Below are 54543 nucleotides of genomic sequence, written 5' to 3' on the forward strand. Positions count from 1 at the left end.
GCATTCCGGCCATCGTGCTGTTCGGCCCCTTGATGTTCCCGTTGGCCGAAATGCTCGGCATCCACCCGGTGCACTACGCCATGGTGGTGATCCTGGCCATGGGCATCGGTCTGTTCGCGCCGCCGTTGGGGGTGGGTTTCTACGCTGCCTGTGCCATCAGCAAGACGTCGTCCGACCACGTCATCCGGCGTGTCTGGGGGTACTTGGCGGCACTGGTGGTGGCCTTGGTCATCGTTGCCTGTTTCCCGTGGATTTCCATCGGTTTCCTTTAAGAGAGTCCTGGTCATGAGCCAAGCAGTCAGACAGCTTTCAAGCACCACCGGCGTGAAGAGCATTGGCGCAGGTCGGGTAGCTTTCATCACCGGCGCGGCCATGGGCATTGGCGCGGCAATCGCCCAGCGCCTGGGCGAGGACGGCCACCGCGTGGTGGTCGCCGACATCAACCGCGGCGCCGCCGAGGAAATGGTCGCCGGCCTGCGCGCGCAGGGGATCGATGCCGAGGCGGCGATGATCGACATCGGTGATGCCGAGTCGATCGCCGAGGTGTTCGCGAGCCTGCCGCGCTGCGACGTGCTGGTGAACAACGCCGGCATCGCCAGGACGCAAGCCTTCCTGGATTGCGACCTGGCCGATTGGCAGCGGGTACTCAACATCAATGTGACCGGCGCACTGTTGTGCGGTCAGCACGCGGCACGCTTGATGAAGGCGCAGGGCTGGGGGCGGATCATCAACGTCGCTTCCATCAGCGGCATGCGCGCGAGCGCGGGGCGCACCGCGTACGGCACGTCGAAGGCAGCGGTCATTGGCCTCACCCGGCAAATGGCGATCGAGCTGGCCGAGTACGGGATTACCGTCAACGGCATCGCGCCGGGGCCGGTGGACACGCCGCTGACCCAACGCCTGCATTCCAGCGCCACCCGCGACTCCTACGCCCGCGCCGTGCCCATGCGCCGCTACGGCACCCCGGCGGAAATGGCCGGCGCGGTGGCCTTCCTGGCATCCGACGATGCCTCCTACATCAGCGGACACGTGATCCCGGTGGACGGCGGCTACATGGCCTCCGGCATCCTCGAAATCTGACTGCCAGGTAAAAATACACTGCGGCGTGTCAGGCATACCGCGTCAACCCTTCGCGGCCACTGACCGCTCCTACGAAGAATTTGCGTAACTGCAAGGCCCCACTGTGGGAGCGGGCTCTGCCCGCGAAGAGGACACCGCGGTGTGTCAGGCGTACCGCGTTAACCCTTCGCGGCCACTGACCGCTCCTACAAAGGATCTGCACAATCGCAAGCTCCCCTGTAGGAGCGGTCATCGGCCGCGAAAGGGGCGCCGCGATACCTCAGGGGTTCACTGATCCTGCAGCGTCGCCTCTTCCCCGGCGCGCATGGCGCTTTCCACGAACGTGGCGATGCAGGGGTTGTGGTTGTCGGCCTTCCATACCGCGACCACTTCGATCACCGGCGGTGCCACCAGCGGCCGAAAGGTGGTGGTGGTCAGGCGCATGTTACGCATCGAACGCGGAACGATGGCGATGCCCAGCCCTTCACCCACCAGATTGACGATGGTCTGCTGCATGTTGATTTCCAGCCCCACGTTGGGCGTCACGCCATGCTGCAGGCAATAGTTGACGATCATGTCATGCAGGGCCGGGGCGATGCGTCGCGGCACGATGATGAAAGTCTCTGCGGCCAGATCGCGCGGATCGATCAACGGCTGCTCCAGCAACCGATGCCCAGGCGGTAGCACCACCGTCATCTCCTCGCGGTAGATCGTCACCGTTTCCAATCCACTGCAATCCTGTGGGCGGTACATGATCGCCACATCCTTGTGGCCGCTGCTGATGTCTTGGGCCAGGTCCATGGGCAGTGTTTCGGTGAGCTTCAGATTCACCTGCGGATACTGCGCTGCGTAACGCCGGGTTATCGCGGGCGTCACGCTGTAGGCCGTCGACATCATGAACCCCACCGACAATTCCCCGGCCGCCCCGCGAGCCGCCGCCAGCGCATTGCGCTTGGCCTGCTCGAACGCCGCAAACACCGTTCCGGTGTCCAGATAGAAACGCTGGCCGGCATCGGTCAATTCCACCTGCCGCCGCGAGCGGTCGAACAGCTTTACCCCCAACTCGTCTTCCAGCAAGGCGATCTGCCGCGACAACGGCGGTTGGGAGATGTGCAGCCGCTCGGCCGCGCGGCCGAAGTGCAGGGTTTCGGCCAGCGCACGAAAGTATTGTAAATGCCTGAGCTCGATCATTGATGCTCGCAAAGGTATCAGTGGGTGCCTGATTATGGATTGGAAAACATAACTCCGCCTGCCGTATTGTGAAATGGCCACAGCGTCGAGGCTTGCGTCACGAGCGCCAGACCTCGAGATAGTCACAAGCTATAGAACAATAAAAGGTGACGCCGATGTCTTCTGTATGCGAACACACCGCACGTGCTTCGACTTCTTCGCCCGCACTTTCTTCGCCCGCCGCGTGCGATTCCGATATTGCCAACGACAGCGACCCGCAGGTTCGCCAGGCCTTTCGTCGCGCCCTGCGCCTGATGGAGCGTGGCATTGCCGTGCTCATCCAGGGTGAAACCGGCACCGGCAAGGAAGTGCTGGCCCGCGCCCTGCACGCCCACAGCCAACGCCATCGGGCGCAGTGCGTGGCGCTCAATTGCGCCTCCATTCCGCAAAGCCTGATCGAAAGCGAACTGTTCGGCTACTCGCGCGGCGCCTTCTCCGGCGCGTTGCCCTGCGGCAAGAAAGGCAAGGTCCAGCAGGCCGACGGCGGCACCCTGTTCCTCGATGAGATCGGCGACATGCCGTTCGAACAGCAGACGCGCCTGCTACGGGTGATCGCCGAACGCGAAGTCACACCCTTGGGCGCCGAGCGCAGCGTCAAGGTCGACTTCGCCCTGATCTGCGCGACTCACCAGAACCTCACTGGCCTGGTGCAACAAGGCACGTTTCGCGAAGACCTGTTCTATCGCATCGCCACCGGTGTGGTGCAATTGCCGCCGCTGCGCGAACGCACCGACCGCGCCGAACTGGTCTGCCGCATGGTGGCCAGCGAATTGCCCGGCTGCGACCCTCGGCAACTCATCGCCTCGGATGTCTGGCCACTGCTGCTCAATCATCCCTGGCCAGGCAACCTGCGGCAGATGCGTGCGGTGATTCGCTACGCCTGTGCCGTGATGGAAGGTACCCGCATCCAGCGCGCCGACCTGCCGGTGGACTTCATCGCCCAGGGCAGTGCGCCCGCCGTGTCGCCTGCCAACGTCACGCCGATCCGTCGTCCGGTGATTTTTGCCGCACCGGTGGACGAGCGCGCCGACGTGCTCGATGTGCTCAACGCCTGCCGCTGGAACATGTCGGCGGCGGCGCGTGCCCTGGGCATCTGTCGACCATCGCTGTATCGCGTCCTGCGCCGCCTGGGCATCCCGCCGCTCAAGGACCAACTGGCCCAGGGCGCCTACCTGCCAGCCTGACGCCGCCTCTGTATTGCCTGATCTTCAACCAAGGGAACAACAATAATGAATGCCCCTATCAGTCTTGCCATCACCGGCCAGGTGGCGGTGGTGACCGGTGCCGCGCGCGGTATCGGCCTTGCCATCGCCCAGGCGCTGGGTCAATGCGGTGCCCGGGTGGCAATTGCCGACCTCGACGGCGCGGCCGCGCGCGCCGCTGCCGGGCAGTTGTGCGAACTGGGCATCGACGCTATCGGTGTGGCGGTGGATGTGTCCGACGAAGCCCAGGTGCAAGCGATGGTCGACAGCGTCGAGCAGGCGCTGGGCGGCGTCGACATCCTGGTCAACAATGCCGGGATCGTCTCCACCGGACCGCTGCTGGAAGTCAGCGCCGCCGAATGGAACCGGGTCATGGCCATCGACCTCACCAGCGTGTTCTTCTGCGCCAAGGCCGTGTTGCCGGGCATGATGGCCCGGCGCGCCGGACGCATCATCAATATCGCTTCGGTGGCCGGCAAACGCGGTGGCGGCCTGCTGGGCAACAGCTGCTATGCAGCGGCGAAGGGAGGAGTGATCGCCCTGACCAAGGGCCTGGCCCGTGAAGCCGGGCCGTTCAATATCACCGCCAATGCCATTACCCCGGCCTTGACCGACACCGACATGACCCGCGCCCTGAGCCCCGAGGCGCGCGCCAAAGTGCTCGCCGACATGCCGCTCGGCCGTGCCGGCTCGCCACGCGACATCGCTGCAGCGGTGTGCTTCCTGGCCAGTGGCGCGGCCAGCTTCGTCACCGGCGAGATCATGGACGTCGACGGCGGCTACATGCGCGACTAGCGCTGCACCCCGGCCGGTATCAAGGCCAGGATCAGCGACACCGTGACCAGCGACAACAGGGTCGAGACCAGGATCGCCCGCGACATGGTGTCGGCCTCACGGCCATACAGCGCAGCCAGCATGAACGGCCCGTTGCCGATGGGCAGGGCGCTCACCAGGAGTGCCGCCCAGGCCCACATCGCCGGTATGTCGAACACCCAGAACGCCAACCAGGCGGTCAGCGCCGGCTGCACCAGCAGCTTCATCGCCACCAGCATGGCCAAGGTCTTGCCGTCGGCCTTGTGCGATTTTTCCGCCGCCAGGAACAGACCGATCGACACCAGCGCACAGGGTCCGGCCGCCGCGCCGAGAAACTGGAACAGCTGGCGCACGCCCACCGGCAGCACCAGCCCGCTGTAGGCGACCAGCGAACCCAGCACCGGGGCGACCATGATCGGATTGCGCAGCAGCGATTTGCCGACTTTGAGCAGGGTACGCCCCAGGCGTTTCTCGGTTTGCTGGAAGGTCTCGATCATGATGATGGCGACAGCGAACAGCAGGCAGGCGGTCATCACCGCGCCGATCACCGCCGGGGCGATACCGGGGTCGCCGAACGTCAGCAGGCACAGCGGGATGCCGAGAAACCCGGAGTTCGGATAACCCGCCCCGAGGGCATCGATGGTGGCATCGAGAAAGTGCGCACGGGCCCGCACGCGCAGCCACAGCGTCAACAGAAACACGATGCCCATGCCCAGGCCGAAAGCCACCACATAGCCCATGTCCAGCCCGTGCAGTGTGCCCAGCCGCGCCATGGCCTCGAATAACAGGGCCGGCAAGCCGAGGTAGATCACGAAACGGTTGAGCTCGATCGAGGCATTGGGCCCCAGGACGTTGCGCCGACGGCAGACGAAACCTACCAGAATCAACCCGAACACTGGAAAGGCGACGTTGAAGATTGCGAGCATCGGGTGCTGTGTCCTGTGGACTGTTGGAAGCCCCAGTGTAGCAGCGTCGCCACCCGTGGCACGGCAAGTTGCGCCGGGTCGGCGCAATTGGCCACACCCCAACTCTCGACGCGGACCTACCGTTGGGCAACTCGTCGTTTTTTACTTGAATGCAGGGGGGGGGCTGCATCTACACTGATGGCACTATCACATTAGGAGGCGATAGTGTGTCATGACAGCCAATAACCTGATGGACCTGGTTGCGCTGAAGCCGTTGTCTGCCACCGAGGCAGGCTGTGTGGATCGCGTGTTGCGCGCCATGCGCACGCACTTGGGCATGGATGTAGCGTTCGTTTCTCATTTCCGCCAGACCGACCGCGTGTTCACCCACGTCGACGCGGCGGCGTTGATACCCCTGAGCCCCGGCGATGTGCTGGAGATGAGCGCCGGCTACTGTCGCGGCGTTGTCAGCGGCGAACTGCCCGGGCTTATCCGCGATACCGGTCAATTGCCGGCTGCGATGGCCATACCGCAGACCCCCGGCCTGCCAATCGGTGCGCACATGAGCGTGCCCATTCATTTGAGTGATGGACGCCTGTACGGGACGTTCTGCTGCTTCAGTCACGCACCGGATCCGGGGTTGACCGAACGCGACCTGAAGATGATGAAGGTGTTCGCCGAGCTGATTGCCGAGCGCCTGGAGTCCGACCTGCAAATGGTCCGCGATCATGACGACAAGGCGCTGCGCGTGCTGGACGTGATCCAGTCGCAGCAGCCACGCGTGGTCTATCAACCGATCTACGACCTGCACACCATGCACGTGGCAGGCTGGGAATGCCTGTCGCGCTTCAACGGCCAACCGGCGCGCACCCCGGACGTCTGGTTCAAGGAGGCCGCCGAAGTCGGTTTGGGCAAGGAACTGGAATGCCTGGCCATTGCTGTGGCCCTGGCCGGTCTGGCGCGGCTGGCGCCGGGCACCTACCTGAGCATCAACTGCTCACCCGAGCTGGTGCTCAGCGGACGATTGCTGGGTCTGTTCAAGAACTACCCGGCCGAGCGCCTGGTGCTGGAGATCACCGAGCATGCGGTGGTGCAGGACTATGCGTCGTTGCAAGTGGCCCTGCAGCCGCTGCGGCTGCGGGGTGTGCGCGTGGCCATCGACGATGCCGGCGCCGGCTATGCCAGCATGCGGCACATCCTGCAGGTGCGTCCGGACATCATCAAGCTCGACATGAGCCTGACCCGTGGCATCGACCAGGATTTCCAGCGACGCGCCATGGCGTCGGCGTTGATCGCGTTCGCCCGCGAGACGGGGAGTGTGATCGTTGCCGAAGGCGTGGAAACCGAAGCCGAGTTGGCGCAACTCAAACGCCTGGGCGCCGCCAACGCCCAAGGCTTCCTCCTCGGCCGCCCGCAACCGTTGTAGCAGCGGCGCAAGCCGCGTCGGCGACACATGCGGTGGGTCAGGATAAACGCGGTGCCCCGGACGCGGCTCGCGCCGCTGCTACGGCGATCGCGTGATCCGCGTCCGGGGGTATGTGGGTCGAAATGCGTTGAACCCTTAGAAAACCACGCCCTGGCTGCGCAGGTAATCATCGTACGTGCCGCTGAAATCGATCACGCCATCGGCGCTCAGCTCGATGATGCGGGTGGCCAGCGACGACACGAACTCGCGGTCATGGCTGACGAAGACCAGCGTGCCCGGATAGTTCTCCAGCGCCAGGTTCAGTGCCTCGATCGACTCCATGTCCAGGTGGTTGGTCGGTTCGTCCATGAGCAGCACGTTGGGCTTCTGCAAGGTCAGCTTGCCGAACAGCATGCGGCCCTGTTCACCACCGGAAATCACCTTCACCGACTTGAGAATCTCGTCGTTGGAGAACAGCATCCGGCCCAGGGTGCCACGTACCATCTGCTCGCCCTGGGTCCACTGGCCCATCCAGTCGAACAGGTTCATGTCGTCTTCGAAGTCGTGTGCGTGGTCCTGGGCGTAATAGCCCAGCTCGGCGCTCTCGGTCCACTTCACCGCGCCCGCGTCCGGGGTCAGCTCGCCGACCAGGGTGCGCAGCAGGGTGGTCTTGCCGATCCCGTTCGGGCCGATGATCGCTACACGCTCGCCTGCTTCGACCACGAAGCTGAAGTTCTCGAACAGTGGCTTGCCGTCGAAGCCCTTGGACATCCGCTCGACGGTGACCGCCTGGCGGTGCAGCTTCTTGTTCTGCTCGAAGCGAATGAACGGGCTGACGCGGCTCGAGGGCTTGACCTCGGCCAGCTGGATCTTGTCGATCTGCTTGGCCCGCGAGGTGGCCTGCTTGGCCTTGGAGGCGTTCGCCGAGAAGCGCGAAACGAAGGTCTGCAGCTCGGCGATCTGGGCTTTCTTCTTGGCGTTGTCCGACAGCAACTGCTCGCGCGACTGGGTCGCAGCGGTCATGTATTCGTCGTAGTTGCCGGGGAACAGGCGCAACTCGCCGTAGTCCAGGTCGGCCATGTGAGTGCAGACGCTGTTGAGGAAGTGCCGGTCGTGGGAAATGATGATCATGGTGCTGTTACGCGCCGTGAGAATGTTTTCCAGCCAGCGAATGGTGTTGATGTCCAGGTGGTTGGTCGGCTCGTCGAGCAGCAACACTTCCGGATCCGAGAACAACGCCTGCGCCAGCAGCACCCGCAGCTTCCAGCCCGGCGCCACTTCGGTCATCGGGCCGAAATGCTGTTCCAGCGGAATGCCCAGGCCCAGCAACAGCTCGCCGGCACGGGACTCGGCGGTGTAGCCGTCCATTTCGGCGAACTCGGTTTCCAGCTCGGCGACGGCCATGCCGTCTTCCTCGCTCATTTCCGGCAGCGAGTAGATGCGATCACGCTCGGCCTTGACCTTCCACAGCTCCTCGTGGCCCATGATGACCGTGTCGATCACCGTGAAGTGCTCGTAGGCGAACTGGTCCTGGCGCAGCTTGCCCAGGCGCACGTTCGGCTCGAGCATGACCTGCCCGCCCGACGGCTCCAGATCGCCGCCCAGGATCTTCATGAACGTCGACTTGCCACAGCCGTTGGCGCCGATCAGGCCGTAGCGGTTGCCGTTGCCGAATTTCACGGAAACGTTCTCGAACAGCGGCTTGGCGCCAAACTGCATGGTGATGTTAGCTGTGGAGATCAAAGAGCTTACCTATCAATAACTTGGGGAGCGATGGGTTCAGGTGATACCGATTTGATACCATTTTGGAGCTTTTCCATCTCGCTCCAATCTGAGCTTGAGTTGATCCATCGCGCATACGTCGATAGCAACATCTGCACACTGTGGCCGAGCTGCTGAGCGATAAAGGCGGGATTCAAACCGGACATTAAGCATATTGTCGCATAGGTGTGGCGGCAGTTGTATGGCGGCCGGTAGCGAATTCCCAGCGCCAGCAGGGCTGGGCGCCACTGCTTGTGGATGTCCGATGTCTGTTTTACGTACTCCCCGCTCTTCGAGGGGGGGAAAACGTATGGAGTTTCGAGTACCTTACCAGCTCCACTTTTCCGACGTTCTGCATATTTCCTCGCGAATTCGAGGGCGTGAAGCGCACGATCATTCAGCAAAACGAATCGATCACCTCCAGTTTTCGTGCGCTCTTCGATCTCTCCCAAGGCAACTGTCCGACATACGTGAGCGATCTTTTTGTTGAAGTCGATCGCATCCCAGCGTAGCGCCAGTGCTTCAGATAGTCGCAGGCCTGTGAAAAAGACGAACTCGTAGAAGGCTGCGTAGATCGTTCCAGGCCAGTGCTTGTGGGCGTACAACTGGACAATGATCCGGTTGGCCTCGTCCAACGTGAATGGGTCTATCTCTTTGCGGTTGCGTTTGGGCAGTTCGATCGGATCGGCGGGGTTCTTCGCCAGCAGCCCGTCGGAGACGGCCGACTTCAGCACTGTGGAGAGCTTGGTGAGAGCGTTGCGCTTCACCCCAGGCGAAGCCCAGGCCGTAGAAGTGATGATCGTACGGATCAGGGTAGGGGTGATCAGATCGATCCGGACCAGTGCCAAGCGCGGCACCCAGTATAGGTTCAGTGCCCCTTTGTAATTGTTCCTGGTGCCCGCAGTGATCTCCCGACTATCCAACCAGAGCTGGGCATATTGGCCGAAGCTGAGCGCGCTTCCGGAGACGGTTGCCGAGCCGGGGAACAGCTCAGCGTATTTGTCGTCATCAAGCAGCCCATGTTTGATGAGGCTGACTACCTGATCGCGAAGCTTGGATGCAGCTGCGATGCCTTTTTGTGTCTGGGGATAGGGGAGCGTTTCACAGCGCCGGACCCCGTTGTAGGTAAAGCGGACACGGAGAGCGTTCCGGAAGACTTCCACCCCTCGGGGCATACCCACTGACTTTCCAGCCATTCTTCGTATCTCCTGACGCTGTAGATGATTCGGCTGCCTTGCTTGATCCACACTCCCATGGGGATCTGGCGGCGTGCACGCCTGGCCCGCAACGCATATACGGTGGTGCCCAGCAGGTCCGCCATTTTCTCTTCCGATACCTTGTCCATTTCGTGGACAACGGCCACCTCGCGCTCTGCGCTCATGTTTTGGTACCTCTCCAATTGAATTTCGGCCCGCACTCGGGCAGTCGGCGCCCACTGTTGGCGGCAGAAGGCGTTAGCTCGGGCGTTCGGTCTTATCTCTCGACAGCGCCCTATCCATCAGCGCAATCGACTTTCGGCGTCGGTCCTGGACCTCAGGGCTGTCTGGGTCGTAGCTAAGTCCGAGATAGCTGCGAGGATCCTTCGCCATCGCGCGCTTAACACGATTGAAGTTCTCATCGCGCTGCCAAAGGCCACTCCAGACCATGAACGGTTTCTTGCCTTCGGATTCGGCCTCGGCAAGCTTCCAGATAGCCTGGCGGTCGAAGGTCATCAACATGTCCATGGCGCAGACCGCCAATCGCAGACCGTCATAGTCGGGCCGCTCGCCTGAGCGCGCCGCTTCAATAATTTCGCCGAGAGTTTTCATGACGCCACCCCGCGGCGCGCCCACTGCACATAGGGGCCGTCATCCGTATCGAAGATTCCCATCAGGAACCACTCAGGCCCCGGGGATTCTGGATTCCAAGCGGTGCACGCGGCATCCTCTTCGGGAAGCTCGTCGAGTTCGTCGCCTGAGTGCCACCCTTTCAGCTCAAGGCCTTGGTCTTTAGTCCAGGCAAGGTAGGGGGGAGGGTCCTCGCCGCCGCCGAAATCCGGAATGTCTGGGTGGTACCACCAGCCGTCTTTGTCACGCACCACGGCCGCTGGCTGGATCAGATCAGTTTCTTCAGGCATGACTTCGTCCTCACCGCTACAGCGGCTGACTTTGAATTGAAGGGGAAGGGGTTACTTGGCGATGACGTCGGCGCTTGCGATGAAGCGGCCGACGAGCATGCCTAAAGGAAGTTGCAGGCAGAGCCAGACGATGGCCCATCCGCCGAGGCCGGCGGAAAAATCGATTGCTGTGTGCATGGGCTATCCTCGCCGGTATATTATATTTTTGGGTATCAGGTACTTGAAATGAAGTTCGCTAATTGGCTGAAAAACAATCTTCCGGCATCTTGGCGGCACCGCATCGAGATGGCGCAGGCTCGGAGGCTTGAGGCATTACTCATTGCCGCTAGCCCACCAGACACTCGTGAGGCCCACGAATCAGGGGCTGTGCAGTGTTATATGCAAGAAATGTCGGAGATACATCAGTGGCGGCGCGAGCTCATCACCGCTAACTACCGTAGGAAGGCTGATGCCTTATCCGTGCTTTTTCCTGGCTACCAAGATGAGGTGTACTGGGAGGAAGTCGAGAATGAGCTGACCCAGCAAACACTTCGCTGCTTGAGTCCTAAGGGCGAGGCCATGTTGAAGGCGGCTATTCGAGAAGAGCGGAAACACCGGAGAGAAGCCGTTGGATATTGGTTTGGCATTGCGGTAGGCCTAATTGGAGCAATCACAGGTCTTGTATCGGTTTTCAAAGCCTAGATCAGTCGCCGCAGAAGCAGTCGATATCTCCGGAGTGGCCAAACGCATCCATCTGGCCTTTGTAGTTATCTGCGTACCACGCCAGGTGGGAGTACTTCGGGCGATCCATGCGGAACACCTGGTTGAATTTTTCCTCAAGGCCAGACCAGAAGATCACGCGCTCTGGCTCCGCCTGGATGGCTTTGAACAGCTTGTCCTCACTTTTCTTCCAGCACAGGTCGCAATTGCCCAGGTCGGAATCGATGCCCAGGTCGAAGTCCTGCGATTGCCAGAAGTCGGCCACATCTTCCTTAGTGATTCCTGCGCTGTAGGACGGGCAAACGCTTTCCCACCGCGAGCCGCCCTTGGCATTGGCGGCCATCATGCGATGATATCTCCCGGGTTCATCCTTGCGGATGCCGACCACGCAATCCCACTCGTCGTATCCCAGCGATCGCATGTGCTTCTCGCCGATCTTGATCTTCAGATACGCGGTGCACATGTTGTTCGAGAAATTGGGCAGTACTGGGGATAAGCCCTTTTCCCGCCTCCGATACTCGGCGTAGTATTCGAGCATCATCATGAAGGGCTCGCCGTTGCGACTGGCCGTATCGAAGTCCACCAGGCGATACCACGGGGCGTCGGAGTCCTGGCCATAGACCCGGCACCACTCCATCCAGGTGACGTGCACGCCCCAGCGCTTGGCCATCTGATCGATGAATACCAACGTCTCTTCGCGCTCCTTGCCGGTGTTCTGGAAGAAGAGGTGTACGTCTGCCGGCAGCTGGTCGCCGTGGGCTTCGAGGATCTTGTAGACCATGTGCCCGGATGTTCGGCCACCGCTGATGCCGATCTGCGCCGGCCCGGTGATGTTGTAAGGGTTCATAGATACTCCAGACAGCCGCCCGCACATCGCCGGCTGGCATGAATCAAAAAAATAGGGTAGTTGTACGGCTTTTACTCGGAGCAGGGGCAGGATGACGGAAATTGATTGCTCAGAAGGTTCGTACCAGCTTCTTTCCCAAGGCTACTATGGACAGGAACCCTCACTCATTGGATACAGCGATAAGGAAGGAACATTCACTGATCGCTTTGGTAACCCTGCTTTCAATATCAGTGGACTTCAGCTGACCAGCATCACCCACACGACAGTCGTTGGAGAAATTTTCCAAGATGGCAAGCAATGGCAGGTGCGCGATGAGCAGGGTAACTGCCTGTACTTGATTCGCCAGGTTTGAATGAGGATTATTCGATTGCAGGCGACGCCCTGCGATATCCCAGTGAGTGGCCAATATCTCCAAATGAGGTATTTATGAGCATAAGTCATTAAGGAATTAAAGATTGTGGAAGCTTTGAGTTCGATATTGCCAGCCGTCTTCGGAGGTTTTATATCTTCTGGATTGATTACTTACTATCTGGGTGCGATGCGCGCTGAGAGAGAAGTGCGTAGAAATAAACTTGAGGGCGTCTACGCAGAAATGGAGCAGAACATCCGTCGTTTACAGGCCTACGGAGCTCGCCAGTTGAGTAATCTATCCAAGATAGAGAATAATTTACCTCTGCTCGAAAATGGTGAGAAAGATAGTTCCTCAGGACCTACGGTGGTCGATAGGCACCTCACTATATTGACTATCTACTTTCCATCTGTGACTCCTTCTTATAGAGCTTTTTTTTCAGCTTGCCAGAATCTCAATGGTATTGTGATTAGTCAGGAAATACATCGTTCTTTGAATGAAGGTCCGCTTCCATCGAGGCGGGCAGAGGCGAAGTTGATATTTGAAAGCCTCTTCGGTCTCGGCGAACAGGTGTCACTGGACTTGCTATATGAGGCTGACAAAATTAATTGCTCGCCTTTGTTTAGGTTTCTTTTAAAGAGACGTTTGGCTTTGTAATTATGCTTTGAAAGCCATAATTTCATTCCACTCCACCCTACTTCACTCCTGCTACGGCCGTTGCGGCGTCGGCTCGCGCTTCTAATTCCTGGGCAAAGTTCACGGCGGCTTTGTAAGCGAAGCGGAAGCCCCGCACACGGCCGGTGGCCCACTCGACGATGTGGTAAGCCTTCTCGCCCTTGGTAACCACTTGGTAGCGTATCTTCTGCACGGGCGCCTCCTGCCCGATTAGGGCGTACATCTGATAGGTAGCGAGGTTCATGCGAGCGCGCAGGGCTTGAAGGCCTTCGTTGCGCTCCTGAATACGTGGGTGCATGTCTTTCTCCTTGTCTGAAGGCATTGGTCAGGACCCTGGGGCAGGGTGCTGGCTCATATCGACGGGCAAAGGAAAACCCGGACGTGCCGGGCTTTGCGCTCAAGTGGTACCACCCTACGAGAGCGGTGCGTGCTGCCCTGGGCGGGCGCTGATTTATGGCTTCATGGCTCAACCCTCCATCCGTAGGCCGCTATGGATAGGCAGCCGCACCTCTCAAGCGCAGTATTCGAAAGCCTCGGCCTTGCGCATCACACGCACCTCGGCGGTACGGCGTTCCGGCACGCGCCGGTCGCGGCGCATTGAGTGGTCATCAGCCACCGCGTGCATGGTGATGAGCGCGGCGAGCAGGATGCACACCGGCGAGATGATCTGGCGTTTCATGGCCTCGGCCACCAGCGCGGCCCGGCGGTGCACGCCGAGCTTGAACATGGCCACGTCCAGGCGCTTCTTCACGGTGCCCGGCGAGATACCGAACGCCTTGGCGATTTCCTTGGCAGTCATACCAGCAGCGACGGACATGCAGTACTGCAGCTCTTTGGGCGCCAGGCCTCGTCCGAGGTGGCCTTTCCATTCGCCGCTGATGATGGTTTCCATGATGATTCCTCAGACTTGGTAACTCGTTCGATTTCCCGTCTGGCCCTGCTTCCAAGGCCAGCCAGTGAAATCCGTCTCTTGTAAAGAACTTGGTTCCAGTCGATCCCTCGCGGGGCTGGGAGGCCAATTCGCTGGCCCCTTGCTAACTGGCGGCTTCACCAGTCGTTTCCCGAGTCGCTGTGGCGTCTCGACCAGCTGATTATGAGTAAGCACATATTCACTGTCAACGGGTATCCTCATATTTGCTTGCGTAGCACTAAAAAGCCCGCACGCGGCGGGCTCATCTCAGACTTCGCAATACTCTCGCCAGCCTATCCGGACTTCCTCCCCTTCGACATCATCTACCTTGATCCCGGCCGTCTCTGATATCTCGTTCAGGAGCCGCCGCCAATCTGCAGGCGGCTCGTTGGGTAACCTGGACACCACAACGAATTGGCGCTTCTGAACCTTCGGATCATTGATGATGCGCTGCACGCGGTGGCCGATCTGCTCGTAGGTGCGCGGCTTGGTCTGGGTGAAATCTGGCTGGTGAAGCATTGTGACCCTCCTTTTCAACTGCTGTATGTATATACAGTATTCAGGAGTAGGGGAAATGGCAAGCGCACTGTAGGATCAATCTGACAGGCACAAAAAACCCGCATGGCGCGGGTCTGGTAGTTCTAGTAGAGGCTGGAAACGACGCCTGCTCCGGCATCAGCCTATGCTGGTTCAAAGCTTCATGAGCGCTCGCACCACCACGCCAACGATCTTGCAGTCATCCGAGCACAACTCAATAGGGTAGGCAGGGTTCAGCGGCTTCAGGAATCGGCGCCCACCGTCCTCGACCAGCTTCTTAAACGTCGCTTCATTGCTATCAGCCAGCTTGGCGATTACCAGCTTGCCCGACTGAACGTCGGCTTCGGTGTCCACCAGGATAAACGTCCCTTCTGGAACGCTCTGTCCATTGATGGAGGTCATCGAGTCGCCTTTCACCTCAAGCCAAAACGCCGGGCCCTTGGAGTCGTACTCCGACATCTCATACCGATCGGAGTAGCCAGGCGGGAATGGCTCGACAGCCTCCGACCACGCTCCGGCCGCTACCCAGGAGATGACCGGGTACCGGAACATCATGTTCGGCTGCTCGATCATCGAGACGTTAGATGACTCACTTTCATGCCCGGCAGGCTGCATGTCTCCTTTCCCTTCCGCCAGCCAAATCGCGGAAACCCGGCAGGCCGCCGCGATCTGTGCGGTGAAGTTAGATCCCTGCGACTTGCCGCGCTCTAGATTGGATATAGAGGTCTGATCCAGCCCAGCTTTATCTGCCAGCTGTTGCTGAGTGAGCTTCGCGTGCTTTCGGGCGATTTTGATGCGGTCTTTGAATTCCATTGCCGGATTATCAGGGGCGTTCCCATATCCTTGCAAATGAGTATGCCCATGCTGTAACGTATGAGTATTCCCATATGGAGGGGCAGTATGAACACTATCTACAAGGACCTCGTTGCCTTCTTCGGGACGCAAGAGGTTACCGCTGAGAAGCTGAAGGTCGATCAAAGCACTGTTTCCGGATGGGTTCGCGGCAAGCATGGCATGTCACCTGTGGTTGCCAAACGGGCCGAGGCTATAAGCGAGGGCTCTTTTAAGAAAGAGGATCTCTGCCCCTCATTTCCATGGGCTGAGATGGCGGCGTAGCCAGGCATTTATCCAGCCAGTGAGTGAATTATCCGCGTGTTGGCGCTTGGCCAGTAGTAACCCCGCAGGGCTGTTGATTTAACCAGTATAAAAAAATCAGACGAAAAAAAAAAACCGCCTGGCAGGGCGGCTTCTTAAACAACATCGGAACTGAGGTTGATTATGCACACCCAGATCACCCCCCGCAATACCTTCGATGATTCGTCATTGATGGTGCAACACCGGGCCGTGACGCGTCATGTCATGTCGTCGCGTGAGATCGCCGAATTGACCGGCAAGCGCCACGACCATGTCATTCGCGACGTCCGCCGCATGCTGTTCGAGCTGGAAATAAATGGCCCCAAATTTGGGGACAGCTATCTCGCCGAAACCCGCGCCGAACGTGCTGCCTCCCAACCCTTCATCACCCCGAAAGGCCTCGCGTGTTTGGCCGAAAAGAATATTGGAGCCTCGCTGTGAGCGTTCAAGCAATGTCCTGGGCACTGTCCCGCCGCGACCTGGGTAAAGATTCGAGCGCGCGCCATGTGCTGCTGTGCCTGGCCAACTACGCCGCTGCTGATGGCCGTGGTGCTTTCCCGTCGGCCAAGACTCTCACCGAAGACACCGGCCTGTCCGAGCGCACCGTGCGTTCGAAGCTGGACCTGCTGGAAGGTCAAGGCATCATCGTTCGTGGCAATCAGGCTCTGGCCGCCGTGTACATCGATCGCCATGACCGCCGCCCGGTGGTGTACGACTTGATGCTCAAGCGGGGTGCAGTAGATGCACCCCGTGAAGAGGTAACGGGGTGCAGCCAGCAACAGAACGGGGTGCAGCCTACGACAGAACGGGGTGCAGCCATTGCACCCAATACATCACTTAACCATCAATTAACCGAACAGCAGCAGCCGCACGAGATTGCGGATGTCATCGCTGAGCAGGACATGGCCGCCGTTGCAGCGCTGGATGGATCTGGAGAAGCTCGCCAGCGCTTCTCGATGCACGTTGACTGGGCCGTCAACCACGCCGCCCTGGCTGCTCAGCTCAAGATCATGGGGATCACCACGGCCCTCACCGACGAGACCTTCGGGTCGTTCATGGGCTTCCACATCGCCAAGCCTGATATCCGCGACACCGACGGCGGCTGGCATCACCGCCTGGCCAAGTGGATCAAGCGGCAGGCCACTGAGAAAGCTGCAGCGCCCGACTTCGACGACAAATCCTGGCGCACTGATGAGAGCGGCGACCTATGAAAACCGTTACCCAGATGATCCCTCGTGCAACCACGGCCCTTCAGCACACCCAGCCGCTGCCATCGGCAACACAGCCTCTTGGCGTGGTCGATAACCAGACCGGCGATGTGATCGAGAAGATCTTCCGTCAGCTCCAGTCGATCTTTCCGGCGTGGAAGCAGGCTTGGCCAGATGACAAAGCTTTGGCCAGCGCCCAGCGCAGCTGGACTAAAGGCTTCATTGGCGCAGGCATCTGCACCATTGAACAGGTTCGATTCGGAATCGAGCAGTGCCGCCGCAGCCGGTCGCCGTTCGCGCCGAGCATCGGCCAGTTCATCGAATGGTGCACGCCAGGCCCTGAGTATTTCGGTATGCCGGCCGTTGGTGATGCGTGGATTGAAGCCCTGATGGAGAACTACACCCATCCCGCGGTGAAGGTCGCGGCCAATGCCACCGGTTTGTTCGACCTGCGGGCGGCGAATCAAGAGAACAAAGGCTTGCGCGAGCGCTTCGAGCGCAACTATCAGATCGTGCTGCGCCGGGTCCAGGCCGGCCAGCCACTGGATGGGAAGATCCTCGCCGGTATCGGCCACGACAGACAGAAGACCGAGCTGGAGCTTGCCAACGAACAGGCAGAGCGCGAAACACAGGGGCGCATCGCCGCCCAAGGCATCCCAGCGAACGGGCAGTCGGCTCGCGAACTGCTGATGGCAAGGTTTGGCAAGCGGAGCGCTTCGTGATGGCCAAGCGCAGCTGGCAGGTAACCGTCCCGGGCTACAACCCGTTCCGCATGGGCGCAGAAACCATGGATTACGCCGAGGCTCTGGCCACGGCTCGTTCGATTTGGCCCTTGGCCGAGGTGCACTGATGAATATTCGACAGGCCAACTTGACCAAGGCCGCCCGTGGTCGTGATTGTCAGGTGCGCGTGCCCGGCGTGTGCAACGGCAACCCAGAGACCACTGTTTTGGCGCACTACCGACTGGCCGGCACCAATGGCATGGGATTCAAGCCGAACGACTTCCAGGGCGCTTGGGCTTGCTCGGCCTGCCACGACTACGTTGACGGGCGCGGCTCAAGCCGCCGTGGCTCCGACCGTGAGGAATCGCGCTTGCTCCACGCCGAGGGCGTCATGCGCACCCAAGACATTCTGATTCGTGAAGGCAAGGTGGCATCGTGATGATCAGCGACAAGACGCGAGAGCAATTCGAAGCCTGGGCTGCAACCAAGGGCATGGGTAGGCACCTGGCCCGCGCCGATTCCGGCCTGTACGTGAGCCGGGTCACGCAGAACTACATGGACTGCTGGATGGCTTCCCGGGCTGGCCAGGCGGCCGAGGTTCAGTCGCAGCTCGATGCGCTATCTGCGGCCCGTCCGTATGTTGCCTTTGCCTTCAGCGAGGGGATGGATGGATCGCACGAAGCAGGATTGCAGCTGGACGCAGCCCTGACAAAGGATGGGTCCAATTGAAGCCTGCCGAGCTGAAGCTGTTCAAGACCAAGGCCCCGCGCGCTAGGTCCGTCGACCGTGAAGGCCTCGAGCAGGCGGCGCTGCTGCGCGAGGTTGCGTTCCGCCACCCGGTCGCTGCAAAGCTGATCTACCACGTGCCCAACGGCGGCCACCGTCATAAGGCTGTTGCGGTGAAGCTGAAAGATCAGGGCGTCAAGGCAGGCGTTCCGGACCTTGTCTTGCCAATGGCGCGTGGTGGGTACTTCGGCCTGTACATCGAATTCAAGGCCACGCCGCCTTTTGATGCTGCTGTATCGCCCAGCCAGGATGCCTACATCCATGCGCTGACCGAACAGGGCTATCTCGCCATTGTGTGCCGAGGGCACTTCGATGCGGTCGAGCAGCTGCGCGCTTACCTGCTGCTCCCGCCGACGAGGGCTGCAGCATGAGCAAGACCCGCGCCGTGAAGTTTTCCGACGCCGAGATCCGCAGGCAGGCCGCCGACCCGGACGTGCATGACTTGCGTGACCCCCGTCACCCCGGCCTGTACCTGCGCTTCGGACAGGACCGTCAGCGCGGCTCCTGGTACCTGGTCAAGGGCAAGTCTTGGAACCGTATCTCCGGCTATCCCGATCTCGGCGCCGCGGCAGTGTTGGCCGAACTGCCAGCCTTGCGTCAGCGCCTGCTGCGCGACCCGGCAGCGGCGGTCGCCCTGGGTGGCCTGGCCACGGTCGGTCAGCTGCTCGACTGGTACGGCGACCGCATGAGCCGCGATCGCTCCCTTTCAGACAAGCGCAAGGCCGGTGCCAAGTCGGCCATCGCCTGCCACCTCAAGCCGCGCCTGGAAGACGTGCCCGTGCGCGAGGTGACAGCGCCGGTGCTGGACAAGCGCCTCATGTGGCCCGCTCAGGAAGACCTCTCGCTGTCCTACGTTCACCAGCTGTTTACCCTGCTGGTGCTCGCGTTCCGCCAGGCGCACAAGCTGGGCATGATCGAAGCAAACCCGGTGGCGGGCCTCAAGTTCGTCGACTTCACCAAGGCACGCATCGTGCCCAAGGCCGCACGGCTGCGCGGCGTTCACCTGGCAACCGTGGTCCCGATGCTGGCAGATCTGTTTGATACCGAGCCGGCCGAGGCCATGCTGGCGCTGATGATGCTGTGCCACGGTACCCGCGTGGGCGAGACACGGCTGGCACGTTGGCCCGACATCAGCCTGGCCGACGGCGAGTGGTTCATCCCTGCACAGAACACGAAGACCCGCACCGAGCATCGCCTGCCTCTCACCGCCCAGGCTCAGGCGCTGCTGACGCGCTACCGAGCGATCCAGATCGCCCAGGGCTACGACGGCACCTACCTGTTCCCATCACGTCGTGGCCGTGCACTGAGCGAAGGCCAGGCCAGCGCCATATTCACTCGGATGGGGAAGGGTGAGTGGACCAGCCACGACCTGCGCAAGGTGGCGCGCACCGCGTGGACCGACCTGGGCATCGACGGGCACATCGGCGAGATGTTGCTCAACCATACGCTGGGCAAGATCGCCTCGACCTACATCAACACCCAGGCTCGGGCGCAGCGCCTGCTGGCCTTGGAAAAGTGGCATGGCTGGTTAGATGGCCGTGGCTTTCAGGCTATTCACAACCTGACAGACGCCCAATACGAAGAATCGGAAAAACCGCTGCAAGCCACGAACGACGTGGGCTGCGAGGCGATTTCGGAAATTGTGAATGGCGAGGTTTCAAAAGCATGAAAAAGAGCCATGGGCCCGCTTTCCGTGCTGCTCGCATTGAGCTCGCCAGGTGCTCGGCCTGCCGTGGTCGCGCTGTGACGCAGGGCGTTTTCCATGAGCTGCCATGCGACCAGTGCAACGCTTCCGGCTGGGTTTCGGCTGAGACCGGCCAACCGCTACCGCTCGAGGCGCTGGTGACCCAGCTCAGCCTGCGGCTGCGAGCCGCCGAACAGCAGATCGAACAGTTGAAGCGGTCGGTGCCGATGAATGGCCCGGCTGCTCAGTACACACAGAACAACCGCCGCGGCGCCGGCGGCACGAACTACACAGGGGACTGACCATGCCGATCGTATTGACCGACCGCGAAGCCTTCGTCGCCGGCCTTCTGGCGGGCGTATGGAATGAGTTTTTGAAGCTGCCCGTTGAGCATCCAATGGAGCAGGACGAGTTCTGCAGGGCGATTCATGTTTGCCAAAATATGGTGCTAGCCCGGCCTGGTCGCCGCGCAGTCAACGCACAAGCAGGGGAATAAGCCATGGCTATCTATAAAGACGTGATGGGCACCCTGGTGCGCGTGCTGGCCGCCGACAACATCGACAACAGCACCAAGCAGTCCTGGCAGAAGTTGATCGATGCCGATCTGCGCCAGGGCGGTACCGGCAGCACAATCTCGGTTCGAGACAAGTTCGACTACGACTGCTGCCTGTACGCACTGCTGCACCGCGAACTGGCCTCGGCCCACTGGGATGTGCTGGTCGCCAAATACTCGACGCATAAGGCCAACAAGGTCGCCGCCATTGGCCGCCTTGTGAGCCGCATGAGCAGCCCGGCGCCTCAGTTGTTCGTCTACAAGGCGCTCACTGCCTGGGCCATCCCAAAGCTCAAGGGCGAGCAGTCCGGCAAGCGCTCCACCGACATGATCATCCTGCCGGCCGAGTTCTACGACATGAACACTTGGGATCCTGCGGCATCGCCAGAGCGGACTCGCCGCAACTGGCGCGCTGGAATTCACAAGCGCCTTGAGCAGCTGGAGGAAGCCGCCGTAATCCACGCGACTGAGATATTCGACGCCGAGCAAATCTTTCTGGACGCCGCTTGACCAAGATGGCCGATTGGCCGTAGATTACCCCCATCATGTCGATCTTGCGTGCGCTGATACGCAACGACACTAAAACATCCGAAACCCGGCCATCGCGCCGGGTTTTTTCGTTTCTAGCTCCCCAGTTCGGGGAGGCATTCGGATTTCACTTATGCCAGAGAAAGACCCCGACCTCTGGGCTCAGGTATGGCTGCACCTACGCCTGTACCTGGCCAACCCTCTCTGGCAAGGAGCGATCATGGCAACGGTAATTTCTGGGCTTCGTGTGTTGTACGAGGCCAAAGAGACCAGCAAGCGCCGCATCCTGCTGGAGTCACTGATTTGTGGTGGGCTGAGCCTGTCCGCGAGCAGCGTCATCGAGTGGATGGAGTGGCCCTCGAGCTTGTCCGTTGCCGCCGGCGGTGCGATCGGCTTTGTCGGTGTGACTGTCATCCGCGAAATGATCGTGAAGTTCCTCGGACGCAAGGCGGACGGCCTATGAACATGCTCAAAAGCATTGCCGCTGCACTGATCATCGGCTTAGTGGCTGCACTGCTCATTGCCATCCAGCAGTACCGCGTGATCGCGCTGGAAGGGCAGGTGACGGTGCAGACGCGGGCGGCCAAGGATGCAACCGAAGCCAATACCGAAAGCCTGAAGACCATCACCACGCTCCAGGCCGAGGCCAAGCGTAACGCCAACTACCTGGCCGATCTACAGCAGCGCCTCAAGGCCAGCGAAGACAAGGCCCGCCAAGCGAGGAAGGACTTTGAAGACCTCAAGCGTAAGAGCCCGGCTGTTCGCAAGTGGGCTGATCAGCCTTTGCCTGACGGCCTGCGCGGTAAGCCCGCAGCCAGCGCCGGGAAAGACGTCAGCGGTAAGGCTGGAAGCGCCGGTAATGGTGCCGTGCGAACGGGTCAGCGATAGCGATGACAACCTGGCACTGAACGGTGACCTTTGGGCGCTGAAGGATCGCGCCATCAACCTGCTCGACACCTGCGCTGATCAAGTCGACGCGCAGATCAAGCGCAGCCAGAGTAGGTAGGCCATGGCACGACTGAAGACGCTTGGTAATCGTGTGGCGACTCAAGGTGACCGGATGAGCACCGCGCCGCCAGCGACATGGCGAGCTGGGAAGACCACGGCCAATCAGCGAGGCTACAACTACGCCTGGCAGAAGGCGCGACTGGTGCATCTGGCAGCTCATCCGCTGTGCGTCTACTGCGACCGAGCCGGGTTGGTAGTTGCTGCCTCAGTGGTCGATCACATCGTCGCTCACAACGGTGACCAGACCCTATTCTGGGATCGCAGCAACTGGCAATCCCTCTGCAGACCCTGTCATGACAGCGTGAAGCAGCGCGAGGAGGCCGCGGGTCGCTCGATCTGACCGGTTCGGGTCGAACTTGCACGGTTTTGGTGCGAAAAATGGCCGGTAGGGAGGGGGGCCAAAAATATAGGGTTTCCCCAGTTGCTAGACCGCCCTCGACCGCACGTACAGATTTTTTCCCGCTCAGGATTTTTTGTTAATGGCTTTAACACCCAAAAAACGCGCGTTCATCGCTGCGGTGAGGGAAGGTGCGTCCAACAAAGATGCGGCCATTGCCGCTGGATGCCCCGAAAAGACTGCCTCTGCGGCGGGTTCGCGGCTCGCCAAAGATCGTGACGTGATCAACGAGCTGCACAAATTGAACGCTCTGCATCCTGTTAAAGCGGATGTTAAAACTGTTAAAGGTGTTAAAGCTCCGGAGCCCCAAGAAGGACCCGGTGAGCCAACTGAAAACAGCGAGCCGGACGCCTTCGATTTGACCCGGGCGCTGACGCACCGCGACCCGAAGGACTTTCTGCTGGCGGTGATGAACGACTTAGAGTCGGACGCAAAACTGCGGGTGGATGCCGCCAAGGCGCTGATGCCGTTCGTTCACCCGCGCAAGGGGGAGAGTGGCAAGAAAGAGGTGGCAAAGGACAAGGCGGCCGGCGCCGCTCAGGGCAGGTTCGGCGTGCGTAAAGGCCCGCTGTCGGTGGTGAGATGATGGAGTGGTCAACCGCCTGCACAGACTGGGAGCAGCGCATCGTTGCCCGCCAAAGCCTGATCCCTTTCGAACCTCTGTTCCCAGATCAAGCGGCAGAAGCGCTGGAAGTGTTCGGCGGTCTGCGGATGGTGGATGCCACCGGCAGCCCGCTGATGAGCGAGACCGTGCGGTCCTGGGTGAACGAGTTCGTCGCCGCCATCTTCGGCGCCTATGACCCGTACAGCGGTCGCCGGATGATCAGTGAGTTCATGCTCCTGATCAGCAAGAAGAACGGGAAGTCGACCATTGCCGCCGGCATCATGCTGACGGCGCTGGTGCTGAATTGGCGGACCTCGGGTGAGTTCATCATCCTGGCGCCGACCAAGGAGATCGCTGACAACTCCTACATCCCGATACGGGACATGGTCAAAGCCGACGATGAGCTCAAGGACCTGTTCAAGGTGCAGGATCACCTGCGCACGGTCACTCATCACCAGACAGGCGCCACGCTGAAGGTGGTGGCTGCCGACAGCGAAACTGTCTCGGGCAAGAAAGCCATCGGCGTGTTCATCGACGAACTCTGGGTTTTCGGCAAGCGAGCCAACGCCGAGGCCATGTTGCGCGAGGCTACCGGCGGGCTGGCATCCAGGCCTGAGGGTTTCATCATCTGGGCAACGACCCAGTCCGATGAGCCACCTGCAGGCGTGTTCCGGCAGAAGCTGCTCTATGCCCGCCAGGTGAGAGACGGCGGCATCGTCGACAAGTCGTTTCTGCCAGTGCTCTACGAATTCCCGAAGCACATGATCGACGCCGGCGATCACCGCCATGTGAAGAACGCGTACATCACCAATCCCAACCTGGGGCTGTCGGTGGACGAGCCATTCATTGAGCGCGGATTCGCGCAGGCGCAGATCGACGGCGAAGAGTCGTTTCGTGGCTTCCTCGCCAAGCACTTGAACGTCGAGATCGGGCTGGCGCTGCGCTCGGATCGCTGGGCGGGCGCCGAATTCTGGGAGGTCCAGGCAAAGGCCCCTGGCCTGACTCTGGATGACCTGATCGAGCGCTGTGAAGTTATCGATATCGGCATCGATGGCGGCGGTCTGGACGACCTGCTGGGCTTCGCTGCGATTGGCCGCGACAAGGCCACACGCCAGTGGCTGCTGTGGACCCATGCCTGGGCGCACCCCTCAGTGCTCGAGCGGCGCAAGGGTGAGGCGCCTCGGCTCCATGACTTCGCAAAGGAAAAACACCTGACGATGGTCGAGCTGATTGGCGATGACTTGGAAGAGGTCGCCGATCTGGCAGCACGAGTTGAGAAAGCTGGCCTGCTGGATCAGGTCGGTGTCGACCCGGCCGGTATCGGCGGCGTGCTCGATGCCCTGGTCGCCGCGGGTGTACCTCAAGACAAGATCATCGGCATATCGCAGGGCTGGAAGCTGGGCGGCGCGATCAAGACGACCGAGCGCAAGTTGGCCGAAGGCGGCCTGATCCACGGCGGGCAGCCGATGATGGCCTGGTGCTGCGGTAACGCCCGCGTCGAGCCTCGGGGCAACTCGATTCTGATCACGAAGCAGGCCTCCGGCTCGGCAAAGATCGACCCGCTGATGGCCACCTTCAACGCGGTATCTCTCATGTCACTCAACCCCGAAAGCAAAGGCGGGATGGATGACTACTTGAAAAACGGTTTCTTCGACCTTGTAGGCTGACTATGGCATCTCATTGGTACAACCCGCTGTCCTGGCGGATGTTCGGCTATGAGGATCCGAAAACCGGCGACTACGTCGAAGTCGACATGACTGTCGGCGGTAAGGCGACCAAAGCCGGTGTGCGCATCACGCCGACGAAAGCGATGAACATCAGCATCGTCTGGGCCTGCGTGAAGATCCTCAGCGAAACGGTATCCGGGCTGCCGCTCAAGCTCTACGACGACAAGGACGGCAAGCGTCAGATAGTAAAGGCGAATGACCGCGCCAGTCGGATCTTGCGCAAGCCGAACCCGTACATGACGCGGCTGAATTTCCTCAAGGCCGTAGTGGTAAACATGGCGCTGCGCGGCAATGCCTACGCGATCATCGAGCGCAACGGGTCGGGCGATCCGATCGGCTTCACCCTCGTATCTCCCGACAACGTCACCGTCGACACGCTCGAATCTCGGTTGATCTATTACGTCAATCTCGATGGCAAGCGTATCCCGGTATCTCCGGAAAACATGCTGCACTTCAAGCTGTTCAGCAGTGACGGTATCAACGGCATGTCGCCGGTGGAGCACCAGGCGGAGACCATCGGCCTAGCCAAAGCGGCGCACGACTGGTCAGCGCGGTTCATGCGCAAGGGTGGTTTCACTGGCGGCTACGTCATCTACGACAACTTCCTCACCGCTGAGCAGCAGGCTCAGGTGATGGCCAAGTTCCCCGACGTGCGCAAGGCTGACACCGAAGACCTCGGCAAGATGGCCATCCTTCAGGGCGGGCCAACGATCGTGCCCGCCGGCTTGACCCAGAAGGACAGCCAGTTCATTGAATCCCAGCAGTTCCAGGAAGAGGCCTTGGCCGGCGTCTGGGGTGTTCCGCTGTACTTGGCCAACCGGGCAAGCAAGACATCGATCATGGGCTCCAACCTAGAGCAGCAAACCAGCGGTTTTGTGACGTTCGGCGTGAAGCCCTACCTCGACGCCATCGAAGACGAGCTCAACGACAAGCTCTACACCGATACCGATCGGTTCGTCGAGTTCGTCGTCGAGGGCCTGCTGCGTGCCGACAGCGCTGCTCGTGCGACCTATTTCGGCGGGGCGCTTGGCGGCTCTGGCGGCTCGGGCTGGATGACCATCAATGAGGTCCGCGAAAAGGAAAACCTGCCGCCATTGGTAGGCGACGAATACAACCGGGTCACTCGGTGGGAGACGCAAGGCAATGCTGACAAAAATTGAGTTTCCCTTCGAGGTCAAGGCCGTCGACGACGCTGGCAACTTCGAAGGCTATGCCGCGGTGTTCAACAACGTTGACCTAGGCGACGACGTCATTCTGCCGGGCGCTTTCACGAAGGTGAAAACCACCCGCGCGGGCCGTCTGAAGCTGGCGCTGTTTCATGACCTGACCCGCCTGATCGGCTCTGCGGACTTCACCCAGGATGCCCACGGCCTCTACATCAAGGGCAAGGTCAACCTGGCTGTGAGCTATGCGCGCGATGCGTATGAGTTGATGAAGGAAGGCACGCTCGACAGCATGTCCATCGGCTTCAACACGCTGCTGGCCGCGTACGAAGAGCGCGAGGGCCGCAGCATCAGGATCATCAAGCAGGCTGAGTTGTGGGAAGCCTCACTGGTGCCTTTCGGCATGAACCCGGAAGCCACAGTCACCGACGTCAAATCGGACATCAGACTTTTTGAGAAGGCGCTGCGCGACCGCATGGGCCTTTCGCAAAAGGAAGCGGCTGCCGTCGCTTCGCTCGGCTACTCCGCTGTGCACCGTGATGGTGGCGCAGCGGCCACGGTGATCGTGGATGAGCTGAAAGACATTTCAACCCTGTTCACCCAACATTTTGGAGCATCGCAATGAGCGAAGTGAAAGAGCTGCGCGATTCCCTGGACAAGCAACTGAAAGACGGCTTCCAGGGCCTGCAGCAAAAGTACGACCATGTCGCCGAAGAGCTGCAGAAAGGCAACTCCGTGACGCTGGAAATGAAGTCCAAGATCGAGAACCAGAAAGGCGAACTGGAGCGCGTCATCGAGCAGGTGCAGAAGCTCGAGGAAAAGGGCATTCAGCTGCGCAACCAGGTCGGCGAGAAGAAAAGCTTCATCGATCTGGTTAAGGGTAACGACGCCTACAAGGCGCTGCAGCAGAAGAACCAGAACCAGGCCGAGATCGAGATTACCAAGTCCGACATGGCTTCCATGTCTGAAACCAAGCTGACTAGCGCCGGCCTGGTGCCCACGCAGTGGGACCCTATCATTCAGGATCGACCGCGCCAGGATCTGGTGATCCGCGACCTGATCCCCACCACGCCGGTGGATGGCCAGAGCTACAGCTACTTCCTCGAGAAGCTGCACACCCGCGGCGCCGGCATGGTGGCCGAAGGAGCGGCCAAGCCATCCAGCGATGTGACGTTCGAGCAGAAAACCGACAACGTCCGCAAGATCGCGGTGTGGATGCCGGTCACCGACGAAGCGCTCGACGACATCCCTCAGCTGTACAGCTACATCCAGGAACTGCTGCGCTACGACCTGAAGCTCAAGGAAGAAGGGCAGATCCTCAAAGGCGACGGGCAGGGCAACAACCTGAACGGCATCATGACCCAGGCCAGCGCTTTCAACGCTGCCTTGGGCCAAGCTGGCGATACGGCGATTGATACCGTGCGCCGTTCGATCTATCAGGTTCGCAAGCAGTCCAAGCGCGCAGCCGACGCGATCGTCATGACTGACCTGGACTGGATGAATATCGAGCTGCTCAAGGATGCGGACAGCCGCTACTTGTTCGCCAATCTGCAGGGCATGGTCACTCCTGTGCTGTGGGGGCGCCCGGTCGTGGTGTCTGACAGCATGGATGAAGGCGTGCCTGCTGCTGGCGGTACCGCGGCCACTGGCGGTGAATTTGTGGTTGGCTCGTTTGCCCAAGGTGCCCGTCTGTACGACCGCATGGCCTTCACCGTGAAGGTGGGTTGGATCAACGACGACTTCGTCAAGAACCAGCGCGTGCTGCTGGTGGAAGAGCGCTTGGGCTTGGCGGTTCGCCGTCCATACGCGTTCGTCAAAGGTCGCTTCGCAGCTGCCAAGTAACCCTTCCTGTCACTGGGGCCTGCGGGCCCCTTTTTGTTGAGGTGATGCATGAGAATTCGAACCCTGTGGGGCTTTGAAGGTGACCCGTCCGCGTTGGGCGTAGCGTTCGCGCGGATCCGCGCCGGCGAAGTCCTCGAGGATGTTGACGATGAATACGCCCATGGCTTGATCGGCAAGGGCTTGGCCGTTCAGGTTGCCGACGGTGCTGCACCGAAGGAAACCAAGCCGGCCTCGGCAGCTGAAAAGAAAGCGGCAGCAGAGAAGGCTGCAGCTGAAAAAGCTGAGCAAGAGCGGTTGAAAGAGCAGGCGGAGAAGGACGAAGCCGATCGCCTCGAGGCCGAGGAAAAGGCCAAGAAAGAGGCGTCGTAATGATCGCGCTCGCCCTGGTCAAGACGCACCTGCGCGTCGACGGGGTCGAAGAGGATCAGCTGATCGAAGGCTATATGGCGGCCGCGCTGGCTCACGTCGAACAGCACTGCGACCGTGTGCTGGTCGAGGGCGTCCCCGTGCTTCCGGACCAGATGGCGCTGACCAAGGATGTTCAGCAGGCGGTCCTGCTGTTGGTAGGCCATTGGTACGCCAACCGTGAAGCGGTGGTCATCGGTGGCGCGCCTGCCGAGGTGCCGCTGGCGGTTGATCGATTGCTCTGGTACAGGAAGAAATTCTGATGCGAGCCGGGCCTCTGCGACACCGTCCAACCCTCTACAAACCTGTGCGGGTCAAGAATCGAACCGGTGGTTTTGATGACACCTGGGTCGACTCCGGTCAGCTGTGGGCCGAGTTCACTTTGCCCACTGGCCGCATCGAAGCGGTGGCTGAACAGCTGTCTGCGATTGTGACCGCAGAAGTGCGAGTCAGGCCTCGCGCAGATCTGGTCGCCGGCTGCCGCCTGGAGAGCAGGGGCGTCACCTATCTGATCGTGGCGGCGCTGCCGGACAACGAGCTTTCGATGCTCCGGCTGCTCTGCACCAACGTTCCTAATCCTTGAGGATATTCCCATGAAAGTTCGAGCACTGGCCGATCTGTCCGGTACCGTGGGCGATCGCGCCGCCGGCGATGAGTTCGTCACTGACGCCACCACCGCACAGTCGTTGATCGACCGCGGCCTGGTGGCGGAGATCAAAGACGACGCGAGCGCGCCGGCCAAGCCCGCCAAGGGCAAGGAGTAAACCGTGGCGCGCCGGTCTCGCATGTCCGGCGACTTCAAGCTGCGCCGGACGCTACGCAATATCCATCAGACGATGGACAACGAGTTGCGCCCAGCCATGCAGGTGGCCGCCAACAAGATCCTCGCCACCATGCAGGCGACCGTGCCGCGCGATACGGGTGAAGCGGCAGGCGCCCTGCAGGCGTTCGTGTCCAAGAGCGGGCTGGATGCGCAGATTGGTATCCGCGGCAAAAAGGACAACCGACGATTCTTCTACCTGCGGTTTCTGGAGTATGGAACCAAGGGCTACGACGGCAGGAAGCGCGCGGGCAACCGTAACCGCTCGGTTAAGAACAAGTCCGACGGCGCGCACTTCTTCGGCAAGTATCCCGACATTCCTGCGCTGCCGGCACACCCGTGGTTGCGGCCTGCGCTGGATGTGAACCGGGAGGTGGTGCTGGCGGACATTCGCGCCGCTGTGAACCGAACGCTGAAGAAGGCCAGTCAGGGGGTGAGCGATGGCTGATCCCTCGGTTGCTCTTCAGGTGGCGCTGGTCGCGCGCTTGGAGTCGGAAGTGTCGTGTCCCATCTACGATGGCGCACCGCTCGACACGCCGATGCCGTACCTATCCATCGACCGTGAGATATCTACCAACATCAGCCCTATCGCCGGCCGCAAGCGGCAGATGCGCCTTATCTATCTCACCGTCTGGTCAGATGCTCACGGCCAGGCCGAGGTGAAGCGCATCAACGCCGAAGTGACAGCCGCATTGGATGAGCGCCGCCTGCCGCTGGAAGAGGGCCGGGCAGTGTCTGTCCGGGTCGAGCGTGCCGATGCGCAGCGCGATGCCGACGGCGTCACATACATGGGCGCTATTACGGTCCGCGTTATCACCACTCACTGATTCAACATCGGCCGCCTTGCGGCTTTATCCAATGTGCCTTTTGGAGGAATTTCCATGGCCGACAATCTGAACACCGCCGCCGGGTGCCGCCTCGGCATCGGCACCAAAGCCGCTGCCAGCACCGAAGCCGATTACAAAAAAGACGTCTACGTCGACGTGGGCGAGATCGAGGATCTGGGCGAGTTCGGCGACACCTTCAGCAGCGTGAACTTCACGTCGCTCAAGGATGGCCGCGTGCGCAAGTACAAGGGCACCGCCGACGCGGGCGACCTGACGCTGACGGTGGGCCTCGATAACGGCGACTTGGGCCAGAAAGCCGTGAAGGTCGCGCACAAGGACCGTACCAAGGGTGACTACAACATCAAGGTCACGCTGAACGATGGGGACCCGACGGCCAACCCGGTGGTGGTGCCGACCACCTTCTATTTCCGGGTGAAGGTGATGAACAACACCGTGGCACCGGGCGCGGCTGACAACGTCGTTCGCCGCAACATCACCATGGGCATCAACTCGGACATCATCGAAGTGATCGCCGGTCCTGCCGTTTGATAGCCGGGGCTTCGGCCCCGCTTCCCAAGGAATTGATCCATGAGCAAAACCCTACACGGCGCGACCTCGGTGCAGGTCGGTGAAGAATCCTTCGACCTGAACATCACCCTGGCTGCGGTGCGCAAGATCGAAGCGCATTTCGGCGGCCTGCGCGGCGCTGCGGAATCCCTGCGTGTGCTGAGCGTTGAAGGTGTGGCGCTGATCATCGCCGCCGGCGCCGGGCTCAGCGCCGATGCATCCCGCGAAATGCCCGAAAAGGTCTGGCTGGCCGGCGTGTCCGGCATTGCCGCGCAGCTAACCGGTTACCTCGGTGCGCTGTACAACCCCCGCGGCGACACGCCGGGAAACGTCGAAGCGGGGAAGGCGTAAGCGCCGTCGAAGACGGCAGCTATGTGGACCGTCTCTTTGCGGTGGCCACCGGCTGGTTAGGTTGGGCACCAGACGTTGCCTGGCGAACGCCTCTCCCCGAACTCTTCATTGCCATGGACGCCAAGATCGAATGGGCTCGTATCACCAACCCATTTGGCAGTGGCCGATCGGCCGAAAAACCCAAACCCACCACCGTGGCTGAAAAACTGCGCCAGGCACTGACCGGGCGCAAGGCTGCGCAGTAGAACCGTGAACCATCATTAGGGGCCCCGCATGGCTGATTCCGACGTCCAGGGGATGCTCGTACGCATCGAGGCCACCACCGCTCAGTTGCGCCAAGAGCTGGCGCGGGGCGAAACGGCCGTGGCCAAAACGTCCGGCCAAATCGATAACAGCCTGGGTGTGGTCGATAAAGCCTTCGACCGCACCGGTGCCAATGCCAGCGTGCTACAGCGCTCGATCAGCGCGGCATTCACGGGCATGGGCCTGGCCGCAACGGCTGCGATCGCGGGGCTGGTGGCGATCACCACCAAGACGACCGAGTATGCGCAGGAAGTGCGCAACCTCTCCATGTTGTCGAACACATCCACCACTGAGTTCCAGCGGATGGCTGCCGGCGCGCGAACCGTGGGTGTCGAGCAGGAAAAGCTGGCGGATATCTACAAGGACACCACCGACCGCGCCGGCGAGTTCATCTCGCGCGGCGGTGGCGAGATGGCGGATTTCTTTAAGGAGATCGCCCCTCGGGTCGGCGTTACTGCCCAGATGTTCGCCAACCTGTCCGGTCCTCAGGCCCTGCAGCTCTACTACAACTCGCTGGAAAAGGCGGGGCTCAACCAGCAGCAGATGACCACCTACATGGAGGCCATGGCGGATGAGGCTACAGCGCTGATTCCACTGCTCAGGAACAACGGCGCAGGTTTCAAGCAGCTTGGCGATCAAGCGGAGTCGGCCGGCAACATTCTTTCGAGCATCCAGGTGGCTCGGCTGGTTGAGGTCAACCAGTCCATAAAGACGCTGGAGGCATCGTTTGCGGGTGCTTCGCACCAGTTGGTGGCTGGAATGCTGCCTGGTATCGAAAGCGTTACCCAGCGCCTCAACGCGATGTCGAAGAATGGCGTCACCGAAGGCTTGGGCGCTGGCATCGGCTTCCTTGCCGACAACCTGAATATTTTGGTCGCGATTCTCGGCGGCAAGGTGGCGGCGGCCTTCGTCGGCTATCTGTCGAACCTGGCAGCGAGTACTGCGGCCAGCGTGCAGTCGCGTTCCGCGAACATTGCCCAGGCAGCCAGCGCCGTCCAGGTGGCCACCGCCAATCAGATCGCAGCACAGTCGGCTGTCGTGCGGGCTGAGAAAGAAGCGATCGCGGCACGCGGTACTGCGGTTCAGACGCAAATGTCGATCCAGCTGGCCGAGGCCCGCATGGCAGAGCGCTCGGCAACGGCGCAAGTCGCTGCGGCGCAGGCCACCTTGAAGAGCGCTTCCACCGGAGTTCTCTCGTTGCTGGGCGGCCCCGCCGGGATTGCGGCCCTAGCGGTCGGCGCGGGTATCGCGTTTCTGACCATGCGCGACAACACCAATGAGGTTGCCAGTAGCCTGGACGCCCTGAAACGTCCTTTGAAGGAAGTCCGCGAAGAGTTCCGAAAGCTGACTCAGGATCAGCAGGGCGCTGAGTTGGTAAAGGTCGCGCGCGATCAGGAGCGGGCGGTGTCCGCCGCCGATGAAGCCTACGGCGATTTCCTGAAGACGGTACGGCAGAACCTCGGCTCCACGGTCGGGACGCGAGTAGGCGCCGAGTTCGACGCTGCGCGGGCGTCCGGCAAGCAGCTTTCAACGGTAGTCGACGACCTGACGAAGCGTTTCAACATCCCCGAGGAAAACCTAAGGTCGATCCGAGAGAGCGCAGGCGCCTTCAGCACCGCCGACAAGGCTGCAACCAAGCTCACGAAGACGCAGCAAGCGCTGACGAAGGAGATGGCGTCTGGACCTACGAAGCCTGTAGTTGACAATACTGCCGGGGAAAATGCCGCCAACACCTACCTTCAGCAATTGGAGAAGCAGCAACACACGCTGCAGGACAAGACTGCTCTGGAGCAGGCCGATCGGTTCATCATCGAGAACAAGATCAAGTCCGAAAGTGACCTGGCTGCCAAGATTCGCGAGCGAGCGAAGGCGATTGATGCGCTCAAGGCTTCCGACAAGGCTGCGACCAAAGGGGAGTCTGAGGCGGAAAGGGCTCGAAAGGCCGCCAACAGCGCGCTGGAACAGCAGGTCAAGACTGCCCAGACATCGTTCGATGCCTTGAAAAAGACCTTCGACCCGGTAGGCGCCGCGGCTGATGAGCTCAAGAAGAAGACCGAAGAGCTCGACCTGCTGTTCCAAAGCAACAAGATTTCGGTTGATGAATACGCCAAGGGCTTGGGCTGGCTGAAGGATCAGTACGACACCACAGTCGCCTCGGCGACCGGCCTGTCACAGGCCATGCAGTATCAGGCGGACCTGGAAAAGCAGCTGAACAACGCGCGTGCCTCCTACGACGCCATGGCATCGGCCGTGGGCATGGGCGACAAGGACTCGGAGCGTGCTCAAGCGCGCCTCGACCTGGAGCGTCAGACCAACGATAAGATCCTTGCGCTACGCACCGACCTGGCCACGGCTACCACCGAAAAGCAGCGGCAGGACCTGCAGAAACAAATCGATCTGACCGAGGAATACGGCACCCGGCAAGTGCAGGTCATGCAGGAAGGCTGGAAGAAGATCGACCAGGCCCAAAGCGACTGGAGTAATGGCGCGAGCCGCGCGTGGGAAAACTATCGCGACAGCGCTGCAGATGTTGCTGGCCAGACGGAATCCATGTTCTCCAATGCGCTCAGCAGCACCGAAGACGCCATCGTGCAGTTCGTCAAAACTGGCAAGCTGTCGTTCAAAAGTCTGGCCGACTCCGTGGTGGAGGACTTGATCCGTATCCAGGCCAAGCAGGCCCTGGTCGGGCTGGCCAGTTCCGCCTTCAGCTTTCTGTCCGGTGGTAGCGCGGCTTTGGGTCAGGGAACCATGACTGGATTCGGCGGGGGATCTTTCGTCGCGAACGCCAAGGGCGGGGTTTACGACTCGCCCAGTCTTTCGACCTTCTCAAACGGCGTCTACAACACGCCCCAGACATTTGCCTTCGCCAAGGGTGCAGGGATTTTCGCCGAAGCCGGTCCGGAAGCGATCATGCCACTGACGCGTGGTGCGGACGGCTCGTTGGGCGTACGTGCTTTGGGCGGCGGCGATACCGACTCAAGCTCGAAGGCCGCCAGTACCCTGGCGGGCGTGACTCAGCATTTTCACTTCAGTGGCGGCGGTGATGCGGTATCAAGGGCGGAGCTCAAGCAGGCGGCGCAGGAAGGCGCACAGGCCGGCTACCAGATGGTGCTTGGCGACCTCAAAAGAAACGGGGCAGCCCGACAACTGATCAATCGCCGGTGACCGGCTTTAGGAGTACCCATGGCGCTTGAGTGGCCTGAATCGCTGGAGCCAACCGAAACTTCGTGGGGCATGACCTACAACAACCAGGCGTTCACCTCGACGCTCTCCAACGCGCAGCAGATCGTTGGCTACCCCGGCGCCTACTGGATATGCACCCTGACCTTCGGCGTGCTGTTTGAAGAGGATGAGCGGCAGCTGACGGCGTTGATCGGTCGACTGCACGGGATGTTCGGCACGGTAAAGATTCCCGCGCTCACCCGCACCCGCGAGGATGACGTTGGCGCGGCGGTGGTCGTTTCCGGAGTTGCCCAGGCCACTACCATGGTCATCGGCGGCGTTACTCCAAATGTCAGAGTTTTTTCGCTGGGCGACTACCTGACGATTGAAGGCGAGATGTTCGAGGTCGTGCAGGACGCCTCCGCGAATGCCCAGGGTCGGGTAACGGTGATGCTGAACAAGCGTATCCGTCGCGCGCTCCAGGCGGGTACCGCGGTGGAGTACCGCAACCCGTACTCGGAGATGCGCCGCGTCGTGGATACCCACGAGGTGGCCATTCAGCCGATCGTGTCCAACTGCACCCTGCAATTTCGGGAGGCCTTCTGATGGCTACTTCATTTCCATTCAGCCAGAGCGTCATCGACATCCTGGCTACCGGCCGCTTCATGGTGGTCTATGCCTGCCAGTTGGATTTCGTCGACGGCATGGTGTACGCGCACACGGGCACTGGCCAGATTGTCATCGATGGGATTACCTACGATGGCGTCGGCGTGTTCGGGGAGATTGGGCAGTCTCAGGAGAGCGACAATTCAGGATCTCCCATGTCGGTCGACCTGAGGCTGTCGGGCCTGGACGCGTACATCCTGCGCGAGACGAATATTCGCGGGTGTCGGGGCAGGCCTGGCAAGCTCATGTTCGTTGCGTTCGACGGGGCGGGCAACTACGCGGCCGACATCCTGTTCTCCGGCCGCATGGACGCCGCCGCTTTCCAGTTCGGTGGCAATGGGAACGAGGGAAACTCCATCACTGTGCCAGTCATTGACCGGATGGCGGAGTGGAATCGCACGGGCACCGAGCGCTGGACGGATGAAAACCATAGTGCGCGACATGGCGGCGATCGCTTCTTCTACGCGGTTGCGCAAATGGCCGAATGGCCCCTGTACTGGGGCGCTGGCAAGGACGCTCCTGCGTTTACCTACGAAAAGTGACCCTATGCGCAATAGAAATTGGACCACACGTCTGAACGACGTCATCAAGGCCGCCCTGGAGCGGCCTTTTTCATGGGGCGAATTTGACTGCTGCCTGTTCGCTGCCGACTGCGCTGTGGCCGTTTGCGGGATTGATCCTGCTGCGCTTTACCGCGGCAAGTACAGGACCGAGGCGGGCGCCAAGCGCGCGCTGAAGAAGAACCACGGCAGCCTCGAGGCAGCGTGGGATGCCTGCTTTGCCAGGGTGGCACCGGCATTCGTTCAGCGCGGTGACGTCGCCATGTACGACGGGCCTCAGGGTAAGGCAATCGCCGTGTTCTGGGCTGGCGAGTTCTGGGCGGCGACTGACGACGGCGCCGCCCGGGTGGTGTGTGAGCCGACAGCAGTGTGGAGAGTTGAATGAGCAGCGGAATCAAGAAAATTGCCCAGGTAGCCGTAGGCGCTGTCGTGGGCTTTGTTCAAGGTGGTCCGATTGGCGCCGCCATCGGGGCCGGGCTGGCGCTTTATGCTGCTACCCAGCAGGAGGCGCTAACCAACAGTTCGTCCACGCGCGCCAGTGAGCCATCTGCTCAGACGGTGCGGTCATCCAAGGCCCCTATTCGGTTCATCCTTGGACGGGTCAGTACGGGCGGCGTGCTCGTCTGGGCCCAGGAGCAAAGTGGCGCCGAAGGGGCTGGCGAGTGGGTTCACTTGGTCTATGTCCTCAGCGAAGGCCCCGTAAGCAGGCTGGAAGATATTTTTCTGGGGCAGGAGTCGATCAGCAAGTTTGGCGCCGATGCCACTTACGAGCTCGTGGTCAACCCGACCACGGTCAATGCCTTTCTCAAGGCCAACTGCCCGGATTGGAAAGACACTCAGATCGGTAGGGGGCTGTCCTATGTGCGACTCTCGCTGCGTTACAACGGCGAGAAATTCCCCTCCGGTATCCCGGACGTACGATTTTTGGTGCAGGGGCGAGATGACGTCTACGACCCGCGCACTGGCAACACTGGATATACCCAGAACACGGCGCTGCACATCCTCTGGTACCTGCGTACCCGTTGCGGCGTGCCTGACGATGAGATCGTGTTTTCCACCTTCGCCAGCGCTGCCAATCTGTGCGACGAGCTGGTAACCAATGCGGACCGTACCAGTAGCCAGCGCTATACCACCGCATGCGTGATTGCCGCCAATGAGCAGCGCACCCAGGTCATCCAGAAACTGGAAGCGTCGTGCGCAGGCAAGCTTATTCGGGTGGGCGGCCGTTGGATGCTGCAGGCTGGTGCCTACTATGGCCCTTACGACTTCGAAATCACTGAAGACATGGTGATCGGCACTATCAAGGGAGGTACTGAATCCACCAACGATGCGGCGATCAACACAGTGCGCGGCACGTTCATCGACACCACCCAGGCATGGGCCGAAACGGACTATCCCGAGGTGGTGGTCAGCCAGTGGCTGGCCGAAGACGGCAGTGAAGCGGCGGAGACGTTGAGCTATCCCTATGTGACGAACGCCTACCAGCCGCAGCGCCTGGCCAACATCGAGTTGCGCCGGCGGCGCGCGGGCGGTGCGATCAGCATTCCGATGAACTTCGCCGGGTACAACTGCCGTCCCGGCCGCGTGGTGCGCGTGAACCTGCCTTCGCTGAATATCCTCGGCGAGTTCATCGTCACCAACTGGGCAATGGGCGCCAAGGAAGGCTGCACGGTGTCCTTGGCGCAGTATGAGCAGGCAATCTTCGATGACGCCGTGGGCCAGCCCTACAATCCGCTGGGTTTTATCAATCTGCCTTCCGGTGGGCTGGGGGCGCCTACCGGTGTCGCATGGTCGGCTGAGACAGTGGCTGAGGTCATTCAGGGCGTTCTGTCCTGGGCACCACCGGCCGGTATCGTGACGGAATATGTGGTCACTGTCCGGCAGGCCTCCGCGGTAGTGCAGGCTCATACTGTTCCTGCCAGCAGCCTCAACTGTAATATCACCGGGTTGATTTCTGGCAACTACACGATGAGCGTGGCGGCTGTGGGACCCGTGGCCAGGTCAGGCGAAGTATCGATCAATGTTTCAATCAACGGGCCGCCCACACCAGAGGCTTGTGCGGTGCACTCCTCAATCGATTCGATCACGCTGGTTCCAAGCAATGCGCGCAACGGCTTGAATAGCGGGTTCTACGAATTCTTCTACAGCATGAACCCCAAGGCTACCGCTGCGGGCGCGCAGTACCTGGGGCAGGGCCTGAGCTTCACCCACGCAGGGCTGGCTTTTTCCACGATCTATTACTACTTCATCCGCTCGGCGAACGCCTATGGAAAGAGCGACTTTCTGTATGTGCCTGCCACGACATCCAATGATGTCAGTACATACCTCCAGGCTCTCGCAGGTAAGGTAGGGAAATCTGCCTTGGGCAAGGAACTGGCGGCCGACATCGAGCTGATCAGCGGCAACGGCCCGGACTCCGTGAATGAGCGCCTGCAGGAAGCCAAGAGCTTGCTCGCCGAGCAGATCGCCGCTGTCGACACCGAATTGGAAGGCGTGAAGACCGAGCTGCAGGGACAGATTAACGCGATCGCCGATCTTGCCGACTCGATGCCGTACAAGCCCGATCAGACCTACGCCGTGGGGCAGGGCGTACTGGGCGCTGACGGCGTTATCTATCAAGCGGTCAAAGCTGTTCCGGTCAAAAACCCGCCACCGAACACCACGTACTGGCTGAACGTGGGGCAGGCCGTGGCTACCGCGAACGGCCTCGCCGCGCGCGTTCAGACTGTGGAGACGAAGGTAACCTCGGTCGAAGGGGTGAACACCGCCCAGGCGCAGCAGATTACTGGGTTGCGCACCGACGTGGACGGCAAGGCATCGGCGAGCAGCGTGCAGAGCATCGGCAACCGGGTGACCACTGCTGAAAACTCGCTTTCAAGCCAGGGGTCGGCCATCACCGGCCTGAACAACAGCCTGACCACTACGAACACCAACGTCAGCACTGCTCAGACGGCCGCAAACAACGCAGCCGCGCTGGCCGGGAGCAAAGGCAAGGTGATGGTGCAGACGGCGGCGCCGGGGGCAGCAGACCAGTTGGCGCAGAACCTGTGGATCGATATCAGCGGCGGAGCCAATACGCCCAAGCGCTGGAACGGCTCGGCCTGGGCGGCGGTCACTGACAAGGTCGCGACAGATGCGGCGAGCGCTGCTGCCAGTGCGTTGACCCAGGTTCAGACCAAAGCCGATGCCGCCGCTGTGACAGCGTTAAACAACCGGGTCACCGCAACTGAAACCTCGATCACGTCGGTGAGTAACAACGTCACCAGTTTGAGCAACAGCCTGGGAAATGCCGGGGGTGAGAACCTTTCATGGAACCCCGATTTCAACAAGCCTGCTTCCGCTACCAACGACGTGCCCGACGGCTATGACCTGGACGCACCTGCGGCACCAGGAGCTTCCACGGGCATTTTCTCGTTGGTTCCCTCCTGGATGAACAGTGCCGAAAAGGCTCAGCGGATTACCGTTACTGGTCTAAACGTCAGCGCTTTGTATCGTTCGATCAGAAACAGTCGCACTCGGACTGCAAAGATTGCTGAGGGTCAGCCGGTTTGTTCCTCAATTTATGTAAGGGGTACGCCGGGCCTGGGGTTTAGAATGTTTGTCCAGCAAATCAACGCAGCGGGTGGTTTGGTAATAACTACCAACACCATCATGTATTATCTAACTTCGACCCAGCAGAGGATTGCTTTAAATGTTCCGTCTCCGCAGGCTGGGGCGGTATCGTTGGTTGTGTTCTACCGAGTCTATGGGAGCGAGACTGTTTCTGACGGATTTATTGAGATGGCTCGCCCTCAGATTGAGTACGGTTCAGCGCCTACTGGATGGAATAATAACGGTCAGGTAGATGCTGCGGATCTGATCGCAACGTCTAATGCGGTTGCTTCCTTGGGCAGCACAGTATCTCAACAGGGCGCATTGATTACCTCCTCTAGCCAGGATATTACCAACCTTAACAACGTTATCTATCGAACGGGAGATAACAATCCCACACGGGTGTATCAGTCGTTGTTTTCCGATTTGGCTCTGGACAAGTGGGCATTGGACGGTGGCAATCCGATATCTACTGCCAAAGCCTCTTTCAGCAAGGTGGCGGGTAACACCTTAGGAGCTACGTTAACCCTGGATTCGACGCCGAACCTTGAGAGTTGGTGGGGCAGCACTAGCCGCCGCATTCGATTCGATCCAACTCGACTTTATAAGGTGACCGCGAGGATTCAGCAGCTCTCCAAAAATGGGCGAGATCCTGCGATGTATCTGGGGGTTCACGCTTACAGCGAGGATGGCGTTCAGATTAACGTCTCTGGTGCTCCGTCCAAGGTCAGTTCCCACTACATTCTTGCGGCTGCCGCCAAGTTGCAAGAAGGTGTGTGGACTACGTTCACCACGTACGTGAAGGGACACAGTTTGGCGGGGGAAACCGGTGGAGCGGGTGCGGGTACCGTGGCTGACCCGAAACGATTGATCGGTGGTACCGCTTACTTCTCACCGATGGTCCTTACGGGTCATCCTGTGATGGGGGGCGTTGCCGTTCTGGACTTTTTCATCATTGAAGATGCCACGGAACAGAATCAGCTCGATTCAACATCGAGTGCTTTGCAAGCATTGACCTCATCCGTGACCCAGCAAGGAACTACGCTCACTAGCGTATCGGGACGGACCACCAGCCTCGAGAACGCCATAAACAGCACCACAAATGGCCTGGGCACTAAGGCCAGCTCATCTGCTGTAGATATCTTGACCAGCCGTGTAACTGCAGCCGAAGGCGTCAACAAGAGCCAGAGCACCAGTATCACTGATCTGAACAACGGCGTTTCGGCGCTACAAGGCAACCTGACAGCGACGAGCCGCGCGTTGAACTCGCTGTCGTCGGAGGTCACGCAGCAGGGTGACAAGCTGACTGCGCAGGCCAAACAGGTCACCAATCTGAGCGCCTACGTTGGGGACGTGGCGTCGGTGTTGAGCAACGAAACGACCGCGCGCGCCAATAGTGATAAGGCTTTGGGCCAACAGATTGATACTGTCCAGTCCACTTTAGGGGATACCAGAGCTTCCGTTCAGCAGACCGCTACTGCGCTTGCTGGGCTGAATGGCCAAGTGAACGCTCAGTATTCCGTCAAAGTGATGACCACAAGCGGTGGAATGAAGGTCGCTGCAGGCTTCGGCATTGGCCTCGAAAGCGAGGGCGGGGTAACCCAGGGAACGTTTGCTGTCAGTGCCGACAGGTTCGTCGTGCTGCCATCGAATTTGAGCGGTACGTTGACCTCTCCCTTTGCGGTGGAAAATGGTCAGGTGTTTCTTGCCGACGCCTATCTCAAGAAAGCCACAATCCAGCAAGGCATCGTCGGTCAAGGGCTGTATTCGCAAACGTTTACAAACTACGGCGCGCCGGTGATGAACGTGGATTTTGATGCCGGACAGATTCTTATCCAGAACAGGACTACCAGCGGCGCCTATATGTTTATTCGTCAGGATGGAATATTCATGGTGCAGAACGGTGTCGTCATAGTTGAGTTGAGTATGGGGTAGTGAAGTTATGGCTGGATTGATTCTTCGTAACCCAGCAAACGGGCAAGAGATCCTGAACATGACTGGGAATTACAGTCAGGGCCTGGGATCGGTCGTGACGGGTGGCGTGAACGGATCGGCTGCCATTTCTTCGCCCCCGGCCGGCAAGACGTTGTTTTATGTCGTCTTGCCGCTGGTCGACTTGCAAAGGGAAAAGGGTAAACGTCCTGGTGTAACGATTTCGGGAAATACTCTGTCGTGGACCTATTCATATAATACGAATGGCTGGGGCTATTTTTCGGCAAACTGTAGGATTTTCTATGGGTACTACTAATGGCTGGATTGAAAGTCAGGAAGCCTGACGGCACTTTGTTGCTCGATAGCGAAAAAATCACGTATGGCCTGGTAAAAAGTGGGCGCCTGACGCAGGGAGAACGATGGCCAAGGAAGTATCTGCGGTCCATCCAGCTCGATCCGAACAATGGTCAGAATTGGGTGGAGAGTCCTGGCCTCACCGATCAGGTATGGAGCTTCACCGTTCCGAATGCTGTAGCGCCCATGTTGTTCCTTGTCGGAAATGGCACACTTAATGGCTCGACAATATCAGGCAACACAATTACGTATTTCTACTTGAACGCCGACGCCAACACCAAGGTTTATGCGTTCGATCAGATGCGTGATATGGGGTCTGGCCCTCGACTTCGCTGTCGCAGCATGAGCGGAGCCATAACATTCAACTCATACATGGTGCCGTTGAATGTGCTTGCAGCCGTGCAGGCTCCTTCGATTCCAGGCGTTCCACCACCACCATTTGGCTCTGGTATTGATAACGGCACCCGGCTTACGACCTATCTGAACGGTTATAACCAAGAAGTGACGTTCGGAAACAGCCAGACCGTCGCGTCTGTCATTTACTCGAAGATGGACGTTCCTTTGGCTGCTGAGGAGTACGCCGCGCATCTGACCTTTACCCGCGGCGCCACTGTTCAAATGCAAACGCCCAGCGGCGCCAACTTTCAGTTTGGCATGGAGGAAGGCTGCGGCGGATACAACGGCGGAATTCGCTTTATGTTTGGTCCTGCTGGAGGTACGCCGCAGCAAACCTCAAGCGGCAGTTGGACGTTGTTCTATGGCATTCCTACCGACCGCTACCCCACAGCTCTCGTCGTCCGAACATCAAATCTGCCTTTCCCTTTCAATTAAACACCCGGCCGTCATTGAGCGGCCTTTCATCTGGAGATACACCATGCCTTACATCGTCATCAACGGTGCGAACCCGTACGACCCGAACAACCAGGTGGAATACGCCACCGAAGCCGAAGCGGACGCCAAAGCGCGAGAGATTCTGCAGTCGTTCCCCCAATCGTCGATCCGCACTGCACAGTTGCTCAACAGCTACAGCGCTAAGGTAACGATCAGCACCAAGGCCGTACCGGAGCCCTTACCACCGGCTGAATCGCCCACTGCTGAGTAAAAACCAACAGTCCACATGCCCGCCTCGAGCGGGCTTTTTTACGCCTGCAGGAAAGCGAAACCATGAACATCCCGATTGAAACCATCCGGCAGGGCTTGGGCCTTCTGCCCGCGAAGATGGCCGGCTGCCGCGCCATGACCATGATCATTGCCATCGGCCTGCAAGAGTCCGAATTCCTTGCCCGTCGCCAGTACGGCAATGGCCCAGCGCGGGGGTTTTGGCAGTTCGAGCGGGACGGCGGCGTGAAGGGCGTGATGGAGCACCCGACCACCACCTCATACGCGGCGGCTATCTGCCTGCAGCGGGGCGTCCCATTCGAGCGAGCCAAGGTGTGGGCAGCGCTGGAAACCGACGACGTGCTTGGGGTGGTGTTCGCCCGGCTGCTGCTGTGGAGCGATCCCAAACCTCTGCCCGCAGTGACCGAACAAGCGGCGGCCTGGAGCCTGTACGCCCGCACCTGGCGTCCCGGCAAGCCTCACCCGGAGAAGTGGCCCGAATGTCACGCCAATGCGCTCAGGGCGCTGGCCTGACTCCCTGCTCTCCAACTGAAATCGAACAACCATCAAGCGCTGCACTGCGCGGCTTTCTATAGGTGACCACTGTGGCTGCATACACTGTTCAAAACGTCTTCCCTTGGCGTCTTTCCAATTCACCGGTCGTGATAACTACCGTAGTCAAAACGGGCACGGTTATCGTCGAGAAGGCGGTCGGCGAAACGTGGGTTCCTGCCTTCACATTCACAGAAACTGGCTGCCAGGCCCTGTGGCTGGGGCGCGGCCGCTTCCGCGTCACCCCGACTGGGGACTCCATCTATGAGACCGACGAGCTATGACGCTCACAGCAGGCAATGGGATCAGTGCGGGGTCAGGCATCAGAACATCGATTCGGGGAGTGATAGCCAGCGAAGTCGGGCGAAGGCTGCAGTTGATCCCGAACTACAAGTTCGCGGCGGACCTTGCTGGGTGGTCGGCTGATCCCAGCTACGTGCGGAAGACAGAAGCGGGGTTCAACGGCGGCAATCCCTTCGTCGAGTACAACGGGGTCTCTGGTGATTTCAGCAACTTCACCACTTCGAACGACGCCGCCTCAGGTTTGCCTGTCGAGCCGTCCACGACCTACATTGTCAGCGGTACCAGGGCTGCGAGCTTCACCGGGAACTACCCGCAGGTGCAGATCAATACCGGCGCTGATGACGGCGCCGGCCATGCCTTCCCCGGCACCACGCTGAGCTCCATGCGGTTCACTGCGGCTGCGGCCGAAACTCGCTGGTCGCTGCAGTTCACCACCGGTGCCGATACGAAGAGGGTCTGGATCCGATTCCAAGGCCTGGGCGGTGTTGGCCGGTTGAGGCTGATGAAGCTCAACCTGACCAAGGATGCCGCTGTTCAGCCGTACCGCGACTACTTCAACAACGGCAAATGAGGATTCGTGCTGCGATGGTGCTCTCCCCGCGGCTCGAGCTCTGACGCGCACGCGCGGAGGAACCATAGGGAACCTAAAGGGGAGTTATGAACGCACCCGAATAATGTGGTGGGTGAGCGATCAGCACAGCGGTTAAAGCGGATTGGAAGCTATTCGCCGTCGGTATCGACTATATGCTTGAGATGCTTCCAAGGTTGTAGGTGCAGCTCCTGTGCAGAGCAATGCGCCGAATGTTGAAACACTGTGTCACCGAGTTCTTCAGGCTGCCCCGCGCCACATTGCCGGCAATACAGCATGTCTCCTTTCAGCAGCCAAGCATGGTGCCAATTGAGCAAATGGACAGTATTCACGGTGGTGATCCAGGGAATGGGTGCTACATAGGCATCTCAACCTATCAATGGTTCAACTGATGTGACAAAAGCTTGACAGGGCTCTCGGGCTAGCCCTGTCCGTTGCTAAAATGTTGGCGTGCATTCCATCTGCTATCAGTATTCGCTCGTATGCAGATAGTCTAGGATGTCGCGCCGGAAAACCTTGGAGCAGCAACATGCTTGTTTCAGTCCGAACGCTCAGCGCCGAGATATTACCTGCCTGCCTCAGGCAAGGAGACAGCCCCTATGCCTATGAGGTGACCAGCTACGACGGCGCTGTGACATATTTCAGTACTGGAGTAGAAGCCGCAGCCTACGCGACGGCCCTACATAGACAACATTGCGAACTGCTCGGCGTGCAAAACGAACGGGAGTTTTAATGCGCCTTTTTCGCCAACCGAATCTGGTTGGGAACCTCCTACAGGTCATTCCCAGAACTGTTTCCAACGATCCACAGCAGATCGCGCCACGGGAATCTGCTCTGACCGCCCATCAGCTTGCAAGTCGGACTGTGCACGAACGGCTTGCTTGAGTCGCGAAGCTGCTGGTACCCGTCGCAGGTTCTGCAGCGAATGTGAGGGAAGGGGTCATCGTGCACGGACCAGAGCTTTGCCCAGGTGTCGATGTCACTCAGCTTGGGTGTAAGGTTCAGCCATTCCAGCGTATCCATATGCGCCTCCGTTGTCCTGGTCCAAGCATAGTGAGCGCTGGTGCTCTGCGCTAGTGGGCTCGGCTGGTGACCGATCTGGCGCTGCAGACGTTTCGGGGAAGGGATAGGGAATCTCAGCTGCTTGCCGAGCGGCCATCTGCATGCCGCGCATCTTGTTGCCAATGGCCGACAGCTCGACGTGAGCGGCGGAAAGGTCACGCTTATAAGACGCCAGCAGGTGCAGAGCCTGGTCGCGCTCGCGCGCGGTGATGGCGTGAATGTCCACCAGCTTCAGGATGTTCGCTCGCGCCTGGCGCAGATCGGCGGCTACTTGCTCATACTCTGCTTGGACCAGGGCGGCCTGCTGCTTCCATATCTGGGCTTCGGTGGGTATGCCAAGGCATCCGAACTCTTCGTCTTCGATTTCCATATTGCCGCTCGCAAGCACTGTATGCGCGTACAGTATTCGAGGTTGGGCGGATTGCTCAAGGCTCGTTCGATGGATGGTGCAGGGGTGAGGGGTGTTTGGTCGGCAGAACGCCGGAGGAGGGAAATATGCAGCGTGACCAAAACGTGAGTCACGCCAGTTCACAGCGTGAACAAGGTGAGCATTTATGAGACAGCGTGACCGATTGCGGGCGGCGTAAACGCTTGATTTAAAAAGGCTCCCTCAAGGAGCATATGATTTAGGTTCCTGTGCGTCTTGAGTCGGATGGTTGCCCAAGACCCAGGCTGCAAGCCCCGTATTTCCGTTTGCAAAAACACAGAAAAGGTTACTTTTTGGCTTTGTCAGACAGCCGTGATGGTATCCTCTAGATATTCGAGAAGGGCGCGGAAGCATCTCAATATGCAAGCAAACTGCTTAAAGAGGATCGCAGTCGCTAGGGCGTTGAAGAAGACAGGGTAAGTTGAACAGATCTTTTAATTAGATTCCTCATGCTCGTCCCGGCGGTAGTGCTGCAGGGCTTTTTTATTCTATTCTTCTTTTTATCTGATCCATGATCCATGCAAGATCTCGCCATGGGAGATGGCCGTACGGGTCATATTTTTCACATTCCGGACCATGGGTAAAAAGGGTAAGGGCGTCCGATGGCCACTGCGCCCACCCACAATATCTGCACTCGAGATGATCAGCTTGAATGCTCCAACTTAAATTCCATTCCTTCTGATCGTAGTCGCTAGCAACCAACCTCAGACCAAGCCCTGCCATAGTCACCTCCACGAGGACGTGTCAGCATAGCTGTGCTTGCCTACCTATAGCTCAAGGATTGAAAACCGCCTGTCTGCAAATCGGTCGCGCTGTCCATATGTACAGCGCATGAGCCAAGCCATGGACGCCATTCCAACCCGAACACTTCGATATCTCCATTGACGACCTGTTGTGCATGCGCGCATGGCACCTACCTGGATCGCGTGGCCGGTGACAACATTATTCGCGCCGGGATTTTCGATGGTGACCTACTTATCTTCGACAGGGGCGCGGGAGCAAAAAAGGGCAGGTGATCATAGGCGTTACGCCTGTCGGCGGAGTGCGCACACCCCGTCAGAGGGCTCAGGTTATTCCGTTCGGCCCTTCGATGGCCTGTCGGATCTTCTTGGCTAGATCGCTAGGGATGTACGGCTTGGCAATTACCAAAAAATCACCACCTCCGGCATCTGTGCGCTCCAGAGAGTTCTCAGAGTAGCCCGTGGTCAGGAGCACCTTGATATTTGGGTACCGGCGCTTCGCTTCCCTGGCCAACATCACTCCATTCATGCCGCCCGGCATGATGAGATCCGTGAACAATACATCGTAAGCAGCGCTCTCCATACGTTCCAAAGCTTCCTTTCCGCTGTAGGCGATATCGCACTCGTAGCCGTATTCCTCAAGCACAGCTTGCGCAAGATCCGCGACATCCGGACGGTCTTCAACGACTAGTACCCGCTCATGACCTTGATGAACGTGAATTTCCTCGGCCGCTGCTAGCGTGTGGAGCTGACTATCATCTGCCGGAAAATACATACGGATAGTCGTTCCGATACCTTCTTCGGAATAAATCCGAGCCACGCCACCAGACTGTTTTACGAAGCCGTAAACCATCGAAAGCCCCAGGCCTGAGCCTTTGCCCTCTTCCTTGGTAGTGAAGAAGGGGTCCATCACTCTGTTTAGGATGGACTCCGGCATTCCTCGGCCATTATCGGTAATGGCGACGCTGACATACCGACCAGGCACGAGGCCCTCATAAGACGAGTTTTTGCTCAGCGTCACGTTACGGGTTTCAACGGACAACATCCGAGCATCCTGTCCCTCCATAGCGTCTCGAGCATTGATGTAAATGTTGAGCAGCGCCACTTCGGTCTGGGTCGGGTCTAATCTCGAGTTCCAGAGGTCTTTCGCAAGGTCATAGCGGATCTGCGTATCGACCAACGTGCGCTCTGCAGTTTCCTCGAAAGATATGATAAGCGTATTCAGGTTGATAACGCGCCCCTGCAGCTTTTGCTTGCGTGAAAATGCCAATAGCTGCTGGGTGAGGGTAGTGGCTCGCTCCGTGGCATCCCGTGCCTGAGTAGCATTGCGTTTAAGCCGCTGACGGTCGATCTCTGGCTTATCAGCGGAGCGCTGGATCATGTCTAGGTATCCCACCATGACCTGCAGCAAATTATTGAAGTCATGGGCTATTCCACCCGTCAGTTGGCCTAGTGCTTCCATTTTTTGCGATTGACGCAGCCCGTCCTCAGCATCACGACGTCTGCTCACGTCGAGCTGTGATGCGAAGAAATAGATTAGGTCGCCTGACTCGTTGTAAACCGGCGAGATAAACAGCGCATTCCAAAATGAGGTGCCATCTTTCTTGTAATTCACTACCTCGACGGCTATCTCCCGCCTGTCTTCAATCGCTTTTCTCACCTGTCCGATGATCTGTCGGTCCGTTTCAGCACCCTGAAGAAATCGACAGTTACGACCAACAATTTCCTCACGGGAGTAGCCAGTCATGTCTATGAAGGCATTGTTGGCAAAAATGATGGGATTATCAGGCCTCTTTGGATCCGTAATCGTCATCGGCATGCGCGTGGTTTCGACGGCTGCGAAGAAGATATTGTGATCAGATGCGCTTATGTCACCGGTAAAGTTGTCGGTCACGCGGTTGGAATGCTTAGCCATTTACGCTCCTGTTTTGGCGGTAGCTACCTTGAGGGCCTAGCTCTTGGAATCGCGAATCGGAGGATCCCTAGACTTGCCGATCAGAAGAAAAGATCTTCCGACAAAACGTCTCGAGACATTGCAGGGAAAAAGGCTTTGCAAGCCAGTGAACATCATCACTTCTCAGCGAATCCGCTCGTGGGTGATAGCCTGACATGACGACGATCGGGCTCTCAGGTTGAGTCGCTTGAAGCTTACGCACCAGATCCATTCCGTCCATCTTCCCAGGCATACACAAGTCTGTAATTAGCAGCCGCGCTGGGTAGGGCCTCTGCTGGATGTGCAGCCAGGCCTGGTCTGCTGTCTCAAAGGCGTGAACTTGGTAGCCTAGATCTTGGAGGAACTCGAAGAGAAGATCACGGACCGGCTGCTCGTCTTCAACGAGAATGATAGTGTTCATAGGAGGTCATTTTCGAAGGAGATACGACATTGACTGCCAGCGTTCACGAACATTCCCTGCGGTTAGATTTTAGTCAATAATCATGAGTTGTGGTGCATGCTCGATGCGCCGGAAGGGGCGATTGAGGAATCTGTGAGCAGCGGATGCAACCTGCAGTGGACGATTTTGGGTTCAGCGAAGCGAGTTCAGGATGAGCTGACGCCCTTGGATGAACTGGTTCTGTCGTCAATGACGCAAACAGGTCCTTGCCGTGGGGTTTGGATGTGCAGGGTGAATGCGTCGGTAGATAACCCATCCTAAGGCCGCAGCTGTACAATCTGCATAATCTTCACCTTCTTTTCTCTAAAATCAGGATCTAGGATCGGATGTCAACATCAGAATTTGAAATCGATATCGCTTCTATCGGAAAGATGGAGAGCATTCCTTTGATTCTGAGCTTGGTGAAAGCGACCACAGGTTTGCGCTTCGCAGCTGTTGCCAGGGTGACCACGAGTCGATGGGTGGCTTGTGCGGTCGATGACTCGATTGGATTGGAGTTGGCCGTTGGTAGCGAACGTCTTACAGCAGAGACTTTATGCGGCCAAGTGCATGATCTGCGCAGATCATTGGTGTTCGGTAGCGGTTTTGCTGAATTGTCTCGTTTAGGATACGAAGCGGTGGCGCCGAGCGATTTGCCTGCCGTACAAAGCCATATTTCCATTCCCATCATTACTGCCAATGGGGAGCTATTTGGAACCCTATGTGCGCTGGACGTAATGCCCATTACCTTGAATAAGCAGTCGGCTATAAATACGCTTGAGCTTTTCGCTCAGCTAATCGCCGTGAATTTGAGTTTGCACGATCGCCTTGAACAAAGTGAATCTCAACTCGTTGCATCAACCGAGCTTGGCCGGCTCCGCGAACAATTCATTGCGGTTCTAGGGCATGACCTCCGTACCCCGCTTAGCGCCGTAAGGCTCAGCGCAGATGCGCTACGCGCGAACATTTCGGAGAGCCGACGTTTGCTGCTGGCCGAAGGTATTCGGTTAAGCGCGGCACGCATGGCCGCATTGATAGAGGACATTTTGGACTTCACACGCTGTCAGCTAGGAGGTGATGTCGTAATGAATCTCCGTCGAGCAGACGACATTTTTGATGTGCTTGGAGCTGTTGTTCAGGAGGTCCGTTTGGCCCATCCGGAAGCAAATATCACGTTTGACTATGAGGGCGCTACTGCATTGTTATGTGATGTCGGCAGGATTAGTCAGCTGGTTTCCAACCTCTTGACCAACGCAGTAGCGCATGGTCAAAAAGGAGGGGCAATTGTGCTAAAGGGGCGCATCGATGAGGGAATGTTGGTGCTGAGCTGCATCAACGGGGGGCAGCCAATCCCAGATACGTTGCTTGGATCTCTTTTCGAGCCTTTTACGCGTACCGACCGTGACAGTCACACAGAGGGCCTTGGGCTGGGCCTATATATATGCTCGCAGGTTGCTGAAGCTCATGGTGGTACGTTGAGCGTAACCTCCAACAAAGACGCAACGATATTTGTCGCATCAATACCAGTACGCTTGTAGGTTCACTACGATGCTTCGCGGTAACGGAACAATGGCTTGAAGCCTACAAATGGCTACAGATTCCATTGGTCACAAGCGAAGGCCGTATGCATAATCGGCATAGGGCTCGGCAATGTCATCTGATACCAATTCTGATACCAATGGCGGCTTTTTGTTGATGCCTCACGAGCGCTGGGGAGCGGGAAATGCCCGAAAACATTGATCAACAGCTAACGTCAGCAACCACTTAAGACTGCATGGTGATGTTAGCGGTGGAGATCAAGGAGCTTACCTATCAATAACTGGGGGAGCGATGGTTTCGGTGGCCGAACTGCTGGGCGATACGCGGGGAATTCAAACCGGACATTGTGCGTATTGTCGCATAGGTATGGCAGCAGTTGTACGGCGCCCGACAGTCAATTCCCCCAGCAGATGCATCCTCACTTGAGCACCAACAACCGATACTTCCCCCCATCGCTTTCAATGCCATGGGTGTCATGGGTAAACCCCGGGAATGACCGGTCGAAGCTTTCCAGAGCCCGCAGGTAGGCCAGCAGCGGTCCATCGGCGGCGCCGGCGTTTTCTCCAGGCATCAGCAACGGAATGCCAGGCGGGTAGGGCACTATGCCTGTGGCGGCGACGCGTCCGGCTGCGTTCTCCAGAGTGACCTGTTCCACTTCGTTCCTGACCAGCTTCTCGTAGGCTTCCACCGGGCTGAATTCGGCCTTGGGCAGCATGCCAAAGGCCGCGGCCATGGCTGCAGTGGTGCGGGTTTCCTTCATTGCCGCGAAAATTTCTTCGGCCAGATCGCGCAGGCCCATGCCGCTGTAGCGCTGTTGGGTGGCAGCAAGCAGGTCGGGCAGGCACAACTCCAGCTCCAGGTTGGCATCGTAATCGCGCTTGAAGTCCAGCAGCGCATTCACCAAGGTGCCCCACTTGCCTTTGGTGATACCGATGGAGAACAGGAAGAGCAGGGTGAAGTCGGTGGTCTTCTCGACCACGATGCCCTGCCGGCCCAGATACGCGCTGATCACGCACGCCGGTACGCCGAAATCCAGAAGCTCGCCGTCGTCGCCCATGCCCGGGCTCAGGATCGACACCTTGATCGGGTCGAGCATGCAGTAGCCGTCTTCGATGTCGCCGAAACCGTGCCAGACTTCGTTGGGGTGCAGGACCCAGCAGTCGGGGTCGGATTTGAGCTTGATCGGGTCGACTTCATGGAACGCGATGGCGGCACCGCCGACCGCTATCGACGGCGGCTGCCAGCAGGACACGAACCAGTCGCCGTTGGCGAGCATGTCGCTGTGCATGCGCGAGATCACCTGGCGGAAAGCGATGGCCTCCTCAAGGGATTCGTTGGTGAGAATCTGCCCGCTGGGTGCCTCCATCATGGCCGAGCTGACGTCGCACGACGCCATGATCGCGTAGTTGGGCGAGGTCGAGGCGTGCATCATGTACGACTCGTTGAAGCGTCCGTGGGGGATCGGATTGCGCCCGTTGCGCACGTGGATCATCGACGCCTGGGACAATGCTGCGAGCAACTTGTGGGTCGACTGCGTGGCGAACACCGTGGGCTTGGACGCGTCGTGATCGTCGGGGCTGCCGTGCATCGCGAAGCGGTCCTTGTACAACGGATTGAACCGCGCATAGCCGTACCAGGCCTCGTCGAAGTGCAGGCGGTCGACGCTTTGCCCGAGCAATTCCTCCACGCGCGTCACGTTATAGGTCAGGCCGTCGTAGGTGGAATTGGTGACGATGGCGTGCACCGGCGTAGGGTCGATGTGACTCTTGACCAGCGGGTTGCCTGCAATCGCCGCGCGCACCCCGTCGGCACTCAAGGTCTGCGGCAGGATCGGACCGATGATGCCGAAGCGGTTGCGCGTCGGCACCAGGTAGGTCGGAATCGCCCCCGACAGCGTCATCGCGTGCTCGGCAGACTTGTGACAGTTGCGGTCGCACAGCGCGATCTGGTCGCGGGTGACGCTGGCCATGAGGATCACCCGGTTGGACATCGACGAGCCATTGGTGACGTAGTAGGTGCGATGCGCGCCGAACACCTTGGCCGCGTAGCGCTCGCCCTGGCCGATGGGCCCGCTGTGGTCGAGCAGGGAGCCCAGCTCGCCCACCGAGATGGACAGGTCGGAACGCAACAGGTTTTCCCCGAAGAACTCGTAGAACGCCCGGCCCGCCGTGCTCTTCAGAAACGCCGTGCCGCCGGCATGCCCCGGCGTATGCCAGGAGTATTCATAGCTGCGGGCAAACTTGAGCAGCGCGCCGAACATCGGCGGCAACACCGCCTGCCGATAGCGCTCGATGGCGGCCATGATCCGCCCACTGAGAAAGCGGCTGGTGTCTTCCGGCAGCCAGATGAAATCGTCGGCGTGTTGCATGACGATCAGCGGCACATTGGCGGCAGTGCTGCGATCGCTGATCAGAAACACCGGGACCCGAGTATTGCGTTCGCGCAGGGCGACCAGCAGGTCGATGCACTGCTGGTGGTGATCGCTCTCGTCCATTTCCCAACTCAGCAGCACGCACTGGATCGCCGGGTCGGTGCTCAGGATGGCCTTGGCGTCGCGCACGCTTTCCGAAGTGATCACGCTGACCGCGCGCTCTTCCACATCGGCGATGAGCTGGATCAGCGCCCGGCCGAATACCGTGCGTTTGTCGGGCTGGTTGCTGACCAGCAGTGCCAGCATCCCCAGCAGGTTTCTATGTTCCGTCATGGTCGTGCCTCCAGTGCAGGGCTGTTCAATGTCGAGTGGGGCAGACCGTTCACGGGAATCGGCTCGCCGACGATGTGCTGGGCGGCGACGGTCTGGGTCGGGGCGCTGTTGTTGACCGCTTCCAGGCGGATCAGGCGGTTGTTGACAAAACCGAACAGCGTATAGCCGACGATGGTCGCCACACCGCCAAGCATCAGCGCCTGGGCGCCCGAGCTATACAGCGCCAGGTAGCTGTAGGCCGCTGCGATCCAGGCGACGATGTTGGTCACCAGGGCTTTGTTGGCCGGTACGTTGGACACCTTCTGCAAGGTCATCAGGGTGGCCATCGACAGGATGTAGGGCACCAGGTTGGTAACCACCGCCAGGTTCACCAGGGTATCGAACTGCTTGGCCAGGTCGGGGCTGATGGTCAGCAGGGCCAGGGCCGTCTGGATCGCCAGCAGGACCAGCATGCTGATGATCGGCACACCGTGCTGGTTGACCTTGGCAAAGATCGGCAAAAAGTAACCGGTGTCGGCAGAACTCTTGAACACCTGTGCGACCGTGAACTGCCAGCCCAGCAGCGAGCCGATGCAGGCCAGGACCATCAGGCCCATGACCAGATTGCCGATCATCGGCGTGAACATCGTGGCGAACACCAGGCCGAACGGTGCGGTAGAGGACACCAGCTCGGCATTGCCGACGATGCCCGCGATGACGTTGGTGGAGACGATGTAGATCACCGCCGCGCCCAGGGTCCCGCCGAGCACGGCGATGGGCACGTTCTTTTCCGGGTTCTCCACGGCATCGCCGTTGGCACACGCCGACTCCAGGCCCAGGAACGCCCACAGCGTGATTGCCACCGAGGCACCGGCCGCTTCGTACCAGGGCATGTCGTGGGGGTTCCAGCCCGCCGCATAAGTGCTGCTGTCGAACCAGAACCAGCCGACCGTCGACACCAATACGACCGGGGCAATCACGCCCCATACTGTGATCGCACCGATCTTGCCGGTAATGTTGGCCCCGCCGAAATTGGCGAAGGTGGTGATCCACAGCAGCGCAATGGTCGCCAGGCCCACTTGCAGCGAATCGAGTTTGATACCGAACAACGTCTGGATATAACCAACCGCCGTGATGCTGATCGCCACGTTGGCGATCAACAGTGACAGTCCATACGTGTAGTTGGTGATGTAGTTGCCCGACTTGCCGAACGTATATTCCGCATAGCCACCCATGCCGCCGGTCTTGCGGCTGAGCATGCCACACCGGGCGAAGGCATAGGCCAGGGCCAGGGAGCCGGTGGCCGTGATCAGCCAGGAGAGAATCGAGATGCCGCCGACTTCGGCGAGTTTCGTGGGTAACAGAACGATGCCGGACCCCAGCATGTTGACGGCTGTCAGCATGGTCAGCTGACTTACACTCATCTTCTTCATGACGGCCACTCCATTGCCAGGATCATCAGCGAGGTCTTTAGCTATAGCAAAGAATCGACAGAAGACAAGGCGACGCGTGGTTGGTCGAAGTCAGGATGCCGCTCGTCAAGCCGACGGCACTTCCAGCGCGGTTGCCGTCTCCCACTATCAGGCGCGGATGAACCGTGCCACGAAAGGAGACATATCATGGTCCAAGACAACAACCACCCGGATAACCCCTATCAAGGGCCGGCCGAGCCCGGCAGCGGGGAAGAGGGTTACCCTGATATTCACGAGAAGGACGAGAAGCACGACGAGCACGACGATGACCATGAAGGCTCGCCGGGCAACAAGGCGGTAGATG

General features: G+C 59.5%; 66 protein-coding genes (2 of these 66 cut by a window edge). 49 read left to right on the forward strand and 17 right to left on the reverse strand.

Features of this window, described 5'->3' with window-relative positions; translation table 11 throughout:
- Together IFT80_RS02305 and IFT80_RS02310 are read left to right on the forward strand one after the other, a co-directional pair.
- Positions 1 to 272 carry the final stretch of a TRAP transporter large permease gene (locus IFT80_RS02305; protein ID WP_197975690.1) on the forward strand. It extends 1612 nt beyond the left edge of the window, so the window shows 272 of its 1884 coding nt (coding positions 1613-1884); its start codon lies beyond the left edge, outside the window; it ends in the stop codon at positions 270 to 272.
- A gap of 13 nt (positions 273 to 285) precedes the next feature.
- Entirely contained in the window at positions 286 to 1080 is a 795-nt protein-coding gene (locus tag IFT80_RS02310; RefSeq protein ID WP_192136643.1) for an SDR family NAD(P)-dependent oxidoreductase, read from the forward strand.
- A gap of 267 nt (positions 1081 to 1347) precedes the next feature.
- On the opposite strand, the gene IFT80_RS02315 is transcribed toward IFT80_RS02310, so the two are convergent.
- Positions 1348 to 2250 (reverse strand): LysR family transcriptional regulator, encoded by a 903-nt coding sequence (locus tag IFT80_RS02315; protein WP_122714213.1) that lies wholly within the window; start codon positions 2248 to 2250, stop codon positions 1348 to 1350.
- Positions 2251 to 2405: 155 nt separating this feature from the next.
- Between IFT80_RS02315 and IFT80_RS02320 the strand changes: the two genes are divergently transcribed.
- Positions 2406 to 3473 (forward strand): sigma-54-dependent Fis family transcriptional regulator, encoded by a 1068-nt coding sequence (locus IFT80_RS02320; protein WP_192136644.1) that lies wholly within the window; start codon positions 2406 to 2408, stop codon positions 3471 to 3473.
- Positions 3474 to 3518: 45 nt separating this feature from the next.
- Positions 3519 to 4286: an SDR family NAD(P)-dependent oxidoreductase gene (locus IFT80_RS02325; RefSeq protein ID WP_122714211.1), complete on the forward strand. Its 768-nt coding sequence runs from the start codon at positions 3519 to 3521 to the stop codon at positions 4284 to 4286.
- Here IFT80_RS02325 and IFT80_RS02330 read toward each other — a convergent pair.
- Positions 4283 to 5230, reverse strand: a complete 948-nt coding sequence (locus tag IFT80_RS02330) for an AEC family transporter (protein WP_185793546.1) — start codon at positions 5228 to 5230, stop codon at positions 4283 to 4285. The two genes, IFT80_RS02325 and IFT80_RS02330, sit on opposite strands and share 4 nt — an antisense overlap.
- Positions 5231 to 5441: 211 nt before the next feature.
- On the opposite strand from IFT80_RS02330, the gene IFT80_RS02335 reads away from it, so the two are divergent.
- Complete coding sequence (locus IFT80_RS02335) at positions 5442 to 6635, forward strand: sensor domain-containing phosphodiesterase (RefSeq protein WP_192136645.1); 1194 nt, start codon at positions 5442 to 5444, stop codon at positions 6633 to 6635.
- Between the two features lie 135 nt (positions 6636 to 6770).
- Here IFT80_RS02335 and IFT80_RS02340 read toward each other — a convergent pair whose 3' ends face one another.
- The 5 genes from IFT80_RS02340 to IFT80_RS21695 form a co-directional block, all read right to left on the reverse strand.
- Complete coding sequence (locus IFT80_RS02340) at positions 6771 to 8357, reverse strand: ABC-F family ATPase (RefSeq protein ID WP_122478465.1); 1587 nt, start codon at positions 8355 to 8357, stop codon at positions 6771 to 6773.
- A gap of 5 nt (positions 8358 to 8362) precedes the next feature.
- Positions 8363 to 9571 (reverse strand): tyrosine-type recombinase/integrase, encoded by a 1209-nt coding sequence (locus IFT80_RS02345; RefSeq protein ID WP_192136646.1) that lies wholly within the window; start codon positions 9569 to 9571, stop codon positions 8363 to 8365.
- A gap of 258 nt (positions 9572 to 9829) precedes the next feature.
- Positions 9830 to 10183, reverse strand: a complete 354-nt coding sequence (locus IFT80_RS02350; protein WP_192136647.1) for a hypothetical protein — start codon at positions 10181 to 10183, stop codon at positions 9830 to 9832.
- Positions 10180 to 10491, reverse strand: a complete 312-nt coding sequence (locus tag IFT80_RS02355; protein WP_192136648.1) for a hypothetical protein — start codon at positions 10489 to 10491, stop codon at positions 10180 to 10182. The genes IFT80_RS02350 and IFT80_RS02355 overlap by 4 nt, the downstream gene beginning before the upstream one ends.
- Positions 10492 to 10542: 51 nt before the next feature.
- The gene (locus tag IFT80_RS21695) at positions 10543 to 10668 is read right to left on the reverse strand and encodes a hypothetical protein (RefSeq protein WP_274604344.1); all 126 of its coding nucleotides are present in this window, start codon (positions 10666 to 10668) and stop codon (positions 10543 to 10545) included.
- A 48-nt stretch (positions 10669 to 10716) separates the two neighbouring features.
- On the opposite strand from IFT80_RS21695, the gene IFT80_RS02360 reads away from it, so the two are divergent.
- The gene (locus IFT80_RS02360; RefSeq protein WP_192136649.1) at positions 10717 to 11172 is read left to right on the forward strand and encodes a hypothetical protein; all 456 of its coding nucleotides are present in this window, start codon (positions 10717 to 10719) and stop codon (positions 11170 to 11172) included.
- A 1-nt stretch (position 11173) separates the two neighbouring features.
- Here IFT80_RS02360 and IFT80_RS02365 read toward each other — a convergent pair whose 3' ends face one another.
- On the reverse strand, positions 11174 to 12037 hold the full coding sequence (locus tag IFT80_RS02365) for a hypothetical protein (RefSeq protein ID WP_192136650.1): 864 nt from the start codon (positions 12035 to 12037) through the stop codon (positions 11174 to 11176).
- Positions 12038 to 12128: 91 nt separating this feature from the next.
- On the opposite strand from IFT80_RS02365, the gene IFT80_RS02370 reads away from it, so the two are divergent.
- Together IFT80_RS02370 and IFT80_RS02375 are read left to right on the forward strand one after the other, a co-directional pair.
- Complete coding sequence (locus IFT80_RS02370) at positions 12129 to 12389, forward strand: hypothetical protein (protein ID WP_192136651.1); 261 nt, start codon at positions 12129 to 12131, stop codon at positions 12387 to 12389.
- Between the two features lie 105 nt (positions 12390 to 12494).
- Complete coding sequence (locus IFT80_RS02375) at positions 12495 to 13043, forward strand: hypothetical protein (RefSeq protein ID WP_192136652.1); 549 nt, start codon at positions 12495 to 12497, stop codon at positions 13041 to 13043.
- 37 nt (positions 13044 to 13080) lie between these two features.
- Here the strand turns inward: IFT80_RS02375 and IFT80_RS02380 are convergent, their stop codons facing one another.
- The 4 genes from IFT80_RS02380 to IFT80_RS02395 form a co-directional block, all read right to left on the reverse strand.
- On the reverse strand, positions 13081 to 13359 hold the full coding sequence (locus IFT80_RS02380) for a hypothetical protein (RefSeq protein ID WP_192136653.1): 279 nt from the start codon (positions 13357 to 13359) through the stop codon (positions 13081 to 13083).
- A 213-nt stretch (positions 13360 to 13572) separates the two neighbouring features.
- The gene (locus IFT80_RS02385; protein WP_192136654.1) at positions 13573 to 13953 is read right to left on the reverse strand and encodes a response regulator transcription factor; all 381 of its coding nucleotides are present in this window, start codon (positions 13951 to 13953) and stop codon (positions 13573 to 13575) included.
- 285 nt (positions 13954 to 14238) lie between these two features.
- Complete coding sequence (locus tag IFT80_RS02390) at positions 14239 to 14490, reverse strand: DUF1654 domain-containing protein (RefSeq protein ID WP_192057285.1); 252 nt, start codon at positions 14488 to 14490, stop codon at positions 14239 to 14241.
- 171 nt (positions 14491 to 14661) lie between these two features.
- Positions 14662 to 15321, reverse strand: a complete 660-nt coding sequence (locus IFT80_RS02395; RefSeq protein ID WP_197975691.1) for a LexA family protein — start codon at positions 15319 to 15321, stop codon at positions 14662 to 14664.
- A gap of 87 nt (positions 15322 to 15408) precedes the next feature.
- On the opposite strand from IFT80_RS02395, the gene IFT80_RS21555 reads away from it, so the two are divergent.
- The 39 genes from IFT80_RS21555 (at position 15409) to IFT80_RS02580 (ending at position 43926) form a co-directional block, all read left to right on the forward strand.
- Positions 15409 to 15624 carry a YdaS family helix-turn-helix protein gene (locus tag IFT80_RS21555; RefSeq protein ID WP_197975692.1) on the forward strand — a complete coding sequence of 72 codons (216 nt, stop codon included), beginning with the start codon at positions 15409 to 15411 and terminating at the stop codon, positions 15622 to 15624.
- A gap of 162 nt (positions 15625 to 15786) precedes the next feature.
- Positions 15787 to 16083 carry a Rha family transcriptional regulator gene (locus IFT80_RS21745; protein WP_342214325.1) on the forward strand — a complete coding sequence of 99 codons (297 nt, stop codon included), beginning with the start codon at positions 15787 to 15789 and terminating at the stop codon, positions 16081 to 16083.
- Positions 16080 to 16853, forward strand: coding sequence for a DnaT-like ssDNA-binding domain-containing protein (locus IFT80_RS02405; protein ID WP_342214326.1), 774 nt, complete (start codon positions 16080 to 16082; stop codon positions 16851 to 16853). The genes IFT80_RS21745 and IFT80_RS02405 overlap by 4 nt, the downstream gene beginning before the upstream one ends.
- Entirely contained in the window at positions 16850 to 17572 is a 723-nt protein-coding gene (locus IFT80_RS02410; RefSeq protein WP_192136656.1) for a replication protein P, read from the forward strand. The genes IFT80_RS02405 and IFT80_RS02410 overlap by 4 nt, the downstream gene beginning before the upstream one ends.
- Positions 17572 to 17700, forward strand: coding sequence for a hypothetical protein (locus IFT80_RS21700; RefSeq protein ID WP_274604345.1), 129 nt, complete (start codon positions 17572 to 17574; stop codon positions 17698 to 17700). Before IFT80_RS02410 ends, IFT80_RS21700 begins: the two co-directional genes overlap by 1 nt.
- Positions 17701 to 17705: 5 nt before the next feature.
- Positions 17706 to 18011, forward strand: a complete 306-nt coding sequence (locus IFT80_RS02415) for a nuclease domain-containing protein (protein WP_192136863.1) — start codon at positions 17706 to 17708, stop codon at positions 18009 to 18011.
- Complete coding sequence (locus IFT80_RS02420) at positions 18011 to 18301, forward strand: hypothetical protein (protein WP_192136657.1); 291 nt, start codon at positions 18011 to 18013, stop codon at positions 18299 to 18301. Before IFT80_RS02415 ends, IFT80_RS02420 begins: the two co-directional genes overlap by 1 nt.
- Positions 18298 to 18729 (forward strand): VRR-NUC domain-containing protein, encoded by a 432-nt coding sequence (locus IFT80_RS02425; RefSeq protein WP_192136658.1) that lies wholly within the window; start codon positions 18298 to 18300, stop codon positions 18727 to 18729. The genes IFT80_RS02420 and IFT80_RS02425 overlap by 4 nt, the downstream gene beginning before the upstream one ends.
- Positions 18726 to 20027, forward strand: coding sequence for a tyrosine-type recombinase/integrase (locus tag IFT80_RS02430; protein ID WP_192136659.1), 1302 nt, complete (start codon positions 18726 to 18728; stop codon positions 20025 to 20027). Before IFT80_RS02425 ends, IFT80_RS02430 begins: the two co-directional genes overlap by 4 nt.
- A complete protein-coding gene (locus IFT80_RS02435; RefSeq protein ID WP_192136660.1) occupies positions 20024 to 20344 on the forward strand; it encodes a hypothetical protein in 321 nt (106 codons plus the stop codon). Before IFT80_RS02430 ends, IFT80_RS02435 begins: the two co-directional genes overlap by 4 nt.
- A 2-nt stretch (positions 20345 to 20346) precedes the next feature.
- Entirely contained in the window at positions 20347 to 20538 is a 192-nt protein-coding gene (locus tag IFT80_RS02440; protein ID WP_192136661.1) for a hypothetical protein, read from the forward strand.
- Between the two features lie 3 nt (positions 20539 to 20541).
- Positions 20542 to 21105 carry a hypothetical protein gene (locus tag IFT80_RS02445; RefSeq protein WP_192136662.1) on the forward strand — a complete coding sequence of 188 codons (564 nt, stop codon included), beginning with the start codon at positions 20542 to 20544 and terminating at the stop codon, positions 21103 to 21105.
- Positions 21106 to 21256: 151 nt separating this feature from the next.
- Positions 21257 to 21586, forward strand: coding sequence for a phage holin, lambda family (locus IFT80_RS02450; protein ID WP_049859342.1), 330 nt, complete (start codon positions 21257 to 21259; stop codon positions 21584 to 21586).
- The gene (locus IFT80_RS02455; RefSeq protein WP_244652274.1) at positions 21583 to 22011 is read left to right on the forward strand and encodes a hypothetical protein; all 429 of its coding nucleotides are present in this window, start codon (positions 21583 to 21585) and stop codon (positions 22009 to 22011) included. The genes IFT80_RS02450 and IFT80_RS02455 overlap by 4 nt, the downstream gene beginning before the upstream one ends.
- Positions 22012 to 22132: 121 nt before the next feature.
- The gene (locus tag IFT80_RS02460; protein ID WP_192136663.1) at positions 22133 to 22471 is read left to right on the forward strand and encodes an HNH endonuclease; all 339 of its coding nucleotides are present in this window, start codon (positions 22133 to 22135) and stop codon (positions 22469 to 22471) included.
- Positions 22472 to 22610: 139 nt separating this feature from the next.
- Positions 22611 to 23114 (forward strand): terminase small subunit, encoded by a 504-nt coding sequence (locus IFT80_RS02465; protein WP_192136664.1) that lies wholly within the window; start codon positions 22611 to 22613, stop codon positions 23112 to 23114.
- Positions 23111 to 24799, forward strand: a complete 1689-nt coding sequence (locus IFT80_RS02470; protein WP_192136665.1) for a terminase large subunit — start codon at positions 23111 to 23113, stop codon at positions 24797 to 24799. The genes IFT80_RS02465 and IFT80_RS02470 overlap by 4 nt, the downstream gene beginning before the upstream one ends.
- Before the next feature lie 2 nt (positions 24800 to 24801).
- Positions 24802 to 26019: a phage portal protein gene (locus tag IFT80_RS02475; RefSeq protein ID WP_192136666.1), complete on the forward strand. Its 1218-nt coding sequence runs from the start codon at positions 24802 to 24804 to the stop codon at positions 26017 to 26019.
- The gene (locus IFT80_RS02480; protein ID WP_192136667.1) at positions 26003 to 26647 is read left to right on the forward strand and encodes an HK97 family phage prohead protease; all 645 of its coding nucleotides are present in this window, start codon (positions 26003 to 26005) and stop codon (positions 26645 to 26647) included. Before IFT80_RS02475 ends, IFT80_RS02480 begins: the two co-directional genes overlap by 17 nt.
- A complete protein-coding gene (locus tag IFT80_RS02485; protein ID WP_192136668.1) occupies positions 26644 to 27864 on the forward strand; it encodes a phage major capsid protein in 1221 nt (406 codons plus the stop codon). Before IFT80_RS02480 ends, IFT80_RS02485 begins: the two co-directional genes overlap by 4 nt.
- A 48-nt stretch (positions 27865 to 27912) precedes the next feature.
- Positions 27913 to 28233, forward strand: a complete 321-nt coding sequence (locus IFT80_RS02490) for a DUF7302 family protein (RefSeq protein ID WP_192136669.1) — start codon at positions 27913 to 27915, stop codon at positions 28231 to 28233.
- Positions 28233 to 28532 (forward strand): head-tail connector protein, encoded by a 300-nt coding sequence (locus tag IFT80_RS02495; protein WP_049859350.1) that lies wholly within the window; start codon positions 28233 to 28235, stop codon positions 28530 to 28532. Before IFT80_RS02490 ends, IFT80_RS02495 begins: the two co-directional genes overlap by 1 nt.
- Positions 28532 to 28852, forward strand: a complete 321-nt coding sequence (locus IFT80_RS02500) for a head-tail adaptor protein (protein ID WP_192136670.1) — start codon at positions 28532 to 28534, stop codon at positions 28850 to 28852. The genes IFT80_RS02495 and IFT80_RS02500 overlap by 1 nt, the downstream gene beginning before the upstream one ends.
- A 10-nt stretch (positions 28853 to 28862) precedes the next feature.
- Complete coding sequence (locus IFT80_RS02505) at positions 28863 to 29033, forward strand: hypothetical protein (RefSeq protein ID WP_192136671.1); 171 nt, start codon at positions 28863 to 28865, stop codon at positions 29031 to 29033.
- Between the two features lie 3 nt (positions 29034 to 29036).
- Positions 29037 to 29537 (forward strand): HK97-gp10 family putative phage morphogenesis protein, encoded by a 501-nt coding sequence (locus IFT80_RS02510; RefSeq protein ID WP_192136672.1) that lies wholly within the window; start codon positions 29037 to 29039, stop codon positions 29535 to 29537.
- Entirely contained in the window at positions 29530 to 29916 is a 387-nt protein-coding gene (locus IFT80_RS02515; protein ID WP_192136673.1) for a DUF3168 domain-containing protein, read from the forward strand. Before IFT80_RS02510 ends, IFT80_RS02515 begins: the two co-directional genes overlap by 8 nt.
- A gap of 54 nt (positions 29917 to 29970) precedes the next feature.
- On the forward strand, positions 29971 to 30465 hold the full coding sequence (locus IFT80_RS02520; protein ID WP_192102165.1) for a hypothetical protein: 495 nt from the start codon (positions 29971 to 29973) through the stop codon (positions 30463 to 30465).
- A gap of 39 nt (positions 30466 to 30504) precedes the next feature.
- On the forward strand, positions 30505 to 30834 hold the full coding sequence (locus IFT80_RS02525) for a hypothetical protein (RefSeq protein WP_192136674.1): 330 nt from the start codon (positions 30505 to 30507) through the stop codon (positions 30832 to 30834).
- 23 nt (positions 30835 to 30857) lie between these two features.
- Complete coding sequence (locus IFT80_RS02530; RefSeq protein WP_376787034.1) at positions 30858 to 31079, forward strand: hypothetical protein; 222 nt, start codon at positions 30858 to 30860, stop codon at positions 31077 to 31079.
- A 28-nt stretch (positions 31080 to 31107) separates the two neighbouring features.
- The gene (locus tag IFT80_RS02535; protein ID WP_192136675.1) at positions 31108 to 34302 is read left to right on the forward strand and encodes a phage tail tape measure protein; all 3195 of its coding nucleotides are present in this window, start codon (positions 31108 to 31110) and stop codon (positions 34300 to 34302) included.
- An 18-nt stretch (positions 34303 to 34320) separates the two neighbouring features.
- Positions 34321 to 34905 (forward strand): hypothetical protein, encoded by a 585-nt coding sequence (locus tag IFT80_RS02540; protein ID WP_192136676.1) that lies wholly within the window; start codon positions 34321 to 34323, stop codon positions 34903 to 34905.
- Entirely contained in the window at positions 34905 to 35507 is a 603-nt protein-coding gene (locus IFT80_RS02545) for a hypothetical protein (RefSeq protein ID WP_192136677.1), read from the forward strand. The genes IFT80_RS02540 and IFT80_RS02545 overlap by 1 nt, the downstream gene beginning before the upstream one ends.
- 4 nt (positions 35508 to 35511) lie before the next feature.
- A complete protein-coding gene (locus IFT80_RS02550) occupies positions 35512 to 35910 on the forward strand; it encodes a DUF6950 family protein (RefSeq protein ID WP_192136678.1) in 399 nt (132 codons plus the stop codon).
- The gene (locus tag IFT80_RS02555; protein WP_192136679.1) at positions 35907 to 41051 is read left to right on the forward strand and encodes a phage tail protein; all 5145 of its coding nucleotides are present in this window, start codon (positions 35907 to 35909) and stop codon (positions 41049 to 41051) included. The genes IFT80_RS02550 and IFT80_RS02555 overlap by 4 nt, the downstream gene beginning before the upstream one ends.
- Positions 41052 to 41058: 7 nt before the next feature.
- Positions 41059 to 41364: a hypothetical protein gene (locus IFT80_RS02560; protein WP_192136680.1), complete on the forward strand. Its 306-nt coding sequence runs from the start codon at positions 41059 to 41061 to the stop codon at positions 41362 to 41364.
- A complete protein-coding gene (locus IFT80_RS02565; RefSeq protein ID WP_192136681.1) occupies positions 41364 to 42233 on the forward strand; it encodes a hypothetical protein in 870 nt (289 codons plus the stop codon). Before IFT80_RS02560 ends, IFT80_RS02565 begins: the two co-directional genes overlap by 1 nt.
- 43 nt (positions 42234 to 42276) lie before the next feature.
- Positions 42277 to 42504 carry a hypothetical protein gene (locus IFT80_RS02570; protein WP_192136682.1) on the forward strand — a complete coding sequence of 76 codons (228 nt, stop codon included), beginning with the start codon at positions 42277 to 42279 and terminating at the stop codon, positions 42502 to 42504.
- Positions 42505 to 42566: 62 nt separating this feature from the next.
- Positions 42567 to 43034, forward strand: a complete 468-nt coding sequence (locus IFT80_RS02575) for a hypothetical protein (protein WP_192136683.1) — start codon at positions 42567 to 42569, stop codon at positions 43032 to 43034.
- A gap of 361 nt (positions 43035 to 43395) precedes the next feature.
- The gene (locus tag IFT80_RS02580) at positions 43396 to 43926 is read left to right on the forward strand and encodes a hypothetical protein (protein WP_192136684.1); all 531 of its coding nucleotides are present in this window, start codon (positions 43396 to 43398) and stop codon (positions 43924 to 43926) included.
- A gap of 997 nt (positions 43927 to 44923) precedes the next feature.
- On the opposite strand, the gene IFT80_RS02585 is transcribed toward IFT80_RS02580, so the two are convergent.
- From IFT80_RS02585 to IFT80_RS02595, 3 genes are all read right to left on the reverse strand, one after another.
- On the reverse strand, positions 44924 to 45376 hold the full coding sequence (locus IFT80_RS02585; protein WP_192057241.1) for a hypothetical protein: 453 nt from the start codon (positions 45374 to 45376) through the stop codon (positions 44924 to 44926).
- 1122 nt (positions 45377 to 46498) lie between these two features.
- Positions 46499 to 48088, reverse strand: a complete 1590-nt coding sequence (locus tag IFT80_RS02590; RefSeq protein WP_043189005.1) for a histidine kinase famiy protein — start codon at positions 48086 to 48088, stop codon at positions 46499 to 46501.
- A 67-nt stretch (positions 48089 to 48155) separates the two neighbouring features.
- Positions 48156 to 48527, reverse strand: coding sequence for a response regulator (locus IFT80_RS02595; protein ID WP_192136685.1), 372 nt, complete (start codon positions 48525 to 48527; stop codon positions 48156 to 48158).
- A 365-nt stretch (positions 48528 to 48892) separates the two neighbouring features.
- Between IFT80_RS02595 and IFT80_RS02600 the strand changes: the two genes are divergently transcribed.
- Positions 48893 to 50083: a sensor histidine kinase gene (locus IFT80_RS02600; protein WP_192057238.1), complete on the forward strand. Its 1191-nt coding sequence runs from the start codon at positions 48893 to 48895 to the stop codon at positions 50081 to 50083.
- 419 nt (positions 50084 to 50502) lie between these two features.
- Here IFT80_RS02600 and IFT80_RS02605 read toward each other — a convergent pair whose 3' ends face one another.
- Together IFT80_RS02605 and potE are read right to left on the reverse strand one after the other, a co-directional pair.
- The gene (locus tag IFT80_RS02605; protein WP_192136686.1) at positions 50503 to 52788 is read right to left on the reverse strand and encodes an Orn/Lys/Arg family decarboxylase; all 2286 of its coding nucleotides are present in this window, start codon (positions 52786 to 52788) and stop codon (positions 50503 to 50505) included.
- Positions 52785 to 54209: a putrescine-ornithine antiporter gene (gene potE, locus IFT80_RS02610; protein ID WP_192057236.1), complete on the reverse strand. Its 1425-nt coding sequence runs from the start codon at positions 54207 to 54209 to the stop codon at positions 52785 to 52787. The genes IFT80_RS02605 and potE overlap by 4 nt, the downstream gene beginning before the upstream one ends.
- A 177-nt stretch (positions 54210 to 54386) precedes the next feature.
- On the opposite strand from potE, the gene IFT80_RS02615 reads away from it, so the two are divergent.
- Positions 54387 to 54543, forward strand: the 5' portion of a protein-coding gene (locus tag IFT80_RS02615) for a hypothetical protein (RefSeq protein ID WP_122478457.1). The gene runs 62 nt beyond the window's last position; only the first 157 of its 219 coding nucleotides appear in the window; it begins with the start codon at positions 54387 to 54389; its stop codon lies beyond the right edge, outside the window.

Origin of the sequence: Pseudomonas sp. CFBP 8771 (assembly GCF_014841695.1) — a bacterium.
Lineage (GTDB): Bacteria > Pseudomonadota > Gammaproteobacteria > Pseudomonadales > Pseudomonadaceae > Aquipseudomonas > Aquipseudomonas baltica.

Bases quoted from the DNA above. Each gene is read 5' to 3' on its own strand.
- IFT80_RS02550 (WP_192136678.1), top strand. From the start codon at position 35,512: ATGCGCAATAGAAATTGGACCACACGTCTGAACGACGTCATCAAGGCC.
- IFT80_RS02565 (WP_192136681.1), top strand. From the start codon at position 41,364: ATGGCTGGATTGAAAGTCAGGAAGCCTGACGGCACTTTGTTGCTCGAT.
- IFT80_RS02485 (WP_192136668.1), top strand. From the start codon at position 26,644: ATGAGCGAAGTGAAAGAGCTGCGCGATTCCCTGGACAAGCAACTGAAA.
- IFT80_RS02310 (WP_192136643.1), top strand. From the start codon at position 286: ATGAGCCAAGCAGTCAGACAGCTTTCAAGCACCACCGGCGTGAAGAGC.
- IFT80_RS02450 (WP_049859342.1), top strand. From the start codon at position 21,257: ATGCCAGAGAAAGACCCCGACCTCTGGGCTCAGGTATGGCTGCACCTA.
- IFT80_RS02480 (WP_192136667.1), top strand. From the start codon at position 26,003: ATGCTGACAAAAATTGAGTTTCCCTTCGAGGTCAAGGCCGTCGACGAC.
- IFT80_RS02555 (WP_192136679.1), top strand. From the start codon at position 35,907: ATGAGCAGCGGAATCAAGAAAATTGCCCAGGTAGCCGTAGGCGCTGTC.
- IFT80_RS02525 (WP_192136674.1), top strand. From the start codon at position 30,505: ATGAGCAAAACCCTACACGGCGCGACCTCGGTGCAGGTCGGTGAAGAA.
- IFT80_RS02420 (WP_192136657.1), top strand. From the start codon at position 18,011: ATGATCAGCGACAAGACGCGAGAGCAATTCGAAGCCTGGGCTGCAACC.
- IFT80_RS02455 (WP_244652274.1), top strand. From the start codon at position 21,583: ATGAACATGCTCAAAAGCATTGCCGCTGCACTGATCATCGGCTTAGTG.
- IFT80_RS21555 (WP_197975692.1), top strand. From the start codon at position 15,409: ATGAACACTATCTACAAGGACCTCGTTGCCTTCTTCGGGACGCAAGAG.
- IFT80_RS02320 (WP_192136644.1), top strand. From the start codon at position 2,406: ATGTCTTCTGTATGCGAACACACCGCACGTGCTTCGACTTCTTCGCCC.
- IFT80_RS02315 (WP_122714213.1), bottom strand. From the start codon at position 2,250: ATGATCGAGCTCAGGCATTTACAATACTTTCGTGCGCTGGCCGAAACC.
- IFT80_RS21695 (WP_274604344.1), bottom strand. From the start codon at position 10,668: ATGCACACAGCAATCGATTTTTCCGCCGGCCTCGGCGGATGGGCCATC.
- IFT80_RS02380 (WP_192136653.1), bottom strand. From the start codon at position 13,359: ATGCACCCACGTATTCAGGAGCGCAACGAAGGCCTTCAAGCCCTGCGC.
- IFT80_RS02545 (WP_192136677.1), top strand. From the start codon at position 34,905: ATGGCTACTTCATTTCCATTCAGCCAGAGCGTCATCGACATCCTGGCT.
- IFT80_RS02325 (WP_122714211.1), top strand. From the start codon at position 3,519: ATGAATGCCCCTATCAGTCTTGCCATCACCGGCCAGGTGGCGGTGGTG.
- IFT80_RS02575 (WP_192136683.1), top strand. From the start codon at position 42,567: ATGAACATCCCGATTGAAACCATCCGGCAGGGCTTGGGCCTTCTGCCC.
- IFT80_RS02500 (WP_192136670.1), top strand. From the start codon at position 28,532: ATGCGAGCCGGGCCTCTGCGACACCGTCCAACCCTCTACAAACCTGTG.
- IFT80_RS21700 (WP_274604345.1), top strand. From the start codon at position 17,572: ATGGCCAAGCGCAGCTGGCAGGTAACCGTCCCGGGCTACAACCCGTTC.
- IFT80_RS02410 (WP_192136656.1), top strand. From the start codon at position 16,850: ATGAAAACCGTTACCCAGATGATCCCTCGTGCAACCACGGCCCTTCAG.
- IFT80_RS02390 (WP_192057285.1), bottom strand. From the start codon at position 14,490: ATGCTTCACCAGCCAGATTTCACCCAGACCAAGCCGCGCACCTACGAG.
- IFT80_RS02460 (WP_192136663.1), top strand. From the start codon at position 22,133: ATGGCACGACTGAAGACGCTTGGTAATCGTGTGGCGACTCAAGGTGAC.
- IFT80_RS02435 (WP_192136660.1), top strand. From the start codon at position 20,024: ATGAAAAAGAGCCATGGGCCCGCTTTCCGTGCTGCTCGCATTGAGCTC.
- IFT80_RS02475 (WP_192136666.1), top strand. From the start codon at position 24,802: ATGGCATCTCATTGGTACAACCCGCTGTCCTGGCGGATGTTCGGCTAT.
- IFT80_RS02370 (WP_192136651.1), top strand. From the start codon at position 12,129: ATGACGGAAATTGATTGCTCAGAAGGTTCGTACCAGCTTCTTTCCCAA.
- IFT80_RS02330 (WP_185793546.1), bottom strand. From the start codon at position 5,230: ATGCTCGCAATCTTCAACGTCGCCTTTCCAGTGTTCGGGTTGATTCTG.
- IFT80_RS02440 (WP_192136661.1), top strand. From the start codon at position 20,347: ATGCCGATCGTATTGACCGACCGCGAAGCCTTCGTCGCCGGCCTTCTG.
- IFT80_RS02495 (WP_049859350.1), top strand. From the start codon at position 28,233: ATGATCGCGCTCGCCCTGGTCAAGACGCACCTGCGCGTCGACGGGGTC.
- IFT80_RS21745 (WP_342214325.1), top strand. From the start codon at position 15,787: ATGCACACCCAGATCACCCCCCGCAATACCTTCGATGATTCGTCATTG.
- IFT80_RS02540 (WP_192136676.1), top strand. From the start codon at position 34,321: ATGGCGCTTGAGTGGCCTGAATCGCTGGAGCCAACCGAAACTTCGTGG.
- IFT80_RS02395 (WP_197975691.1), bottom strand. From the start codon at position 15,321: ATGGAATTCAAAGACCGCATCAAAATCGCCCGAAAGCACGCGAAGCTC.
- IFT80_RS02600 (WP_192057238.1), top strand. From the start codon at position 48,893: ATGTCAACATCAGAATTTGAAATCGATATCGCTTCTATCGGAAAGATG.
- IFT80_RS02345 (WP_192136646.1), bottom strand. From the start codon at position 9,571: ATGGCTGGAAAGTCAGTGGGTATGCCCCGAGGGGTGGAAGTCTTCCGG.
- IFT80_RS02570 (WP_192136682.1), top strand. From the start codon at position 42,277: ATGCCTTACATCGTCATCAACGGTGCGAACCCGTACGACCCGAACAAC.
- IFT80_RS02445 (WP_192136662.1), top strand. From the start codon at position 20,542: ATGGCTATCTATAAAGACGTGATGGGCACCCTGGTGCGCGTGCTGGCC.
- IFT80_RS02560 (WP_192136680.1), top strand. From the start codon at position 41,059: ATGGCTGGATTGATTCTTCGTAACCCAGCAAACGGGCAAGAGATCCTG.
- IFT80_RS02490 (WP_192136669.1), top strand. From the start codon at position 27,913: ATGAGAATTCGAACCCTGTGGGGCTTTGAAGGTGACCCGTCCGCGTTG.
- IFT80_RS02535 (WP_192136675.1), top strand. From the start codon at position 31,108: ATGGCTGATTCCGACGTCCAGGGGATGCTCGTACGCATCGAGGCCACC.
- IFT80_RS02520 (WP_192102165.1), top strand. From the start codon at position 29,971: ATGGCCGACAATCTGAACACCGCCGCCGGGTGCCGCCTCGGCATCGGC.
- IFT80_RS02595 (WP_192136685.1), bottom strand. From the start codon at position 48,527: ATGAACACTATCATTCTCGTTGAAGACGAGCAGCCGGTCCGTGATCTT.
- IFT80_RS02585 (WP_192057241.1), bottom strand. From the start codon at position 45,376: ATGGAAATCGAAGACGAAGAGTTCGGATGCCTTGGCATACCCACCGAA.
- IFT80_RS02335 (WP_192136645.1), top strand. From the start codon at position 5,442: ATGACAGCCAATAACCTGATGGACCTGGTTGCGCTGAAGCCGTTGTCT.
- IFT80_RS02605 (WP_192136686.1), bottom strand. From the start codon at position 52,788: ATGACGGAACATAGAAACCTGCTGGGGATGCTGGCACTGCTGGTCAGC.
- IFT80_RS02465 (WP_192136664.1), top strand. From the start codon at position 22,611: ATGGCTTTAACACCCAAAAAACGCGCGTTCATCGCTGCGGTGAGGGAA.
- IFT80_RS02385 (WP_192136654.1), bottom strand. From the start codon at position 13,953: ATGGAAACCATCATCAGCGGCGAATGGAAAGGCCACCTCGGACGAGGC.
- IFT80_RS02505 (WP_192136671.1), top strand. From the start codon at position 28,863: ATGAAAGTTCGAGCACTGGCCGATCTGTCCGGTACCGTGGGCGATCGC.
- IFT80_RS02515 (WP_192136673.1), top strand. From the start codon at position 29,530: ATGGCTGATCCCTCGGTTGCTCTTCAGGTGGCGCTGGTCGCGCGCTTG.
- IFT80_RS02590 (WP_043189005.1), bottom strand. From the start codon at position 48,088: ATGGCTAAGCATTCCAACCGCGTGACCGACAACTTTACCGGTGACATA.
- IFT80_RS02365 (WP_192136650.1), bottom strand. From the start codon at position 12,037: ATGAACCCTTACAACATCACCGGGCCGGCGCAGATCGGCATCAGCGGT.
- IFT80_RS02350 (WP_192136647.1), bottom strand. From the start codon at position 10,183: ATGAAAACTCTCGGCGAAATTATTGAAGCGGCGCGCTCAGGCGAGCGG.
- IFT80_RS02355 (WP_192136648.1), bottom strand. From the start codon at position 10,491: ATGCCTGAAGAAACTGATCTGATCCAGCCAGCGGCCGTGGTGCGTGAC.
- IFT80_RS02470 (WP_192136665.1), top strand. From the start codon at position 23,111: ATGATGGAGTGGTCAACCGCCTGCACAGACTGGGAGCAGCGCATCGTT.
- IFT80_RS02360 (WP_192136649.1), top strand. From the start codon at position 10,717: ATGAAGTTCGCTAATTGGCTGAAAAACAATCTTCCGGCATCTTGGCGG.
- IFT80_RS02430 (WP_192136659.1), top strand. From the start codon at position 18,726: ATGAGCAAGACCCGCGCCGTGAAGTTTTCCGACGCCGAGATCCGCAGG.